Source organism: Kaistia adipata DSM 17808, assembly GCF_000423225.1.
In the GTDB taxonomy this organism is placed as follows: domain Bacteria; phylum Pseudomonadota; class Alphaproteobacteria; order Rhizobiales; family Kaistiaceae; genus Kaistia; species Kaistia adipata.
Window position 1 is genome coordinate 57,094 of the sequence record NZ_AUHO01000010.1, and the last position, 56,071, is coordinate 113,164.

Genomic DNA, 56,071 nt, shown 5'->3' on the forward strand with positions numbered 1-56,071 from the left:
AAGGGCTGGTTCATCACGCCCGAGACCACGCCCCAGGCGGCGAGCGAGCCGGCGATGACGGCGAAGACGGCGGTCGCGAGGCCGAGAAGGCCGTATTCGAGCCCGAAGGCGAAGAGCAATTGCCGCCGTGTCGCGCCCAGCGTCTTCAGGATGACCGCGTCGTAGAGGCGCTGCCGGTGGCCGGCGGCGAGCGCGCCGGCGAGCACCAGCACCGAGGCGGCGAGCGCGATCGACGAGGCGACGCGGATCGCCAGCATCAACTGGTCGAGGATCGACGAGATGCGCTCGAGCGCCTCGCGCACGCGGATCGCGGTGACGGCGGGAAAATCCTTGCCGACGTCACGCATCAGCGCCGCCTCGCGCGCCGGATCGGCGCCGCCCGGATAGGACAGCGTCGCCAGCATCGAATAGGGGGCGCCGGCGAAGGTCGAGGGCGAGAACACCATGACGAAGTTGATAGCCAGGCTCTCCCAGGCGACCTCGCGCAGATTGGCGATCGTCGCCGTGATCTCGCGGCCGAGCACGTTCACCGTCACCGTGTCGCCGGGGCCGACGCCGAGGCCGCGCGCGACGCCGGCCTCCATCGAGACGAGCGGCGGGCCCGCATAGTCGGCCTTCCACCATTCGCCCGCGACGATGCGCGAATTCTTCGGCGGCTCCGTCGAAAAGGTGATGCCGCGATCGCCCTTCAGCGCCCAGGCGACGTCGGGCGCCGGCGTGACCTGCGCCGCAGGTGTCTGGTTGAGGGCGATGATACGGCCGCGCAGCATCGGCACGCTCTCGACGGTGCTTCCCGGTACTTCCTTGTTGAGGAAGTCGAGGAAGGCGGGCGCCTCGGAATTCTGCACGTCGAGGAAGAAGAAGCTCGGCGCCCGTTCGGGCAGCGATTGCGTCAGCTGCCGGTGCAGATTGCCGTCGATCAGCGCGATCGTCACCAGCACGGTGAGGCCGAGGCCGAGCGACAGCACGACCGAGCCGGTCAGCGCGCCGGGGCGGTGGATGTTGCCGATGGCGAGGCGCCATTCGGTCGAGCGGGCGCGCGGCGCGCGGCGGGCGAGCGCCGTCACCACGAAGGCGACGACGCGCAGCAGCAGGAAGGCGCCGGCGACGCCGATGACGAAATAGAGCGCGATGCGCCGGTCATAGGCGAGCAGGATGGCAAGCCCGGCCAGCGCCGCGGCGGAAAGGATCGCGAGCCCGAGGAAGGCGAGGCGCGGCCTCGACGCGCCGAAGGCGGCGGCGTCGCGGAACAGCGCCGTCGGCGCGATGTCGCGGGCGCGGCCGAGCGGCACCAGCGCGAAGGTGAGCGCCGTCATCAGCCCGTAGAGCGCGGCATAGGCGAGCGCGCCGGGATAGAAGCCCGTCTCGGCCCCGACCGGCAGCACGTCGGCGAGGAACTGCAGCGCCAGGATCGGTACCAGCGCTCCGATGGCGAGCCCGATGCCGACGCCGATCAGCGCGATGACGAGGATCTGGATCAGATAGAGCTGGGTGACGAGGCGGCCCGGCGCGCCGAGCGAGCGCAAGGTCGCGATGACGGGGCGCTTCACCTGCATGAAGGCACCGACCGCGTTGGCGACGCCGACGCCGCCGACGATCAGGGCGGCGAGGCCGACCAAGGTCAGGTACTGCGCGAACTGGCCGATGTTGCGCTTCAGGCCCGGCGAGGCGTCGTCGCGGCTGCGGATCTGCCAGCCGGCCTGGGGCAGGGTGGTGTTGGTGGCCTCGGTCAGCGCGGCGACATCGGCGTCCGAGGTGCCGGGCGGCAGGCGCAGGCGGTAGCTCCACTGCACCAGGCTGCCCGGCTGGACGAGGCCGGTCTGTTCGAGGGTCGCCTTCGAGATCAGCAGGCGCGGGCCGAAGCCGAGCCCGGTCGCGAGCTTGTCCGGCTCGTCGGCGATGATGCCGGCAAGCGTCAGCTGCGTCTCGCCGACATGGATGCTGTCGCCGGGCTTCAGGCCGAGGCGGCTGAAGAGCTCGGGATCGGCGAGGGCTCGGCCGGCATCGAGCACGGCGTCGGCGTCGACGCCGTCCGTCGCCTTCAGGGTTCCGTAGAGTGGATAGGCGCTATCGACCGCCTTGATCTCGACCAGCGTCTGGTCGGAACCGTCGGGAAGCCGCGCCATGCCGCGGATCGCGGCGATCTCGGAAACTGGGCCGTGGCCCTCCAGGACGGCGCGCTCCTCCGCCGTCGCCTGGCGCTGCACCAGGGTGAAGGCGATGTCGCCGCCGAGGATCGCCTGGCCCTGGCGGGCGAGGCCGTCGGTCATGGCGCGCGATACGGAACCGACAGCGGCGATCGCCGCGACGCCGAGCGCGATGCAGGCGAGGAAGACGACGAAGCCGCGCAGGCCCCCGCGCAGCTCACGCAGCGCGAAACGCAGTGGCAGCGGCAAGGCGACTGACGGGCGGGGCGGGGCGGGCGTGGCGGCGGTCCCGGACGTCATCGGGCGGGGCTCCGCATCGCGTCGGATCCGGCCGCGTGGGCCTCGACCGCGCCGGTGTCGATGACGCCGGAATGGATGCGAATCATGCGGTCGCAGCGGCCGGCGAGCGCGTTGTCGTGGGTGACCAGCACCAGCGTGGTGCCGCGCTCGGCGCAGGTCGCGAACAGGAGGTCGGCGATCTCGCGGCCGGTCTTCTCGTCGAGATTGCCGGTCGGCTCGTCGGCGAACAGGATGGCCGGGCTCGCGACGAGGGCGCGGGCAATGGCGACGCGCTGCTGCTCGCCGCCGGAGAGCGCGGAGGGGTAGTGCTCCATCCGGTGGCCGAGCCCGACCAGCTTGAGCTCCTCGGCGGCGCGGGCAAAGGCGTCGCGCGCGCCGGCGAGCTCAAGCGGCACGGCGACGTTTTCCAGCGCCGTCATGTTGGGGATCAGGTGGAAGGACTGGAAGATGATGCCGACATGGCGGCCGCGGAAGCGGGCGAGGCCGTCCTCGTCGAGCGCGGCGAGATCGGTACCGGCGACCAGGACGCGGCCGCGATCAACCCGCTCCAGGCCTGCCATCGTCATCAGCAGGGTGGATTTTCCCGAGCCCGACGGCCCGATCAGCGCGACGCTCTCGCCGGCCTCGACCGCGAGCGAGACGTGCTTCAGGATGTGGACGCGCGCCGCCCCCGATCCGAGCGCCAGTTCGACCGAGGAGAGTTCGATGACGGCGTCGGATGATTTCGGGGCTGTATCAAGCACGCGTTCGAACCCTATATTCCCGCGACGGGCAGGCTCGTCGATCGGAGGAAGCCGTGAAACGCCGGCGTCCTGCCGATCGCGGCGCGTTCGGCTCAATATGGTGGCAAATCGCAGATGATAAAGACCCTGACGCTGGCAATCTCGCTCCTCCTGGCCGGCCTCGCCGCCGCACCGGGTCCGGCTCTTGCCGCGCCGCTGCGCCTCGTCGTGCTCGGCGACAGCCTGTCGGCCGGCTACAATCTCGGGCCCGGCGAGGGCTTCACCGACCAGCTGCAGAAGGCGCTGGCCGCGAAGGGCCATGACGTCGTTGTCGTCAATGCCGGGGTTTCCGGCGATACTGCCGCCGCCGGCCTCGCCCGGCTCGACTGGTCGGTCGGGCCGGACGCCGAGGCCGTGATCGTCGAGCTCGGCGCCAACGACATGCTGCGCGGCTTCGATCCGGACAAGCCGCGCGAGGCGCTCGATGCCATCCTCACCCGCCTGAACGAGCGCAAGCTGCCGGTTCTGCTCGCCGGCATGCGCGCCGCGCCCAATCTCGGCCCCGACTATGCCCGCCGCTTCGACGGGTTGTACCCCGCGCTGGCCGACAAGCACGGCGCGATGCTATATCCGTTCTTCCTCGACGGCGTCGCGGCCCAGCCGGCGCTGCTGCTGGCGGACGGGATGCACCCGAATGCCGATGGCATCGCGGTGATCGTCGAGAAGATCCTTCCCGCCGTGGAGGAACTGGTCGCGCAAGCCGCGCGCTGACCTTCCTCCGCTCCCGCTGCTTCCCGCTTCCCGCCCGTCTTTCCCGGAGCTTTTCGCCATGGAATATCGTTCGCTCGGCCGGACCGACATCCGCGTGTCGGCCATCTGTCTCGGCACCATGACCTGGGGCCAGCAGAACACCGAGGCCGAGGGCCATGCCCAGATGGACTACGCCTTCGAGAAGGGCGTGAACTTCCTCGACACGGCGGAGCTCTATTCGATTCCGCCGAAGCCCGAGACGCAGGGCGCGACCGAGCGCATCATCGGCAACTGGATGAAGGCGCGGGGCAATCGCGACAAGGTCATCCTCGCTTCCAAGGTGTGCGGCCGCAACGGCTTCACCTGGTTCCGCGACGGCGCGAAGTCGACGCTGTCGCGCGCCCATATCCATGATGCGATCGACAAGAGCCTGAAGCGGCTGCAGACCGACTACATCGATCTCTACCAGTTGCACCAGCCCGACCGGCACGTGTCGCAGTGGGGCTCCAACCCGACCGTCTACCGCCATCCCGCGCCGGCGGCCGACGAGGTGTCGATCGAGGAGACGCTTTCGGCGCTCGACGAGCTGGTGAAGGCGGGCAAGGTGCGCCATGTCGGTCTCTCCAACGAATCCGCCTGGGGCACGATGCGTTTCCTGGCCGGCGCCGAGGCCGGCAAGGGGCCGCGCGTCGTCTCGGTCCAGAACGCCTACAATCTCCTGAACCGCACCTATGAGGTGAACCTCGCCGAGGTGACGATGCGCGAGGAGGTCGGCCTGCTCGCCTATTCGCCGCTCGCCCAGGGCTACCTCACCGGCAAGTACCAGAACGGGGCGCGGCCGGCCGGCGCGCGCACGACGCTGTTCAATCGCGGCGACCGCTACGAGACGCCGGGCGCGCACGAGGCGATCGACGCCTATCTCGGCATCGCCCGCGAGGCGGGCCTCGATCCGGCGCTGCTCGCCAACGCCTTCGTCACCAGCCGCGGCTTCGTCACCTCGAACATCATCGGCGCGACGTCGATGGAGCAACTCAAGGTCGCCATCGCCTCGGCCGACGTGGCGATCACGCCGGAGCTGGAGCAGAAGATCAACGCCGTGCACCAGTGGCGCGGCAATCCGTGCCCCTGAGGGGGCAGGAAAGGGCTTTACACCGGACCGGCAAACCGCGACGCTTGGCATTCCCGCCACCCGAAAAAGGAGGGCGACCATGCCGCGCCTGTTCACCGGTCTCGAGATCCCGGAGGACCTCGCCCAACGGCTTTCGTTCCTGCGCGGCGGCCTCGCCGGCGCGCGATGGATCGATGCGGAGAACTACCACGTCACCCTGCGCTTCATCGGCGACATCAACGACCGCACGGCCGACGAGGTCGCCGACGCGCTCGCGCGGGTCCGCCGCCGCGAATTCGACCTGCAGGTCGCGGGCCTCGATTCGTTCGGCAACGCCAAGCCGCATTCGCTGGTGGCGCGAATCGCCCCGTCGCGGGCGCTCTCCGAGTTGCAGGCCGAGCATGAGCGCATCCTGCAGCGCATCGGCCTGCCGCCGGAGGGGCGCAAATACACGCCGCATGTGACGCTGGCGCGGCTGCGCGGCACGCCGCATCGCGACGTGGCCGACTACCTCGCGTCGCGCGGCGGCCTGGCCAGCACGGCCGCCTTCCACGCCTCGCGTTTCGTGCTCTATTCGTCCAAGGCGTCGACCGGCGGCGGGCCCTATGTGATCGAGCAGACCTATCCGCTGGCCGAGTTCACGGAGGTGCGGTGATGTCGGGCAAGCTCGCGGAGGTCGAGCGCGCGACGGCGCTGGCCGGGCTCGATGGCTGGGCGCCGGTCGAGGGGCGCGACGCCATCACCAAGGTCTTCACCTTCGGCGATTTCCAGGAGGCCTTCGCCTTCATGACGCGCGCGGCGCTCCTCGCCGAGCGGATGAACCATCATCCGGAATGGTCGAACGTCTATCGCACGGTGACGGTCACGCTCACCACGCATGACGCGGGCGGGCTGACGGAGCGCGACATCGAGCTGGCGGAAGCGATGGACCGCTTCGCCCGGTAGGCAGGGCAGGCGGGGTAGGCGGAGCCGGATGCGCGTCAGCCCCAGGGCTCGGCTAGCCGGGCCTCGCCGCAGAGATGGCCCTGGATCCGGTCGACGCCCCAGCGGGCGAGAAGCGTGGCGGTGGCCTCGTCCTGCACGAACTCCGCCACCGTCTCGATGCCGAGGTCGCGCGCCAGCTCGATCAGGCGGCGGACGAAGATCTGGTCGTCCGGGCTCGTCGGCAGCGCCTCGATGAAACTGCCGTCGATCTTGACCATGTCGACGCTCAGGGCGCGCAGGTTGCGGAACGAGGTGAAGCCGGCGCCGAAATCGTCGATGGCGAAACGGGCGCCGAGATCGTGCAGCGCCGCGACGAAATAGGCCGTCTCGTTCAGGTTGCGGATGGCGCTGGTCTCGGTGATCTCGACGATCAGCCGGCCGCCGAGGTCCGGATGCGCGCCGACGAACTTGGCGAACTTCGCCAGCCAGTCGGGCCCCGTCGCCGTTTCCGGGGTCAGGTTGAGCGACAGCCGGGCCTCCGGGTGGCGCGCCAGGGTCTCCAGCACGCGATCGAGCACGGCGAGATCGAACAGGCGCGACAGGCCGAGCCGTTCGGCGATCGGCACGATCTGGCCGGCGGAGGCGATGCTGCCATCGGGCCTGGCGAGGCGCAGCAGCGCCTCGTGGAACACCGGCGACCGGCTGGTCACGTCGACCACCGGCTGGAAGGCGAGCCGCAGGCGCTGGTCGGACAGCGCGCCGATCAGCTGCTGCGACAGCGCGATGTTGGCGCGGCGCTCGGTCTCGTGCTCGGGCGAGGGCGCGTAGCCGACGAAACGGCCGCGACCGGCCTTGCGGGCCCGGCCGAGGCTGTCCTGTACCCGTTCCATGGCGAGCTCGCGATCGGTGGCGTCCTGCGGCAGGGCGATGCCGCCGATCGAGACGGTGACGGAGACGGTGCCTTCCGCCGTGGCGATGACGTCCTCGCGGATCGCGCTCAGGAAGCGCTCCGCCGCGAAGGTCATGTCGGTCTCGTCGCAGTTCATCAGGACGAGGCCAAGCTTGTGGCCGGAGAAGCGGCCCATGACGTCGCCCTCGCGCAGGCGACTGCGCAGGCGCCGGGCCACGGCGGCGAGCACGCGGTCGCCGGCGCGATAACCGAAGGCGTTGTTGATCAGGTTGAAGCTGTCGATCGAGATCAGCAGGAAGGCGGCGCTGCCGCCGTCGCGACGCGTGCCCTCGATCGTCCGGTCGAGGATGTCGAGCAGGCCGGACCGGTTGTAGAGCCCGGTCACCTCGTCATAGTGCGACAGGAAGGCGAGCCGCTGGTCGCGGGCATGGCGCTCGTTGACGATCCGCAGGATGCCCTCGGCGCGGCACGGTCCGTCGTTGCCTTCGGCATACCAGCGGCCGACATCCTCGATCCAGACGGGCGGGCCGGCGGGGCCCGCCGGGCGCAGCGCATATTCGACCTGGTAGGGAACGCCGGCGCCGGTGTCGGTGCCGCTCTTCAGGCAGTCCTGGCGCGATCGCTGGCTGGCGGCGTCGAGGAGGGCGGCGAAGGCAGCGCCGGTCGCGACGGGAACGCCGGCATCGAGGCCGAGTAACGAGGCGACGTCGCCCGCCCATTCGAGGCGATCGCCCGCGCGCGTCCAGCGATAGGCGATCGCGCCGATGCCGGCGAGAATCGCGTCGGTAGGGTTCCGCGGGGAAGTCAGGTCGGCGGCGCTCCCACGATTGTCCGGCACGAGGCGTCCTTTGCGCAGGCCGGTCGCAAGCGGCGACGGCATGGCGGGCAAGTCTAGAGAAAGGCCGTGACGAATGCCATGGGCGGCGAATGGGGGAGTCGCGGGGTCGGGGTTCGCCCAAAAGAAAAAGGGTCGGCGCTGGGCCGACCCTCTTGAACTTCTCGCATCGGGCGCCGCGAGGGCGCCCGGCGGACTCAGCCTTCGCTCTTCGGCGTCAGGATCTGACGGCCGCGATACATGCCGGTCTTGAGGTCGATGTGGTGCGGACGGCGCAGCTCACCCGAGTTCTTGTCCTCGGTGTAGGCCGGCTGCGTCAGGGCGTCGTGCGCGCGGCGCATGTTACGCTTAGACGGCGACGTCTTTCGCTTCGGAACAGCCATTTCAGTCTTCCTTCGTCATATGCCGTCGACCGGCGGCGCGCCGCCCGGAAGGGCACAGCAGATCAATTCGAATGCGGCCTTATACAGAGATCACCCCGGCTTGACCAGCCGGGGTGAGCCAAAAAGATTCGGCCGCGCTTGGCTTCGCTCAGGCCGAGAGAAGATCGAGTTCCGCGACGATCGCGGCGCCCATTTCCTTCGTGCCGACCTTTTTCGTGCCCTCGGTGTAGATGTCGCCGGTGCGCAGGCCCTTGCTGAGCACGCCGGAGATGGCGCGGTCGAGCAGATCCGCTTCCTGGACCAGGCCGAAGGAGTAGCGGAGCGTCATCGCGAAGGACGCGATCATGGCGATCGGGTTGGCGATGCCCTGGCCGGCGATGTCCGGGGCCGAGCCGTGCACCGGCTCGTACATCGCCTTGCGGCGGCCGGTCTTCTCGTCGGGGGCGCCAAGCGCCGCCGACGGCAGCATGCCGAGCGAGCCGGTCAGCATCGCCGCGACGTCGGAGAGGATGTCGCCGAACAGGTTGTCGCAGACGATCACGTCATACTGCTTCGGACGGCGGACCAACTGCATGGCGCAGTTGTCGGCGAGCACGTGCTCGAGCGCGACGTCCGGATACTCTTCCTTGCCGACCTTGGTGACGACCTGGTTCCAGAGCACGCCCGACTTCATGACGTTGCGCTTCTCGGCCGAGGCGACGCGGCTGGAGCGGGTCTTGGCGAGTTCGAAGGCGATGCGCGCGATGCGCTCGATCTCGGAGGTGGTGTAGAGCTGCGTGTCGACGGCGCGCTTCTCGCCGTTTTCGAGCGTCACGATCTCCTTCGGCTGGCCGAAATAGACGCCGCCGGTCAGCTCGCGCACGATCAGGATGTCGAGGTCCTCGACCAGCTCGCGCTTCAGCGACGAGGCGTCGGCGAGCGCCGGATAGCAGATCGCCGGGCGCAGGTTGGCGAACAGCTCCAGATCCTTGCGCAGGCGCAGCAGCGCCGCCTCGGGGCGGACGTCGTAGGGGACGCTGTCCCACTTCGGGCCGCCGACCGCGCCGAAGATGACGGCGTCGGATTCGAGGGCGAGCTTCATCGTCGCCTCGGAGATCGCCTTGCCGTGGGCGTCATAGGCGGCGCCGCCGGCGAGATCCTGCTCATATTCGAAGGTCGCCACGCCGCGCTTGGTGAACCAGTCGATGACCGTCTTCACTTCGGCCATGATTTCCGTGCCGATGCCGTCGCCGGGAAGGAGAAGGAGCTTGTAGCTGGTCATGTCGCGGGTTCTCTTGTGGAGCGGGTCTGCGGGCGGGTGGGTGCGCGGGCAGCGATAGCGTCGCCACGGCGGCGATGCAAGCCGGAGCGCGACGTCAGGGGCGGGAATCGGGTCCGGAATCAGGCTTTCAGCGCGGTGACCTCGATCTCGACCTTCATCTCGAGGCGAATCAGGCCGCAGACGGTCATGGTCGCGGCCGGGCGGATATCGCGGAACTTCGCGCCGACGACGAGAAACACGGCGTCGGCGAAGGCGGCGTCGGTGACGTGGTAATGCACGCGCACGACGTCCTGCAGCGAGAAGCCGGCCTCGGCGAGCGCGCGGGCGATCGTGCCCATCGCGTTCTCCGCCTGCTCGGCGACGTCGTCCGGCATCGACATGGTCGTATAATCATAGCCGGTGGTGCCGGCGACGAAGCACCAGGGTCCCTGGACGACGGCGCGCGAATAGCCGGCCGCGCGCTCGAAGGGCGAGCCGGTCGAGATCAGCTTGCGGGTCATGCGGATGCTCCTTTGCCGATGGCGCGTGTCGCGCGCCGGTTTCCGAACCCCGACGCGGGCTTTCGCGCGGCGCGCAAAGGGGGGATGATCGCATGCCGCGGCGCGAGTCGAGAAAAGTCAACGACTCTCGTTGCGTCATGCAAAAGACCGTTTTGACCGCGCCGCCCAATGGGGTTAGAACCGGTCCAAATTCCTACCCTAAATGCTTACGTTTACGTAAGCGGTTGAGGATGAACGCAATGTCGAATGCCGAGGCGAAGTCGAGCCGACCGCTTTCACCGCACCTCCAGGTGTATCGCTGGCCGATCACCATGACGGTGTCGATCCTGCAGCGTGTCACGGGCGGGGCGCTCTATTTCGGCACGCTGCTGATCGCCTGGTGGGCGATCGCGGCGGCCGCCGGCCCGGGCCCGTTCTCCTATGTCTCCTGGGTGTTCGGCTCCTGGATCGGCCTTCTGGTCCTGTTCGGCTACACCTGGGCGCTGATGCAGCACCTGCTCGGCGGCATCCGCCATTTCGTCTGGGATTTCGGCGCGGGCTTCTCGAAGCCGGCTCGCGACAATCTCGCCTGGGCCAACATCATCGGCTCCTGCGCGCTGACGATCCTGATCTGGGTCGTGGCGCTCGCCATTCGCTGAGGGGCAATCACATGCGTACACCGCTCGGCCGCGTTCGCGGGCTCGGCTCGGCCAAGGAAGGCACGGGTCATTTCTGGCATCAGCGCCTCACCGGCGCCGCACTGGCCGTCCTCGCCGTGCTGTTCGTCATCCTGGTCATCGTGCTCGCCGGCAAGCCCTATCCGGAAGTCGTCGCGACCCTCGCCAACCCGTTCGTGGCGCTGCTGATGGTCCTGATGATCGGCACCGGCGTCTGGCACATGAAGCTCGGCATGCAGATCATCATCGAGGACTATCTGCACGGCGGTCTGAAGATCGTCGCGCTGGTCGCCAACATGTTCTTCGCGGTCGCCGTCGGTGTGGCGACCATCCTCGCCTTCCTCAAGATCAGCTTCGGAGGCTGAAGCCATGGCTGAAGCCAACGCCAGCGTGTCCGTCAACGGCCGCGCCTATAACTTTGTCGACCACACCTTCGACGTCGTCGTCGTCGGCGCCGGCGGCGCGGGCCTCCGCGCCACGCTCGGCGCCAGCGAGGCCGGCCTGAAGACGGCCTGCGTTACCAAGGTGTTTCCGACCCGTTCCCATACGGTTGCCGCGCAGGGCGGCATTTCGGCCGCCCTCGGCAACATGGGCGAGGACGACTGGCGCTTCCACATGTACGACACCGTCAAGGGGTCGGACTGGCTCGGCGACCAGGACGCGATCGAATATCTCGTCCGCAATGCGCCTGCCGCCGTCTACGAGCTCGAGCATTTCGGCGTGCCGTTCTCGCGCACCGAGGAAGGCAAGATCTACCAGCGGCCGTTCGGCGGCATGACGACGAACTTCGGCAAGGGCATCGCGCAGCGCACCTGCGCCGCCGCCGACCGCACCGGCCACGCCATCCTGCACACGCTCTATGGCCAGTCGCTGCGCCATTCGGCCGAGTTCTTCATCGAATACTTCGCCATCGACCTGATCATGGAAGACGGCGAGTGCCGGGGCGTCGTCGCGCTCTGCCTCGAGGACGGCACGCTGCACCGCTTCCGCGCGGCGAAGACCATCCTCGCCACGGGCGGCTACGGCCGCGCCTACTTCTCCGCCACCTCGGCCCATACCTGCACCGGCGACGGCGGCGGCATGGTGCTGCGCGCCGGCCTGCCGCTGCAGGACATGGAATTCGTGCAGTTCCACCCGACCGGCATCTACGGCGCCGGCTGCCTGATCACCGAGGGCGCGCGCGGCGAGGGCGGCTACCTCACCAATTCGGAGGGTGAGCGCTTCATGGAGCGCTATGCCCCCTCCGCCAAGGACCTGGCCTCGCGCGACGTCGTCTCGCGCGCCATGACCATGGAAATCCGCGAGGGTCGCGGCGTCGGCAAGGCGAGGGACCACATCCACCTTCACCTCGACCATCTCGATCCGGCGCTTTTGCATGAGCGCCTGCCCGGCATCTCCGAGAGCGCCAAGATCTTCGCCGGCGTCGACCTGACCAAGGAGCCGATCCCGGTCCTGCCGACCGTCCACTACAACATGGGCGGCATCCCGACGAACTATCACGGCGAGGTGCTGAACAAGGTCGGCGGCGACCCGGACCAGATCGTGCCGGGCCTGATGGCCGTCGGCGAGGCCGCCTGCGTGTCCGTGCACGGCGCCAACCGCCTCGGTTCCAACTCGCTCACCGACCTCGTGGTGTTCGGCCGGGCCGCGGCGCTGCGCTGCATCGAGACCGTGCAGCCGAACCAGGCGCAGCGCGAGCTCGCCAAGGGTGCCGGCGAGGACGCGATCGCCCGCCTCGATCGCCTGCGCTACGCCAACGGCTCGACCTCGACGGCCGAGATGCGGCTCAGCATGCAGAAGGTCATGCAGTCGAACTGCGCCGTGTTCCGCACCGGCGAGGTGCTCGACGAGGGCCACGAGCTGATCCACCAGGTCTGGAAGGGCTCGGACGACGTCAAGGTCACCGACCGCTCGCTGATCTGGAACTCGGACCTGGTCGAGACGCTCGAGTTCGAGAACCTGATCGTCCAGGCGGTCGTCACCATGGACTCGGCGCAGAACCGCAAGGAATCGCGCGGCGCGCACGCCCGCGAGGACTATTCCGAGCGCGACGACGTCAACTGGATGAAGCACTCGCTCGCTTTCATCGACACCGAGAACAAGACGGTGCGGCTCGATGACCGGCCGGTGCACACCTACACGATGTCGAACGACATCGAGTATATCGAGCCCAAGGCTCGCGTGTACTGAGGTTGGGCATGGCCACCGCGACGCCAGCTGCATCCGGCTATTCGGGACGTTCGCTTCCCGAGAAGCTCGGATTCAGGCCGGGCATGGCGGTGGCGTTCGTGGCCCTGCCGCCGGAGCTGGAAGGCCTGGCGACAAGCGTGCCGTTCGGACAGGTGGTCCGGACGGAGGACTGGGCGGCCCCGCTCGGGCCCGACCGCAGCCTCGACGCGGTCCACGCCTTCACCCGGAGCGGCGCCGAGGTCGACAGCGATCTGGCGCGGCTTCAGGACGCCATCCGGCGCGATGGCATGATCTGGGTGTCGTGGCCGAAGAAGGCCTCGAAGGTGGCAACCGACGTGACCGAGGATCGCGTGCGCGACGCGGCGCTCCGGCTCGATCTCGTCGATATCAAGGTCGCGGCGATCGACGCTACCTGGTCCGGTTTGAAACTCATGGTCCGCAAGGACCGTCGTTGAACGAATTTTACGCCCGAGGACGCTCACTATGGTCCAGCTGACCCTCCCGAAGAACTCGAAGATCACCGAAGGCAAGGTCTGGGATCGCCCGGCCGGCGCCAACAACGTGCGCGAGTTCCGCGTCTATCGCTGGAGCCCGGACGACGGCAAGAACCCGCATGTCGACACCTACTATGTCGACCTCGACGATTGCGGTCCGATGGTCCTCGACGCGCTGATCAAGATCAAGAACGAGATCGATCCGACGCTGACCTTCCGCCGTTCCTGCCGCGAAGGCATCTGCGGCTCCTGCGCGATGAACATCGACGGCTCCAACACGCTGGCCTGCACCAAGGGCATCGACGAGGTGAAGGGTCCGGTGGCGATCTACCCGCTGCCGCACATGGAAGTGGTGAAGGACCTGGTTCCGGACCTCTCCAACTTCTACGCCCAGCACCGCTCGATCGAGCCCTGGCTGAAGACGGTGACGCCGGAGCCGCAGAAGGAATGGCTGCAGAGCCATGCCGACCGCGAGAAGCTCGACGGCCTGTATGAGTGCATCCTCTGCGCCTGCTGCTCGACCTCGTGCCCGAGCTACTGGTGGAACGGCGATCGCTATCTCGGCCCGGCCGTGCTGCTGCAGGCCTATCGCTGGCTGATCGACAGCCGCGACGAGGCGACCGGCGAACGGCTCGACAATCTCGAGGATCCGTTCCGCCTCTATCGCTGCCACACCATCATGAACTGCGCCCAGACCTGCCCGAAGGGCCTGAATCCGGCGAAGGCGATCGCCGAGATCAAGAAGATGATGGTCGAGCGCCGCGTCTGATCGGCACTGCCCTTTCTTTCAGCAAGACGGCGCGGAACCCTTCCGCGCCGTTTTCGTTTGCCCTGACCGATCGTGTTTTCGGAGGCAGACGATCATGACCATCAAGCAGGATCTCGAGGCGACCTGGACGATCGAGGCCATCGACAGGTTGCGCGAACTGGCCGTCGAGCACGTGCCGGCCGACATCATCGCTACGGCGATGCATCGGCCGGAGAATGAAGTCCGCCAGAAGGCGGCGGAGCTCGGACTCGCCCTCGACATCGAGCCCGAGACGCCCTGACCGGCGAAACCCGGTTGCCCTGCCGCGGCGTTCGCGGCAGGGTGGCTTGATCCGTGGGCGCACCGGCCGGGGCAGGGGGCAAGAATGGGCATTTTCGATCACGTCGGCATCACCGTCAGCGATCTCGCGCGGGCGACCCGCTTCTATGACGTCGCCCTGGCGCCGCTCGGCATCCGCGAACTCATGCGCATTCCCGCCGCCGTGACCCAGCGCGGCGACGTCGTCGGCTATGGCAGCGCCAAGCCCGAATTCTGGCTCAGCCAGGGTCCGCGCACCGTGCCGCATGTGCATCTCGCCTTCGTCGCGGCGAGCCGCGCCGCCGTTGATGAGTTCCATGCCGCCGCGATCGCCGCCGGCGGCATGGACAATGGTCCACCTGGACTTCGCGCGCATTATCATCCCGACTACTACGGCGCCTTCGTTCTCGATCCCGACGGCCACAACATCGAGGCCTGCTGCCATCGTCCGGGCTGACGCGACGCGGCCGGCCGGGTGTTTCTCCCGCCGCTGTTGCCGAACCGACCTTGTTGTTGCCGGCGATATGCCGTATTGCGCAAAGCAAGACAGGCTGCGGACTTTCGTGTGAATTCCCATCATTCATCCAGCTCGGACCGCCGGAACGCGCGCGTGGCGCGCGTCGACGTCGTGTCGCGCGGGTGGTTGCGCGATCACCCGATTGCCTCAAAGCGGCTCGATTGTACCCGTAGCCTCGCCCGGCACCCTGGATTTCGATGATGGAGAAGCTCATGTCCCGCCGTCTCGCGCCGATCGGCCTGGTCGCCACCCTGGCGGCCGCCTTGAGCGGTTGCGGCTCGTTCGGGGCGATCGGCCTCGGCCCGATGGAGCGATCCTCGAAGCCGGTCGAGAATGACACGCTGCCGCCGGTCGCAAGCGCGCCGGTGACGTCGAGCGCGCTGCCGCCGCCGCCGATGGATCCCAATGCCCAGATGCCGCCGCAGACCGCGGCCGGAACCCTGCCGGGCGCCGAGCCGCTGCCGGGCACCGGCGCGCCGGCCGCGCCGCCGCCGGTCTCGACGGCCTCCGGCGCCGAGATCGGGCGTACCGATCTCCTCGGAGGCTGGACGCTGCAGTCCGGCGGTGAAAGCTGCCAGCTGTTCATGACGCTGACGAGCTGGACGGGCGGTTACCGCGCCTCGACGCGCGGCTGCCAGTCGCCGACGCTGAAGTCGATCTCGGCCTGGAGCCTTTCGGGCTCGCAGGTCGTGCTGGCCGGCGCCAACGGCGTCTCGGTCGCCAGCCTCGCGGCCTCGGGCAAGACGCAGTTCAACGGCCAGCTCAATTCCGGCGGGGCCATTTCCTTCTATCGCTGACAGGGCGGCCGCGCGGGCGCGGTTGCGGAGGTAAGACGGTTGAGTCAGGGCCTGCCGGAGGTTGCGCGCGTCGCGGATGCCTATCGCGAGCGTGTCGCGAACGGCGAGATCGAGGACGATCCGGAGCAGCGCGCGCTGGTCGCCAGGCTCGACGCGCTGAACGCTCGGCTCGCCGAGCGGCGGCTCGCTCGCAAGTCGAGCGCGCTCGGCTGGCTGTTCGGCAAGCGCGAGGCGGCGACGCCAGAAGTCCGGGGCCTCTACATCCATGGCGATGTCGGCCGGGGCAAGACCATGCTGATGGACCTGTTCTTCGAGGGCGCCGCGCCGCAGCGCAAGCGCCGGGCCCATTTCAACGACTTCATGGCCGACGTGCACGCCCGCATCTTCAAGATGCGCGAGGCGATCAAGGCGGGGTCGGTGTCGGGCGAGGACCCCATTCCCCCCGTCGCCGACCAGATCGCCGAGGAGACGCAGCTCCTCTGCTTCGACGAGTTCACCGTCACGAACATCGCCGATGCGATGATCCTCGGCCGGCTGTTCACGCGGCTGTTCGCCCGCGGTGTCGTCTTGGTCGCGACCTCCAACGTCGCGCCGGACGATCTCTATGCAGGTGGGCTTAATCGCGCGCTGTTCATGCCCTTCATCGAGCTTCTGAAGGCACGGGTCGAGGTGGTGCGGCTCGCCGCGCGGACCGACTACCGGCATGAGAAGACGGCGGGCGCGCCGATCTATCTGACGCCGCTCGGCCCCGATTCGGACGCCGCGATGGATGCAGCATGGCTCCAGCTTACGTCAACGTTACATGGCGACGCGACGACCCTGGAGGTGCTTGGCCGCGACGTCGTCGTGCCGCAGGCGGTGGACGGGGTCGCCCGCTTCAGTTTCGACGACCTCTGCGCCCGGCCGCTCGGCGCCAGCGACTACCTCGCCATCGCGCACGCCTTCCATACGGTCCTGATCGATCACATCCCGGTGATGGGCGAGGCGAAGCGCAACGAAGCCAAGCGTTTCATCACACTGATCGACGCTCTCTATGACGGCGCGGTGAAGATCGTCGTGTCGGCGGATGCCGAGCCGGACCGACTCTATTCGGCCGAGGGCGGCCTCGAGATGTTCGAATTCGCGCGCACGGCGTCGCGGCTCACCGAAATGCGGTCGGAAGAATATCGCGCCAAGCCGCATCACGGGTTCATCGTCGAGACATGACGCTTACGTAAGCTGCTGCGCGAATTGGCGGATTGCCGCCACGTAAGGTGTTGCGACGACTTGCACCTGCCGAGCAATGGGGTTAGACCACCGGCGTTCCGACAGAGTCAAACTGTCGCATTACGTTTAGGTAAACCTCCATCGGGAGACCTCGCACATGGCTCGAGCCAAGATTGCTTTGATCGGTTCCGGTCAGATCGGCGGCACGCTCGCCCTTCTCGCCGGCCTCAAGGAACTGGGCGACATCGTCCTCTTCGACATCGCCGACGGCGTTCCCCAGGGCAAGGCGCTCGACATCGCCGAGGCTGCCCCGGTCGAAGGCTTCGACGCCAATCTCTCGGGCGCGTCCTCCTATGCCGCGATCCAGGACGCCGACGTCGTGATCGTCACGGCCGGCGTGCCGCGCAAGCCCGGCATGAGCCGCGATGATCTGCTCGGCATCAATCTTCAGGTGATGGAGCAGGTCGGCGCCGGCATCAAGAAGTATGCCCCGAACGCCTTCGTCATCTGCATCACCAATCCGCTCGACGCCATGGTCTGGGCGCTGCAGAAGTTCTCCGGCCTGCCGGCGAACAAGGTCGTCGGCATGGCCGGCGTGCTCGACTCGGCCCGCTTCCGCTACTTCCTCGCCGAGGAGTTCAAGGTCTCGGTCGAGGACGTCACCGCCTTCGTGCTCGGCGGCCACGGCGACACCATGGTCCCGCTCACCCGCTACTCCACCGTCGCCGGCATTCCGCTGACCGATCTGGTCAAGCTCGGCTGGATCGAGGAGAAGCGCCTGGAAGAGATCGTCCAGCGCACCCGTGACGGCGGCGCCGAGGTGGTCAACCTGCTCAAGACCGGTTCCGCCTTCTACGCCCCGGCCGCTTCGGCGATCGTGATGGCCGAGTCCTATCTCCGCGACAAGAAGCGCGTGCTCCCGGCCGCCGCTCTGCTCGACGGTCAGTACGGCATCAAGGGCCGCTACATCGGCGTGCCGATCGTCATCGGCGAGAACGGTGTCGAGCGCATCATCGAGATCGAGCTGAACAAGGCCGAGCAGGCGATGCTCGACAAGTCCGTCGCCTCGGTCGAGGGCCTGGTCGAGGCCTGCGTCAAGATCGCTCCGGCGCTCGGCGCCTGATCCCCTGAGACAACAGCCCAAAAGGCGGAACGTCATCGATGAATATTCACGAGTATCAGGCGAAGGCGGTGCTGAAGGAATTCGGCGCCCCCGTGTCGCGCGGCATCGCCATCTTCACCCCGGAGGAGGCTGAGGCCGCCGCCAAGGAACTCGGCGGCCCGCTCTGGGTCGTCAAGTCGCAGATCCATGCCGGCGGTCGCGGCAAGGGCAAGTTCAAGGAAGCGGCTGCCGGCGAGAAGGGCGGCGTCCGCCTCGCCAAGTCGATCGACGAGGTCAAGGCCTTCGCGGCCCAGATGCTCGGCAACACGCTGGTGACCATCCAGACGGGCCCCGAGGGCAAGCAGGTCAACCGCCTCTACATCGAGGACGGCTCTGATATCGAGAAGGAGTTCTACCTCTCGATCCTCGTCGACCGCGAGACCTCGCGCATCTCCTTCGTCGTCTCGACCGAAGGCGGCATGGACATCGAGGAAGTCGCCCATTCGACGCCCGAGAAGATCAAGTCCTTCTCCGTCGATCCGGCGACCGGCATCATGCCGCATCACGGCCTGACCGTCGCCAAGGCGCTCGGCCTCTCCGGCGCGCTCGCCAAGCAGGCGAACGACGTCGTGACGAAGCTCTATACCGCCTTCGTCGCCAAGGACATGGAGATGCTCGAGGTCAATCCTCTGATCGTCACCACCGACGGCAATCTCAAGGTCCTCGACGCCAAGGTGTCGTTCGACTCCAACTCGCTCTATCGCCAGCCGGCCATGCTGGCGCTGCGCGACGAGACCGAGGAAGACGCCAAGGAGATCGAGGCGTCGAAGTATGACCTCGCCTATATCGCGCTCGACGGCTCGATCGGCTGCATGGTCAACGGCGCCGGCCTCGCCATGGCGACGCTGGACATCATCCAGCTCTACGGCGAGAGCCCGGCCAACTTCCTCGACGTCGGTGGCGGCGCTTCCGAGGAGAAGGTGACGGCGGCGTTCAAGATCATCACCTCCGATCCGAAGGTGAAGGGCATCCTCGTCAACATCTTCGGCGGCATCATGAAGTGCGACGTCATCGCGCGCGGCGTCATCGCCGCAGTGAAGGCGGTCGGCCTCCAGGTCCCGCTGGTCGTGCGCCTCGAGGGCACCAATGTCGAGCTCGGCAAGCAGATCATCCGCGAGAGCGGCCTGAATGTGATCCCCGCCGACGATCTCGACGACGCTGCCCAGAAGATCGTCAAGGCCGTGAAGGAAGCTGTCTGATGTCCATCCTGATCGACAAGAACACCAAGCTCATCACCCAGGGCTTCACCGGCAAGAACGGCACGTTCCATTCCGAGCAGGCGCTCGCCTACGGCACCAAGGTCGTCGGCGGCACCTCGCCCGGCAAGGGCGGCCAGACCCATCTCGGCCTGCCGGTGTTCGACACCGTCGCCGAGGCGAAGGACGCCACCGGCGCCGACGCCTCCGTGATCTACGTGCCGCCGCCGGGCGCCGCCGACGCGATCTGCGAGGCAATCGACGCCGAGATCCCGCTGATCGTCTGCATCACCGAGGGCATTCCCGTCCTCGACATGGTGCGCGTCAAGCGTTCGCTCTCCGGCTCCAAGTCGCGCCTGATCGGCCCGAACTGCCCTGGCATCGTCACCGCCGACGCCTCGAAGATCGGCATCATGCCGGCCAACATCTTCAAGAAGGGCTCGGTCGGCATCGTCTCGCGCTCCGGCACGCTGACCTACGAGGCCGTGTTCCAGACCACCCAGGAAGGCCTCGGCCAGACCACGGCCGTCGGCATCGGCGGCGATCCGGTCAAGGGCACCGAGTTCATCGACATTTTGGAAATGTTCCTGGCCGATGATGAGACCAAGTCGATCGTCATGATCGGCGAGATCGGCGGCTCGGCCGAGGAAGACGCGGCGCAGTTCCTGGCCGACGAGGCCAAGCGCGGCCGCAAGAAGCCGATGGTCGGCTTCATCGCCGGCCGTACCGCCCCTCCGGGCCGTCGCATGGGCCATGCCGGTGCGATCATCTCGGGCGGCAAGGGCGGCGCCGAGGACAAGATCGCGGCCATGGAAGCGGCCGGCATCCGGGTGTCGCCGTCGCCGGCGCGCCTTGGAAAGACCTTGGTTGAGGTCTTGAAGGGATAAGTGGCAAGGCCGACATTCCGGCTGTCGGAATGTCGGTCTATTCAACAAGAGCGCGGCGCGTGGCCGCGCGATAAGGGAGAGAGGAGCGTGGCGCTCCTCAACCAGCATCATGTCACGCGAGCAAGCCAACGCGGCCTTTGCAACCTCATCCTTTCTGTATGGCGGCAACGCCAGCTATATCGAGGATCTGTACGCGCGCTATCAGAACGATCCCGCCTCGGTCGATGCCGAGTGGCAGACGTTCTTCTCGGCGCTGAAGGATGATCCGAGGGCCGTGGTGGCGGAGGCGCGGGGCGCGACCTGGAAGCGTCCCGACTGGCCCGTCCACGCGAATGGCGAGCTCGTCTCGGCCCTCGACGGCAACTGGTCTCAGATCGAGAAGGTCGTCACCGACAAGCTGAAGGCGAAGGCCGCGGCGGTTCCCGCCGCCGGCGGCCAGCCCGCCGGTGCCGGCCTCTCCGAGGCCGCCCTGCAGCAGGCGGCGCGCGACTCCGTCCGCGCCATCATGATGATCCGCGCCTATCGCATGCGCGGCCATCTGCATGCCGACCTCGACCCGCTGCATCTCGCGACGATCGGCGACCACGAGGAGCTGCATCCCTCGACCTACGGCTTCACCGAGGCCGACTACAGCCGCAAGATCTTCATCGACAACGTTCTCGGGCTCGAATTCGCCACCATCCCCGAGATGCTGGAGATCCTGAAGCGCACCTATTGCTCGACGCTCGGCGTCGAGTTCATGCACATCTCCGATCCGGCCGAGAAGGCCTGGATCCAGGAGCGCATCGAGGGGCCGGACAAGACCATCACCTTCACGCCCGAGGGCAAGAAGGCGATCCTGAACAAGCTGATCGAGGCGGAAGGCTTCGAGAAGTTCCTGGACGTCAAGTATACCGGCACCAAGCGCTTCGGCCTGGACGGCGGCGAGGCCCTGATCCCGGCCCTCGAGCAGATCATCAAGCGCGGCGGCAATCTCGGCGTGCACGAGATCGTCGTCGGCATGGCGCATCGCGGTCGCCTGAACGTGCTGACCCAGGTGATGGGCAAGTCGCATCGCGCGCTGTTCCACGAGTTCAAGGGCGGCTCCTACGCGCCCGACGACGTCGAGGGTTCCGGCGACGTGAAGTACCATCTCGGTGCTTCCTCGGACCGCGTCTTCGACGGCAACGAGGTCCATCTCTCGCTGACCGCCAATCCGTCGCATCTCGAGATCGTCGATCCCGTCGTGCTCGGCAAGGCGCGCGCCAAGCAGGACCTGCACAAGGACTACATCCGCACCGGCACGCTGCCGCTGCTGATCCATGGCGACGCGGCTTTCGCCGGCCAGGGCGTGGTGGCGGAGTGCTTCGGCCTGTCGGGCCTGAAGGGCCACCGCACCGGCGGCTCCATCCACTTCATCGTCAACAATCAGATCGGCTTCACGACGAATCCGCGCTTCTCGCGCTCGTCGCCCTATCCGTCCGACGTCGCCAAGATGATCGAGGCGCCGATCTTCCACGTGAACGGCGATGATCCGGAAGCGGTCGTCTTCGCCGCCAAGATCGCGATCGAGTTCCGGCAGAAGTTCCACAAGCCGGTCGTCATCGACATGTTCTGCTACCGTCGCTTCGGCCACAACGAAGGCGACGAGCCGGGCTTCACCCAGCCGCTGATGTACAAGAACATCCGCAGCCATCCGGCGATCGTCGAGATCTACTCGTCGAAGCTGATCGCCGAGGGTCTGATGACCGCCGAGGAAGTCGAAGCGGCGAAGGCTGCCTGGCGTTCGCGTCTCGAGGTCGAGTTCGAGGCCGGCCAGTCCTACAAGCCGAACAAGGCCGACTGGCTCGACGGTGCCTGGGCGGGCCTGAAGGCCGCCGCCGCCGACGACGAGCCGCGTCGCGGCAAGACCGGCGTCGAGATGGATACGCTGAAGGCGCTCGGCGCCAAGCTGACAGACGTTCCGGCAGACTTCCACGTCCACCGCACCGTCCAGCGCTTCCTCGACAACCGCAAGAAGGCGATCGAGAGCGGCAACGGCATCGACTGGGCCACCGCCGAGGCGCTTGCCTTCGCGACGCTCGCCAATGAAGGCCATCCGATCCGCCTGTCGGGTCAGGATTGCGAGCGCGGCACCTTCTCGCAGCGCCATTCGGTGCTCTACGACCAGGAGAACGAGGAGCGCTTCATCCCGCTCAACAATCTCCGCGAGGGCCAGGCCCGCTACGAGGTCATCAATTCGATGCTCTCGGAAGAGGCCGTGCTCGGCTTCGAATACGGCTACTCGCTGTCGGAGCCGAATGCGCTGACGCTCTGGGAGGCCCAGTTCGGCGACTTCGCCAACGGCGCCCAGGTGGTGTTCGACCAGTTCATCTCGTCGGGCGAGCGCAAGTGGCTGCGCATGTCGGGCCTCGTCTGCCTGCTGCCGCATGGCTATGAGGGCCAGGGTCCGGAGCACTCCTCCGCCCGCCTCGAGCGCTTCCTGCAGATGTGCGCCGAAGACAACATGCAGGTCGCCAACGTCACGACGCCGGCGAACTACTTCCACATCCTGCGCCGGCAGCTGAAGCGCGACATCCGCAAGCCGCTGATCCTGATGACGCCGAAGTCGCTGCTGCGCCACAAGCGCGCCGTGTCGACGCTGGCCCAGCTCGGCCCGGATTCGTCGTTCCATCGCCTGCTGTGGGACGATGCCGAGTTCTTGAAGGACGAGCCGATCAAGCTGGTGGCCGACGAGCGCATGCGCCGCGTCGTGCTCTGCACCGGCAAGGTCTATTACGACCTCTACGAGGAGCGCGAGAAGCGCGGCATCAACGACGTGTATCTGCTGCGCGTCGAGCAGCTCTATCCGTTCCCGCTAAAGGCGCTCGTTCAGGAGCTGTCGCGCTTCAAGAACGCCGAGATCGTCTGGTGCCAGGAAGAGCCGAAGAACATGGGCTCCTGGTCGCATGTCGACCCGTATCTGGAGTGGGTGCTCGGTCAGGTCGGCGGCAAGTCGACCCGCGCCCGCTACACCGGCCGCCCGGCTTCGGCGGCGACGGCGACGGGTCTGATGTCCAAGCATCTCGCCCAGTTGAACGCCTTCCTCGAAGACGCGCTCGGCTAAGAATCGGAGCCGGCGCCCGTGGGCGCCGGCCACCCCTCCAACTCATCAACAACGTCCACCCAAGTTCGAACGGTAAGAGACCAAGCCATGGCAACCGAAATCCGCGTCCCGACCCTCGGCGAGTCCGTGACCGAGGCGACGATTGGACGGTGGTTCAAGAAAGTCGGCGAGGCCGTCGCGGCCGATGAGCCGGTGGTCGAGCTCGAGACCGACAAGGTCACCATCGAGGTTCCCGCGCCGACCGCCGGCGTGATCGAGGCCATCGCCGCCAAGGATGGCGACACGGTCGGCGTCGGTGCCCTGCTCGGCACGATCGCCGCCGGCGCCGGTGCCGCCGCCGCGCCCGCCAAGGCCGAGGCCCCGAAGGCCGCCGCGCCCGCGCCGGCCGCTGCTGCCGCTCCCGCCAAGTCGGCCGCTGACGCCAACGGCCCGGCCGTCGCCAAGCTCGCCGCCGAGAGCGGCGTCGACGTCGCCGGCGTCGCCGGCAGCGGCAAGGACGGCCGTGTCACCAAGGGCGACCTGCTCGGCGCGATCGCCGGCGGCGCCACCGCGCCGGCCCCGGCCGCCCCGGTCCAGGTCCGCGCGCCTTCCTCGGCCGACGACGCCTCGCGCGAAGAGCGTGTCCGCATGACCAAGCTGCGCCAGACGATCGCGCGCCGCCTGAAGGACGCGCAGAACACCGCCGCCATGCTGACCACCTTCAACGAGGTCGACATGGGCGCCGTGATGGCGCTGCGCAGCCAGTACAAGGACCTGTTCGAGAAGAAGCACGGCGTGAAGCTCGGCTTCATGAGCTTCTTCACCAAGGCCGTGATCCAGGCGCTGAAGGAAATCCCGGCAGTCAACGCCGAGATCGACGGCACCGACCTGATCTACAAGAACTACTACAACATCGGCATCGCCGTCGGCACCGACAAGGGCCTCGTCGTGCCGGTGCTGCGCGACGCGGACCAGCTGTCGCTCGCCGGTATCGAGAAGACGATCGCCGGTCTCGGCAAGCGCGCCCGCGACGGCCAGCTCAAGATCGACGAGATGCAGGGCGGCACCTTCACGATCACCAATGGCGGCATCTACGGTTCGCTGATGTCGACGCCGATCCTGAACGCGCCGCAGTCGGGCATCCTCGGCATGCACAAGATCCAGGAGCGGCCGATGGTCGTCGGCGGCAAGATCGAGATCCGCCCGATGATGTACCTGGCGCTCTCCTACGATCACCGCATCGTCGACGGCAAGGAAGCCGTGACGTTCCTGGTGCGCGTCAAGGAGTGCCTCGAGGACCCGCAGCGCCTCGTCCTCGATCTCTGATCGCAAGGGAACCGATATGGCTTTCGTCCCCCAACCTCCGGCGGTCCCGGCGCGCCTTCGCGCTCCGGGTCGTCGCATGGTGGCGGGGCCGGAATCCGCGAAGACAACGCGCCCGGCTCGGGCGCGTTTTTCCATCCAGCCGGCCGGAGCCACGGAGATGCGCCCTGCGCGTTCCGCCACGCCTCCGGCCATTTCTTTTGGCGCTGAACGCGCCGCTGGCTAACGCCAAAATCGTCCGGGAGTCCCCATGTCCTACGATCTCATCGTCATCGGTTCCGGTCCGGGTGGCTATGTCTGCGCCATCAAGGCGGCGCAACTCGGCCTGAAGGTCGCCGTCGTCGAGAAACGGGCCACCTATGGCGGCACCTGCCTCAACATCGGCTGCATTCCGTCCAAGGCGCTGCTGCACGCTTCCGAGATGTTCGAGGAAGTCGGGCATCTCGATGCGCTCGGCATCAAGGTCGCCAAGCCGAAGCTCGATCTGCCGGGCATGCTCGCCCACAAGGACGCGACGGTGAAGTCGAACGTCGACGGCGTCGCCTACCTGTTCAAGAAGAACAAGATCGACGGCCATATCGGCACCGGCTCGATCGCCGCGCCGGGCAAGGTCGTCGTCACCAAGGAAGACGGCTCGACCGCGACGCTGGAGACCAAGGCGATCGTCATCGCCACCGGCTCCGATTCGGCGCCGCTGCCGGGCGTCGAGATCGACGAGAAGCGCATCGTCACCTCGACCGGCGCGCTGACGCTGGACAAGGTCCCGTCGAAGCTGATCGTCGTCGGTGCCGGCGTGATCGGCCTCGAGCTCGGCTCGGTCTGGCGCCGTCTCGGCGCCGAGGTGACGGTGGTCGAGTTCCTCGACCGCATCCTGCCCGGCATGGACGGCGAGGTCGCCAAGCAGTTCCAGCGCATGCTGGAGAAGCAGGGCTTCGCCTTCAAGCTCGGCACCAAGGTCACCGCCGTCGACACCAGCGGCAAGACGCTGAAGGCGACCATCGAGCTGGCCAAGGGCGGTGCCGCCGAGACGATCGAGGCGGATGTCGTTCTGGTCGCGATCGGCCGTCGTCCGTTCACCGAGGGCCTCGGCCTGGAGGCGGCCGGCGTCGAGCTCGACGAGCGCAAGCGCGTCAAGGTCGACGGCCATTACCAGACCAACGTTCCCGGCATCTACGCGATCGGCGACGTCATCGCCGGCCCGATGCTGGCGCACAAGGCCGAGGACGAGGGCGTCGCGGTCGCCGAGATCCTCGCCGGCCAGGCGGGCCATGTGAACTACGACGCCATTCCTGGCGTGGTCTACACGAGCCCCGAGGTCGCCACCGTCGGCAAGACCGAGGAAGAGCTGAAGGCCGCAGGCATCGCCTACAAGGTCGGCAAGTTCCCGTTCTCGGCGAACGGCCGCGCCCGCGCCATGCTGGCGACGGACGGCTTCGTCAAGATCCTCTCCGATGCCAACACCGACCGCCTGCTCGGCGCGCATATCGTCGGCAAGGGCGCCGGCGAGATGATCCACGAGGCGGTGGTGCTGATGGAGTTCGCCGGCTCGGCCGAGGATCTGGCCCGCTCGACGCACGCCCACCCGACCATGTCGGAATCGATCAAGGAAGCGGCGCTCGCCGCCTGGTTCAAGCCGATCCACATGTGAGATCGGCGGTCGCCGGTCTTCGGCGGCATTGCAGACAAGAAAAGGCCGGCGCCCCTCTCGGTGGCGCCGGCCTTTTTCGTTTCAGCGTCTCAGGTGAGCGGCTTCTGCTTGGTCTCGACGTCGATCGCCGCGGTGGCGAGCGCGCCGAGCAGCAGGATCAGCGCGAACAGGCCGAGCGCGAGGTTGAACGAGTAGGCGACGATCGCGCCCACCAGGGTCGGCGCCAGCAGGCCGCCGAGGCGCGCCATGGCGCCGGCGAGGCCCATGCCGCTGGCGCGGAGCGGCGTCGGGTAGAGCTCCGGCGTGAAGGCGTAGAGCGCGCCCCAGGTGCCGAGCAGCGCGAAGCTCATCAGGAGCATCGCCGCGCCAATCCAGACCGGGTCGGCGAGCACCGCATAGAGGAAGCAGCCGGCGGCCGAGAGCAGCAGGAAGGCGATCAGCGTCGGCTTGCGGCCCCAGCTTTCGACGCCCCAGGCGGCGAGCGCGTAGCCGGGGATCTGCGCCAGCGCCAGCAGCACCAGGAAGCCGTAGCCACGCAAATAGCCATAGCCCTCGCCGCCCGAGACCAGCTTGCCCGGCAGCCAGACGAAGATGCCGTAATAGGCGATCGAGACGAGCAGCCAGGCGGCGAGGATCAGCCAGGAGCGACGGGCATAGGGGCCGGCGAAGATCGCCGACAGCGGCAGGCGCGGCTCGCGCGTCTCGGTGAGCTTGCCGGCGACGACGGGCTTGCCATTGGTGGTGGCGATCTGGTCGAGCACCTTCTTGGCTTCGTCCGGTCGGCCGGTGCGGAGCAGGTAGAAGGGCGATTCCGGCACCCAGAAGCGCAGCGCCAGGCCGACCAGCGCCGGCAGTGCCGTGATGACGAAGATGAAGCGCCAGGCGTCGGCCATCTCGTTGACGGCGGCGTACCAGGCGGCGAGCGCCACGATCACCGTGCCGATAGCCCAGAAGCCCTCGAGACCGACCAGCCAGCGGCCGCGCCGGTTGGCGGGCAGGAACTCGGCCATCATGGCGTAGTCGACCGGCAGCGTGCCGCCGACGGCGAGGCCGGTCAGGAAGCGGAACACCAGCAGCATCGTGAAATCGGAGGCGAAGGCCGAGGCGAGGCCGAACAGCGCGTCCATCAGCACGGTGATGATCAGCAGGTTGCGCCGGCCGATCCGGTCGGCGAGGCGACCGAAGCCGGCGGCGCCGATCAGCATGCCGACGAAGAAGATCGTGCCGGTCTGCAGCGCGACGGGCAGGCTGAGGCCGAAGGTCTTGGCGATCGACGGCGCCGTGAAGCCGATCGACAGCACCTGCATCGCGTCCGCCGTCCAGACGAGACCGAAGATCAGGAACAGGCGTCGCTGGAACGCCCCCGTGCCGGCGGCGTTCAACGCCTCGTCGATGGTGAGATTCCGCATTCCCCAACTCCCTAGATCCACGCCGCGAATCGGCCCCTCGGACGTTGCGTCAATCGGGCAGGATCGCGGGCGAGACCAATCAACATTGGTTTCAGCGTGAAAGATCTTTGTCGCAGCGCAGCATTTTTCCAGGCCTCGGGCTTGATCGTGGCGTCTCGACCCCTTAACCAGACCGCCCTTCCACGGAGTCCTCGATCATGACAGCCTGCGGCCTCGATTTCGGCACGTCCAACACCACGCTCGGCGTTTCGTCGGCGGACGGGCCGATGCTGGTCGCGCTGGAAGGCGAGAGCGTCACGATCCCGAGCGCCATCTTCTACACGCCGGACGGTCTGCCGCCGACGGTCGGCCGCGCCGCCATCCGCGCCTATGTCGAGGGCACCAGCGGCCGCCTGATGCGCAGCCTGAAATCGGTGCTCGGCAGTTCGCTGATCGACGAGGCGACGCAGGTCGGCCGCGGCCGCGTCGGCTTTCGCAGCGTGATCGCCCAGTTCGTCTCGATCACGCGCCGGCGCGCCGAGGCGGTGACGGGAATCGAGATCGACGCGGTGGTGCATGGCCGGCCGGTGCATTTCGTCGATGGCGATCCGGAGGGCGACCGCAAGGCGGAAGCGGCGCTGGAGGCGATCGCGCAGGAAGTCGGTTTCAAGCACATCTCCTTCCAGTACGAGCCGATCGCGGCGGCGCTCGACTATGAGCGCCAGGTCGGCGACGAGGAGATCGCGCTGATCGCCGATATCGGCGGCGGCACGTCCGACTTCTCGATCGTCCGCCTCGGCCCGTCGCGGCGCAACAAGGCCGACCGGCTCGACGATATCCTGGCGAATGACGGTATCCGCGTCGGCGGCACGGATTTCGACCACTACCTCAGCATGGGCACGGCGATGCCGCTGCTCGGCTTTGGCAGCGGCATGAAGCGCGAGGGCCTGCCGGTGCCGTCCGGCTACTATCACGACCTCGCGACCTGGTCGTCGATCAACCGGCTCTACGAGCGCGGCGTCATGCAGCAATTGCACGAGGTCCGGCGCGAGGCGAAGCATCCCGAGCTGATCGAGCGGCTGATCCACGTGGTCGAGGAGCATGGCGGCCACCGGCTCGCGATCGACATCGAGGCGGCGAAGATCGCGCTCTCCGACGAACCGCAGGTCGCGGTGCTGCTCGGCTGGATCGAGGGTGGCCTCGCCATGACCGTCGACCGTGGCGTGCTGGTCGAGAAGACGCGCGGCCTCGCCGACCGCATCGCGGCGCGGATCGACGACTGCCTGCGCGACGCGGGCCTCGGGCGGGACGCCATCGACGCCGTGTTCCTGACCGGCGGCTCGACCCGGCTCGCCCATGTGCACGCTGCCATTCTCGCCACCGTGCCGGGCGCGCGCGTCGTCGACGGCGACACCTTCGGCTCGGTCGGCACCGGCCTCACCATCGAGGCGATGAGCCGCTACGGCGTCGTCGCCGCCTGATCGTCGGCGGCGAGTGGCGTCAATAGCACCAGCTTGATGTCGGGATGTCGGGCGAGCAGGAAGGTCGCCTGCTCGTAGCGCAGGAAACCGTCCTGCGGATGGTCGAATGTGCGCAGGCCGCCCTCGCGATCGACGACGGCATGCGCCTCCCAGGCCTCGGCGAAGAAGGCGCTGGCGCGGATCAGTTCCTCGACGAGCGCGCGCATCTCCGGCGATTCGAGATGCCGGCTGTAGTCGGCGCGGAACTCCGCCGCGACGCGGCGCGCGCGCGTTTCCCAGTCGTGGATGATCGTCCTCGCCAGCGGCGCGCGGAAGATGTAGCGCAGCAGATTGTTTTCACATGAAACGCTTTCGCCGGCCGGCGCGCCGTCGAGCCAGCCGGTGAACAGCCGCGCCGCGGCGGCGTTCCAGGCGATCGCCGTCCAGGCGCGGTCGAGCACATAGGCCGGCGTTGGCAGCGCCTCCAGCGTGGCCGCGAGGCCGGCGGGCAGGGCGTCCGCGCCGTGGTCCTCGGCCGCCTGCGGGTCGCGCCGGCCGCCGAGATCGAACAGATAGGCTCGTTCGGCCGTCGTCAACCGCATCACCCGCGCAAGCCGCGCCAGCGCATTGGCCGAGACGGCGATGTCGCGGCCCTGCTCGATCCAGCTCAGCCAGGTGGCCCCGACGCCGGAGAGCTGCGCCAACTCCTCGCGGCGCAGTCCCGGCGTGCGCCGCCGCGCGCCCGGTTCCAGCCCGAACATGGCCGGTTGCAGCCGCTCGCGATGGGCACGGACGAACTCGCCCAGCTCGCGCCGGCGGACGGTCTCGGTTTCCGGGATCATGGTAGCGTTTATACCAGGATAAACTTGGATCTGGTACGGGTTTATCGGCGCTGGCAATCACGTTCCAGACGGTCGATGATCTACACCACCCACCGCTCGACCGCATGGATCGCCATCATGTCCCAATCGTCACCCCCTTCCGAAGATCCGGTGAAACCGGCATCGAGCTCCAGCCACGAGGCGCTGGTCGTGCAGCAGTTCGGCGCGCAGGCCTCCGCCTATGTCGCGAGCGTCGTGCATGCCGCCGGCGACGATCTCGGCCAGATGGTCGCGATCGCCGGCCGGATGCCGGCGGCGCGCGCGCTGGACCTCGGCTGCGGCGGCGGCCATGTCAGCTACGGCGTCGCGCCGGTGGTCGGCTCCGTCGTCGCCTATGATCTGTCGGCGGAGATGCTGGCCGCCGTCACGGCCGAGGCGACGCGACGCAGCGTCGCCAATCTGACGACCCGGCAGGGCGCGGCCGAGGCGCTGCCCTTCGCGGACGGGTCATTCGATCTGGTGCTGTCGCGCTATTCGGCGCATCACTGGCAGGACGTCCGCAAGGGCGTCCGCGAGGCGCGGCGCGTCCTGCGCGCCGGCGGCACGGCGGTGATTTCCGACATCATCGCGCCGGAAAGCCCTGTCTCGGACACCTTCCTGCAGACCTTCGAAATGCTGCGCGATCCCTCGCATGTGCGCGATTATTCGACCGCCGAATGGGTGGCGATCGCAGCCGAGGCCGGCTTTGCCGTCACCGGCGTGACGCGCCGCCGCCTGCCGCTCGATTTCGCCGCCTGGGTCGGCCGGATGCGGACGTCGGAAGTACAGGTCGCGGCCATCCGCGCCCTGCAGGCAGCGATGGCCGAGCCGGTGCGGAAGCATTTCGAGATCGCCGCGGACGGCTCCTTCGTCATCGACCAGGCGGTGTTCGAGCTGGTCGCGCTCTGATCAGCTGGCCCGATTGCCGTCGGAGCGCGGATGCGCGCTTTCGAAGGCGGAAAGCAGGCGCTCCATGTCGACGGCGGTATAGACCTGCGTCGTCGACAGGCTGGCGTGGCCGAGCAGTTCCTGGATGGCGCGCAGATCGCCGCCATTGGCGAGCAGGTGTGTCGCGAAGGAGTGCCGCAGCGCATGCGGCGTGGCGCTGTCGGCAAGGCCGAGCGCGCCACGCAGCCGCGCCATGGCGAACTGGATGATCCGCGCCTTGAGCGGGCCGCCGCGAACGCCGAGGAAGAGCGGGCCTTCCGGCTTCGACTGCGACGGCGCGAGGCGGAGATATTCCGATACCGCCTCCGCCACGACCGGCAGCACCGGCACGAGCCGAACCTTGCCGCCCTTGCCGGTGACGCGCAGCGTCGCGCTCGCGTCGAGCGGCGCGTCGGCGCGGCGGATGCCGAGCGCTTCCGAGATGCGCAGGCCAGAGCCGTAGCAGAGCGCCAGCACGGCGGCGTTGCGCGCCGCCACCCAGGGCTCCTCGTCCAACTGTTCGTCGGCGTCGACGACGCGAAGCGCCGATAGCGCCGTGAGTGGGCGGGGCAGGGTCTTCGGCTGGCGCGGCGCGCGCATGGCGCGGAAGGCGGCGCCATTCGCGAGGCCCTCGCGCTCCAGGAAACCGATGAAGGACCGGATACCGGCAAGGCCGCGCGCCAGCGTGCGCGGGCCGGCGCCGGCCGTGCGCCGCGTCGCCATGAAGCCGCGCAGATCCGCCGTACGCAGGCCGGCGATGTCGGCGACCGTGGGCGGATTGCCGAGATGCGTGGTCAGGAACGAGAGGAACTGCTCGAGGTCGCGTGAATAGGCTTCCAGCGTCTTCGCCGAGAGCCGCTTCTCGCCGCGCAGGTGCTCGCCCCACGCCTCGATCTGATCGAGCGTGTCGCGGGCGGCGATGACGAGCGGCGGCGCGGACATGGGGCCATTTCACGCCGGCATGGTTGATGCCGCGTTAAGGGCCTCCGCTACAGCGGCAGCGGCTCGGAAAAATGCAGCACGTCCGGGAACGGCTCGTAGAAATCGTGCAGCAGTTCCTTCCAGCGCTGGTAGCGGTCGGAGCGGCGGAAGCCGGGGTCGTGGTCGGCGACGCTCTGCCAGCGCACCAGCAGCAGATAGGTTCCGGCCTGCTCGACCGCCGGCCTTACCTCCAGGCCGAGAAATCCGGGGCTCGCGGCGATCAGCGGCGCCGCCTCGGCCATCGCCGTCTCGAAGGCCGCAAATCGGCCGGGCTTCACGATCAGAAGGGCATGTTCGAGGATCATGGGGACATTCGCTTGAGTGATGGGCTCTCTATGGGTCAATAACACGCCTGACCGCTTTGTCGTTCCGGGGATTCGGATTGGATTTGGGCCGCACCGTGTCCGTGCTGCTGCCGCTGGCGGTGGACGGACCCTATACCTACAAGGTCCCGGCCGGCCTCGACCTGGCGGCGGGCGATGTCGTGCGCGTGCCGCTGGGCCCCCGCGAGATGATCGGCGCCGTCTGGGACGATCCGGTCGATCCCTCGGTCGGTCACAACCGGCTGCGGGCCGTTTTGCATCGCTATGATTCGCCGCCGCTCGACGCCACGCTGCGTCGATTCGTCGACTGGGTGGCGGCCTATACGCTGACCCAGCGCGGCATGGTTCTGCGCATGGTGCTGCGTGCGCCGGACGCGCTGGAGCCGCCGCGCGCCGTGCCGGCGCTGAAGCTCTCCGGCAAGCTGCCCGACCGCGTGACGGCGGCGCGCCAGCGCGTGCTCGACGCGCTCGCCGGCGGCGAGCCGATGCCGAGGAGCGCCGTCGCCGGCTTCGCGGCGGTCTCGTCGAGCGTGGTCAACGGACTGGTCGAGCAGGGCGTGCTGGAGACGATCGAGCTGCCGCCGCCGGCTTTGACCGAGCCGCCCGAGCCCGATCACGCTAGGCCGACCTTCGATCCCGGCCAGGCCGACGCGGCGGCGATCCTGCGCGAGGCCGTGGCGGCGAACGCCTTCTCCGTGTCGCTGATCGACGGCGTCACCGGTTCCGGCAAGACGGAGGTCTATTTCGAGGCCGTGGCCGAGACGCTGCGCGCCGGCCGGCAGGCGCTGGTGCTGCTGCCGGAAATCGCGCTGACCGGCGATTTCCTCGACCGATTCGCCCGCCGATTCGGCCATCGTCCGGCCGAATGGCACTCCGAGATGCAGCCCAGGGCGCGCGAGCGGGTCTGGCGCGGCGTCGCCACGGGCGAGGTCCAGGCCGTCGTCGGCGCCCGCTCGGCGCTGTTCCTGCCCTTTTCGAAGCTCGGCCTCGTCATCGTCGACGAGGAGCACGACACCGCCTACAAGCAGGAGGAGGGCGTCATCTACAACGCCCGCGACATGGCGGTGGTGCGCGGCCATCTCGGCGCCTTCCCGGTCGTGCTCGCCTCGGCGACGCCGTCGATCGAGAGCCGCGTCAATGCCGACCAGGGCCGCTACCGCCGCATCGTGCTGTCGGCCCGCTATGCCGCCGCCAAGCTGCCGGAGATCACGCCGGTCGACCTCCGCATCGATCCGCCGCAGCGCGGCGAATTCCTGGCGCCGTCGCTGATCCAGGCGATCGGCGAGACGATCGGCGCCAAGGGGCAGGCGCTGCTGTTCCTCAACCGGCGCGGCTATGCCCCGCTGACGCTCTGCCGCTCATGCGGCCATCGCTTCCAGTGCCCGAACTGCTCGACCTGGCTGGTCGACCACCGGTTTCGCGGACAACTGGTCTGCCATCACTGCGGCCATCACGAGCACCGGCCGGACCGCTGCCCGGTCTGCGACGCCGAGGACAGCCTGGTCGCCTGCGGCCCCGGCGTCGAGCGCGTGGCGGAAGAGGTGCAGAAACATTTTCCGGACGCCCGCCGCGTGATCCTGTCGAGCGATCTCCTCGGCGGCGTCAAGCGGATGCGACAGGAGCTCGACACAATCCGCAATGGCGGCGCCGACATCATCATCGGCACGCAGCTGGTCGCCAAGGGCCATAACTTCCCGCTGCTGGCGCTGGTCGGCGTCGTCGATGCCGATCTCGGCCTCGCCCATGGCGATCCGCGCGCCGCCGAGCGCACCTTCCAGCTGCTGGCGCAGGTGACGGGCCGCGCCGGCCGCGCCGGCGGCGACAGCCGCGCGCTGCTGCAGACCTACGCGCCGGAGCATCCCGTCATTGCCGCGATCGCCTCCGGCGACCGCGAGGCCTTCTATGCCCGCGAGATCGAGGCGCGCCGCGTCGCCGTGCTGCCGCCCTTCGGCCGCCTCGCCGGCATCATCGTCTCCGCCGCCGACCGGGCGAGCGCCTATGGCTATGCGATGGCGCTGCGCCGGGCGGCGCCGGAGAGCGGGCCGGTGATGGTGCTCGGCCCTTCCGAGGCGCCGCTCGCCGTGCTGCGCGGGCGGCACCGCTTCCGCCTGCTGGTGCAGGCGCCCCGCGCGGTCGACCTGCAGGGCTTCCTGCGCGATTGGCTGGCCGATTCACCCCCGCTGCGGGGCAGCCTGAAGCTACAGGTCGACATCGATCCGCAGAGCTTCCTGTGAGGCGGATCGGCGCGGCTCCGGGATTTCTGGACGATTCAAGGCGCCCGCCTTGTTGCGAGTCGCCGGATGCTGTGCTAACGAACGCGCGGCTTCGGGGAATGCCGTTTTTGACGGCGTCCAACCGTTGGGAAAATCTTCAATACGTTCAAGGCGTTGCGTGCAGCTCCCGGATTAGCCCGGAAGTGGGGGCGCGTCACAGAGCGAGGATCAGGTGGCAGAAGACAACACTCTCGTATCAGGGGTCGCCGAGCGCTACGCTACGGCACTGTTTGATCTGGCCCTCGAGAGCGGCGCGATCGACGCCGTCGATGCCGATCTGTCCCGCTTTTTGGCCCTTCTGAACGACAGCGACGATCTCGTCCGTCTCGTTCGGAGCCCGGTGTTCGCCGCCGAGGACCAGCTGCGCGCTGTGTCGGCGATCCTGGCCAAGGCCGGGATCGGCGGTCTGGTCGGCAACTTCATCAAGGTCGCCGCCAACAATCGCCGCCTGTTCGCCGTTCCCGGCATGATCGCTGGCTTCCGCCAGCTGCTTGCCAAGCATCGCGGCGAAGTTACCGCCGAGGTGACGAGCGCCGAGGCGCTGTCCGATGCTCAGGTCGCGGCGCTCAAGGAAGCGCTCAAGGCCCAGATCGGCAAGGACGTCACCCTTTCTTCGAATGTCGATCCGGCGTTGATCGGCGGACTGGTCGTCAAGGTCGGTAGCCGCATGATCGATACGTCGGTTCGTTCCAAACTCAATTCACTCAAGATCGCCATGAAAGAGGTCGGCTGATGGACATCCGCGCCGCTGAAATCTCCGCAATCCTCAAGGAGCAGATCAAGAATTTCGGCTCCGAGGCTCAGGTTTCCGAAGTCGGACAGGTTCTGTCGGTCGGTGACGGTATCGCCCGCATCTACGGACTGGACAATGTCCAGGCCGGTGAGATGGTCGAGTTCCCGGGTGGTACCCGTGGCATGGCGCTGAACCTCGAGACCGACAATGTCGGCGTCGTGATCTTCGGCTCCGACCGTGACATCGCCGAAGGCGACACGGTCAAGCGTACCAACGCCATCGTCGACGTGCCGGTCGGCAAGGGCCTGCTCGGCCGCGTCGTCGACGCGCTGGGCAACCCGATCGACGGCAAGGGCCCGATCGAGTACACCGAGCGTCGCCGCGTCGACGTCAAGGCTCCCGGCATCATCCCGCGCAAGTCGGTGCATGAGCCGATGCAGACCGGCCTGAAGTCGATCGACGCCATGATCCCCGTCGGCCGCGGCCAGCGCGAGCTGATCATCGGTGACCGCCAGACCGGCAAGACCGCGATCGCGCTCGACACGATCCTGAACCAGAAGTCGGTCAACGAGACCGGCGACGAGTCGAAGAAGCTCTACTGCGTCTATGTCGCTATCGGCCAGAAGCGCTCGACCGTCGCCCAGTTCGTGAAGGTGCTCGAGGAGCGCGGCGCGCTCGAATACTCGATCATCGTCGCGGCGACCGCTTCCGACCCGGCCCCGATGCAGTACCTCGCGCCGTTCGCCGGCTGCGCCATCGGCGAGTTCTTCCGCGACAACGGCATGCACGCCCTGATCGTCTATGACGATCTGTCGAAGCAGGCCGTCGCCTACCGCCAGATGTCGCTGCTGCTGCGCCGTCCGCCGGGCCGTGAAGCTTACCCGGGCGACGTGTTCTACCTGCATTCCCGCCTGCTCGAGCGCGCCGCCAAGCTCAACGACGACAACGGCAATGGCTCGCTGACGGCTCTGCCGGTCATCGAGACCCAGGCGAACGACGTGTCGGCCTACATCCCGACCAACGTGATCTCGATCACCGACGGCCAGATCTTCCTCGAGACGGATCTGTTCTACCAGGGCATCCGCCCGGCGGTGAACGTCGGTCTGTCGGTGTCGCGCGTCGGCTCCGCCGCGCAGATCAAGGCGATGAAGCAGGTCGCCGGCCCGATCAAGGGCGAGCTGTCGCAGTACCGCGAAATGGCGGCGTTCGCGCAGTTCGGCTCTGACCTCGACGCCACCACCCAGCGTCTGCTCAACCGCGGCGCTCGCCTCACCGAGCTCCTGAAGCAGCAGCAGTTCTCGCCGCTGAAGGTCGAGGAGCAGGTCGCGGTGATCTTCGCCGGCGTGAACGGCTACCTCGACGCCATCCCGGTCAACAAGGTCGGCGCCTTCGAGGCGGGCCTGCTGGCCGTGCTGCGGACCGAGCACAAGGCGCTTCTCGACGGCATCCGCGACAAGCGCGAGCTGAACGACGAATTCCGCGCGCAGCTGAAGTCTGCTCTGGACGGTTTCGCCAAGACTTTCGCCTGATTCCAGGTCTGAACCGGGCCGCCATGCGCGGCCCGGTCCTCGGTCCGACTGACAGGGACGCTCATGCCGAGCCTTAAGGAACTAAAAAATCGCATCGCTTCGGTGAAGGCGACGCAGAAGATCACCAAGGCGATGCAGATGGTCGCCGCGGCGAAACTGCGTCGTGCCCAGGCTGCTGCGGAAGCTGCGCGCCCCTATGCGGAGCGCATGAACGCCGTGCTCGCCAATGTGGCGGCCGGCGTCAACACCGATGACGGCCCGAAGCTTCTGGCCGGCACCGGTTCCGACCAGACGCATCTTCTGGTCGTCTGCACGGCCGAACGCGGCCTGTGCGGCGCCTTCAACTCGTCGATCGCCCGTCTCGCCCGCGAGCATGCCCTGCGCCTGCAGCGCGATGGCAAGACGGTCAAGATCCTCTGCGTCGGCAAGAAGGGCTACGACGTCCTTCGCCGGCAGTTCCAGAGCGAGATCATCGAGCTGATCGAGCTGCGTTCGGTCAAGCAGATCGGCTTCGCCGACGCCGACGCGATCGGACGCAAGCTGCTGCAGCTCTATGACGACGGCCAGTTCGACGTCGCGACGCTGTTCTTCGCCAAGTTCCGTTCGGTGATCCAGCAGATCCCGACGGCGCAGCAGGTGATCCCGGCCCAGGTCCCCGAGGCCAAGGCCGACGCCGCATCGGCGAACTACGAATACGAGCCGAATGAGGCGGCGATCCTCGAGGATCTGCTGCCGCGCAACGTGTCGGTTCAGGTTCTGGCGGCCCTCCTCGAGAACGTGGCGTCCGAAATGGGTGCCAAGATGTCGGCGATGGACAGTGCCACGCGCAACGCAGGCGAGATGATCAAGAAGTACACGCTCCGCTACAACCGGACGCGCCAGGCGATGATCACCAAGGAACTGATCGAGATCATTTCGGGCGCCGAGGCGCTCTGACCGGATTTTTGGAAGGTTGAACACCATGGCGAACACCAATCAGCAGGCCGGTTCCGGCCGCGTCACCCAGGTCATCGGCGCCGTCGTCGACGTGCAGTTCGAAGGCCATCTGCCCGCGATTCTGAACGCGCTCGAGACCGACAACAACGGCAACCGCCTCGTCCTCGAGGTCGCCCAGCATCTCGGCGAGAACACCGTCCGCTGCATCGCCATGGACGTGTCGGAAGGCCTCGTCCGCGGCCAGCCGGTCAAGGATCTCGGCGCTCCGATCCAGGTTCCGGTCGGTATCGGCACGCTCGGCCGCATCATGAACGTCATCGGCGAGCCGATCGACGAGGCCGGCCCGGTCGAGGCCGAGGGCATCCGCCCGATCCACGCCCCGGCGCCCTCCTATTCGGAGCAGGCGACCTCGGCCGACATCCTCGTCACCGGCATCAAGGTCGTCGACCTGCTCGCGCCCTACGCCAAGGGCGGTAAGGTCGGCCTGTTCGGCGGCGCCGGCGTCGGCAAGACGGTTCTGATCCAGGAACTCATCAACAACGTCGCGAAGGTGCACGGCGGTTACTCCGTGTTCGCCGGCGTGGGCGAGCGTACCCGCGAGGGCAACGACCTCTACCACGAGTTCATCGACGCCAAGGTCAACGCCGATCCGCATAATCCGGATCCGGCGGTTAAGTCGAAGTGCGCCCTCGTGTTCGGCCAGATGAACGAGCCGCCGGGCGCCCGCGCCCGCGTCGCGCTGACCGGCCTGACCGTCGCCGAGCATTTCCGCGACCAGGGCCAGGACGTGCTGTTCTTCGTCGACAACATCTTCCGTTTCACCCAGGCGGGTTCGGAAGTGTCGGCTCTGCTCGGCCGTATTCCTTCGGCGGTGGGTTACCAGCCGACGCTCGCGACCGACATGGGCGCGCTGCAGGAGCGCATCACCACCACGACCAAGGGTTCGATCACCTCGGTGCAGGCCATCTACGTGCCGGCCGACGACTTGACCGACCCGGCGCCGGCCACCTCCTTCGCCCACCTGGACGCCACGACCGTTCTGTCGCGCGCGATCTCGGAAAAGGGCATCTACCCGGCCGTGGATCCGCTCGACTCGACCTCGCGCATGCTGACCCCCGCCGTCGTCGGCGAGGAGCACTACGCGGTGGCCCGCCAGGTCCAGCAGATCCTGCAGCGCTACAAGTCGCTCCAGGACATCATCGCGATCCTGGGCATGGACGAGCTCTCGGAAGAGGACAAGCTCACCGTCGCCCGCGCCCGCAAGATCGAGCGCTTCCTGTCGCAGCCCTTCGACGTGGCCGAGGCCTTCACCGGTTCGCCGGGCGTCCAGGTCAAGATCGAAGACACGATCAAGGGCTTCAAGGGCCTCTGCAACGGTGAGTACGACCACCTGCCGGAAGCGGCCTTCTACATGGTCGGTACCATCGAAGAGGCGATCGCCAAGGCCAAGAAGCTCGCGGCCTCGGCCTGATCGACTGAGCAGAGAAAGAGCCCAAAATGGCAGAACCGTTCCCGTTCGAACTCGTCTCGCCCGAGCGGCTCCTGCTGTCGGAGTCGGTCGAGGCGGTCGTGGTGCCGGGTACTGACGGCGAGTTCACGGTCCTCAAGGACCATGCTCCCTTCATGGCCACCATCAAGCCGGGTTGTGTCGTCGTGACGCTCGCCGGCGGCGGCGTGCAGAAGTTCTTCGTTCGCGGCGGCTTCGCCGACGTGAACGCCAAGGGCCTGACGATCCTCGCCGAGCAGGCGATCCCGCTCGAGAGCCTCAATGCCGAGGTGATCGCCGGCGAGATCCGCAACGCCGAGGAAGATGTCGCCGACGCGCGCGATGATGCGACCCGCATCGTCGCGCAGACCAAGCTGGCCCAGCTCCAGGACGTGCGCGCCGCGCTCGGACATTAAGGCTTCGCGCGGCGCCCGCCGCGCGGCCAATCCAACAAGAAAACCCGCCATCGGCCGAATGCCGCTGGCGGGTTTTTTCGTTAGCGTTCCGGTAGCGGAGCGTTACCCCCGCGCGTGGCGGCCTCAGGCCGCGGCGAGGTGCCGGAAGGCGTCGACCACCTGCTCGTAGACCCGGCGCTTGAACGGCACGATCAGCGACGGCAGCGTCTCCAGCCGCTCCCAGCGCCAGGAGATGAACTCCGCCTCGAACCGGCCGCCACCGGGCGCCAGCACGTCGATCTCGCTCTCGTCGCCCTCGAAGCGGAAGGCGAACCACTTCTGGCGCTGGCCGCGATATCTGCCCTTGAGCGCGATGCCGACCAGCTCGGCCGGCAGGTCGTAGTCGAACCAGCCCTCGGCCTCCTCGATCAGCGAGGCCGAGCGGATGTTGGTCTCCTCGTAGAGCTCGCGCACGGCCGCCGGGAGCGGCTCCTCGCCCTTGTCGATGCCGCCCTGCGGCAATTGCCAGACCGGGTCGCCCGGCGTCAGCTCGGCATTGGGCGAGCGCTCGCCGACGAACACCAGCCCGGCGCGGTTGAACACCACCGTGCCGACGCAGGGCCGGTAGGGCAGGAGGGTCGGGTCGATGGGCTTCTTGGATGCCATGGCTGCGGATACCGGTCTTTGAAGGGAGGGGCGCGGGCGCGCCGCGAGGATCGGGCCGACGATAGCATGGCGGCCATGACGGTGGCATGCCGCATCGCGTCGTTCCGGCGCGTGGCGCCCGAAAACAGGAACGGCGCCCGAAGGCGCCGTTCACACAGGTCTTGCTGCGATCAGTTGGGGACAGCGGTCGCCGGGTTGGGCGGGAAGGCGCTGTTGGCCTGGCGGCCGTCCAGCAGGCCGATCGCCTCCTGCAGCTGCTTGTCGTCCTTCGCCTCGGGCGGCACATAGGCCTGCGAGCCGGTGCCCTCGTCGCCGCCCGCCTCGTTGGTCAGGTGGCCCTTGAGCGAGGCCTCGCCCTTGGTGTCGGTGATCTTGTCCTTCAGCTCCGGCGGCAGGTCCTGCACGATCTCGATGTCGGGATCGATGCCCTTGGCCTGGATCGACTTGCCCGACGGCGTGTAGTAGCGCGCCGTGGTCAGGCGGATGGCGCCGTTCGAGCCGAGCGGGATGATCGTCTGCACCGAGCCCTTGCCGAAGGAGCGCGTGCCGAGGATGGTGGCGCGCTTGTGGTCCTGCAGGGCGCCGGCGACGATCTCGGACGCCGAGGCCGAGCCGCCATTGATCAGCACGATCACCGGCTTGCCGTCGGTCAGGTCGCCAGGACGGGCGTCGTAGCGCATGTTCTGGTCGGCGTGGCGACCGCGCGTCGACACGACCTCGCCCTTGTCGAGGAAGGCGTCGCCGACGAGCTCGGCCTGGTCGAGCAGGCCGCCCGGATTGTTGCGCAGATCGAGGATGTAGCCCTTGATCTTGTCCTTGCCGATGTCCTGCTTCAGCTTGTCGATCGCCGCCTTCAGGCCGTCATAGGTCTGCTCGTTGAAGCTCGAGATGCGCAGATAGCCGATGTCGCCCTCGGTGCGCGAGCGCACCGACTGCACGCGGATGATGTCGCGCACGATCTTCACGTCGAAGGGCTTCTCGGTGCCTTTGCGCTGGATCGTGACGGTGATCGGCGTGTTGACCGCGCCGCGCATCTTGTCGACGGCTTGGTTCAGATTCATGTTCTGGATCGCCTCGCCGTCGAGCGCGACGATCAGGTCGCCGGCGAGGATGCCGGCCTTGGCGGCCGGGGTGTCGTCGATCGGCGAGACCACCTTGACGGCGCCGTCCTCCATCGTGACTTCAATGCCGAGCCCGCCGAACTCGCCCCGGGTCTGGACCTGCATGTCCTTGAAGTCTTTGGGGTTCATGTAGCTCGAATGCGGATCGAGCGAGGTCAGCATGCCGTTGACCGCGGCCTCGATGAGGGCGGCGTCCTCGGGCTTCTCGACATAGTCGGAACGGATCCGCTCGAACACGTCGCCGAACAGGTTCAGTTGCCGATAGGTATCCGAGACGGCGGCATGCGCGACGCCTGGGATGAGGCTCGGGACCTGGGGGAGCGTCACGGCGGCCGTCGCGCCGATGATGGTGCCGGCCAGGAGCAGCGTAGCGTTGCGTATCATCCGCCAACCTTTTCGTCGTTGGATCGGGCCCACCATGGGGCCGGGTCGATCGAGTTACCGTCTTTCCGAAATTCGACATAGAGCACGGGCTGCGTCGCGCCAACGCTGACGGTGCTGCTGCTTGCCAGAAGCCGCGATCCCATCAGCGCCACGGGTTCCCCCGCGAGGACGAATTGGCCCAGTTCGACGTCGATCCGTTCCATTCCTGCCAGCAGGATATGATACCCGCCGCCGGCATTGATGATCAAGAGTTGTCCGTAGGAGCGGAACGGGCCCGCATAGACCACCCAGCCATCCGAGGGCGAGGTCACCCGCGCGCTGGCGCGGGTGGCTATGGACAGGCCCTGCGTCGTGCCGCCAAGCCCGTCCGGCGCGCCGAAGGCCTTCAGCTGCGAGCCGTTGACCGGCCGCGGCAGCAGGCCCTTGGTATCGGCGAAGGCGACGGCCGGCGCGATGCGGTCGGCCTCGCCCAGGCTGCCAGGGCTGCGGGTGGCGCGGCCATCGGCGATCGCCGCCTGCTGCTCCGCCTCCGCCTTGCGCGCCGCCTCGGCGGCGTCAGCCGCGGCCGCGATCTGGCCCTCGAGATCCTTGATCAGGCCCTGCAGGCTGGTCGCGTGCCTGGCCAGGTCTTCCGCCTTGGCCTGTTCGTCGGCGAGCTGCTGCTCGGAGCGGGCGCGCGCCTTCCGCTTGTCGTCGACGAGAAACTCGATGCGGGTGCGCTCCTCGGCCAGCGCGCTGGCGTCGGCGCGCATCCGGTCGCGCTCGCGCGTCTGCTCCGCCTTCAGCGCCACCAGGTGCTGCAGGTCGGCGGCGAGTGCCTCGGCCTCCTCGCGCAGCTCCGGCACGACCGAGCCGAGCAGCATGGCGCTGCGTACCGAGGCGAGCGCGTCCTCGGGCCGCACGACGATCGCCGGCGGCGGCTTGCGGCCCATGCGCTGCAGCGCGCCGAGCACATTGGCCAGAACGCCCCGGCGGGCGACCAGCGAGGCGCGGACGTCCTTCTCCTCGTCGAGCAGGCCGCCCATGCGCTGTTCCGCCTCGTCGATCTGGCGCTCCAGCTTGCGGGCCCGCTCGCCCGTCTCGATCAGCGACTTGTTGAGCGCGGTGCGGTCCTGGTCGAGCTGGTCGAGTTCTGCGCGGAGCGCCGCCTGGCGCTCGGCGGTGACGGCGATGTCGCGGGTGATCGCGTCGAGCTCGGCGCGGCGGGCGGCGCGCTGCTGCTCGGTCTCGCTCGTTTCGCTCGCGTTGGTCCCCGGTTCGCCGGCGGCGGCCGCCGGCTGCGCCTCGGCGGCGTCCCGGGGAGCTTCCCGGGCCCCGGCCGGCGCACCGGAAGCGAGGGCGAGCGCCGCCAAGGCGACGATCCACCCGGTGGTGCGAGCCACCCGACGCGACAAGGAGGAAACCCGGTCTGAAACCAAAAGCAGGGGCTCGACGGCTATACTGACTGAACGGCGAAGAGCTTTGGCAGCGAAACCCTAACGGATCGCCAACCGCTGATGACGCAGTGGTAACCCCGGAATGCGGCCGAAGCGCGACGGCTATTCGCGATGATAGGGATGGCCGGAGAGAATGGTCATCGCCCTGTAGACCTGTTCGGCGAGCAGCATCCGGACGATCTGGTGCGGCCAGGTCATGGCGCCGAAGGCGAGCTTCATGTCGGCCTGCTTGCGGAGCGCGTCGCCATGGCCGTCCGGGCCGCCGATCGCGAAGACGAGGTCGCGGATGCCCTGGTCGCGCCAGTCGCCGACGCGGCGGGCAAAGGCGGTGCTGGCCGGCGTCTCGCCGCGCTCGTCGAGCGCGACCAGGATGGCGCCGTCGGGGAGTGCGGCGAGCAGGGTCGCCGCTTCCTGGGCCATGCGCTCGTCGGTGCGGGCGGCGCGGCTTTCCGTGAACTCGCGAACGGAAAGGCTCAGGCCGAGACTGCGCCCGGCCTGCGAGGCCCTTTCGACATAGCGATCGACCAGCGCGCGATCAGGGCCGGCCTTCAGCCGGCCGACTGCGGCGATCTGGATACGCATCGTGCGGCCGTCAGTTTCCGGGCAGGTCCTGCGCCGGAGCCTTGGCCTTCACGGGCTGGGGCTCGTCCGCCGCCGCCCACATCTTCTCGAGATTGTAGAAGCTGCGGACCTCGGGCCGGAAGATGTGCACGATCACGTCGACCGCATCGAGCAGCACCCAGTCGCAATGGGGTACGCCCTCGATGCGCGCGATCCGGCCGCCGGCCTCGCTGAGGTCACGGTCGATGTGCTCGGCGATCGCGCTGACATGACGCTGCGACCGGCCGGACGCGACTACCATGTAGTCGGCCAGTGCCGATTTGCCCGCGATGTCGATGGTGACAATATCCTCTGCCTTCGAATCTTCGAGGCTGGTGAGGATCGCTTTGAGAGCGTCGTCCGCCGCAATCTGCCGGCGCACGGCCACTCGGTGAGGCGCGCGTTCGATTGCGCCCTCAGGCTGCATTGCCGTCGTCAGTGGTCAGTCCTTTCGCCATAGGGCGTGTTGGCCTTCTGTTGGCCGGGAGCGGAATGCTCCATGCGGCGATGTCGCCGCTGAAACTACATAGGCACGACGCTGTGGCGCTTTCAAGACGCCGCGACACCGTTCGCGCGCTTGGCACGCAGTTCGGTTGAAGAAAGCGCGACCCGCGGCCCGTGCAGGAAGGTCCAGGCCGGCGTGGCGCTGCCTGCGAGGCGCGGCGCGTCGCGCTCGCGCAGCCGGTCGCGGCGCAGCGCGATCGCCGCCGGCGCGGCCGGCGCCGTGAAGGTGCTGCCCGGCCGGTCGTAGACGGCGATCGGCATCAGCGCGGCGATGCGGCGCCAGTCCCGCCAGCGGTGGAACTGGCGCAGATTGTCGGCTCCCATCAGCCAGACGAGGTCGACCCCGGGCAGCCGGTCGCTGAGGATGGCGAGCGTGTCGGCGGTGAAGCGCGACTTCAGCGTCGCCTCGATGGCGGTGACGTGGATCCTCGGATGCCGCGCCATGGCGCGGGCGGCGGCGACGCGCCGGGCGAGGCCGTCCGGCGCCCGTTGCTTGAGCGGGTTGCCGGGAGTGACGAGCCACCAGACAGCGTCGAGCTCCAGGCGGTGCAGCGCCATCAGGCTCACCATCAGGTGGCCCTGGTGCGGCGGATCGAACGAGCCGCCGAACAGGCCGATGCGCTGGCCGGGGGCGGCGTAGGGCAGCTTCAGCGCAGCCCGGAGCGCCGGGTCGGTCGAATCCGACATGGCGTCCCCCGGGGCGTCGGTCACGGCCGCGTCTGGCCGGCGCCGTTGACGCGGTACTTGAACGAGGTGAGCTGCTCGACGCCGACCGGCCCGCGGGCATGCATGCGGCCCGTCGCGATGCCGATCTCGCCGCCGAAGCCGAATTCGCCGCCATCGGCGAACTGGGTCGAGGCATTGTGCACGACGATGGCGGAATCGACCTCGGCCAGGAAGCGCGCCGCGGCGTCCGCGTCCTCGGTGATGATGCCGTCGGTATGATGCGAGCTGTAGGTCTCGATATGGTCGATCGCCTCGTCGAGGCCGGAGACGACCTTCACCGACAGGATCGCGTCGAGATATTCGGTCGACCAGTCCGCCTCGGTCGCGGGCGTGGCCGCCGGGAACCGTTTGCAGACCTCGGCGTCGCCGCGGATGGCGCAGCCCGCCGCGACGAGGGCGTCGAGAATCGGCACCAGATGGGTGTCGAGGATGGCGCGATCGATCAGCATGGTCTCGGTGGCGCCGCAGACGCCGGTGCGGCGCATCTTGGCATTGACGAGCAGCGTCTTCGCCATGGCGAGATCGGCGGCGGCGTGGACGTAGAGATGCACGATCGCCTCGAGATGGGCGAAGACCGGCACGCGCGCCTCCTCCTGGACGCGGCCGACGAGGCTCTTGCCCCCGCGCGGCACGATCACATCGATGGCGCCGTTCAGGCCGGCCAGCATGGCGCCGACGGCGGCGCGATCGCGCGTCGGCACGATCTGGATGGCGTCGGCGGGCAGGCCGGCCGCCTCGAGGCCCTCGGCCAGCGCCGCGTGGATCGCGGTCGAGGAATGGAACGAATCCGAGCCGCCGCGCAGGATCACGACATTGCCGGCCTTCAGGCAAAGCGCGCCGGCGTCGGCGGTGACGTTGGGCCGGCTCTCATAGATGACGCCGATGACGCCGAGCGGCGTGCGCACGCGCTCGAGATGCAGCCCGTTCGGGCGATCCCAGGCCGAGATGACGGTGCCGACCGGATCGGGCAGGGCGGCGATCTCGTCGATCGCCGCGGCGATGCCCTCGATGCGGGCGGGGGTCAGCGTCAGCCGGTCGATGAAGGAGGCGAGGGCGCCTTCCGTCTGCATCGCCGCGACATCCCGAGCGTTGGCGGCGAGGATTTCGTCGGTGCGGGCGCGGATGGCCTTCGCCATGGCGGCGAGCGCCGCGTTCTTCTGTTCGGCCGGGGCGAGCGCCAGGCGGCGGGCGGCGGCGCGGGCGCGGCGGCCGATCTCGAGCATCACGGCCTCGACCGTCTCGGTCTCGGCATCGGCATCGCGGAGGAGGGAAGTGGTCATCTTGCTGTCCTATTCGCCGCGCAGCGCCATGTCGTCGCGATGGACCATCGCGGCGCGCCCGGCAAAGCCGAGAATCGTTTCGATTTCCTTGGTATTGCGACCGGCGATGCGCTCGGCGTCAACCGCGTCATAGGCGACGAGGCCGCGCGCGACCTCCTCGCCGTTCGGGCCCTGCACGATGATCGCGTCGCCGCGCTGGAAGCGGCCCTCGACCCGGCGCACGCCGGCCGGCAGCAGGCTCTTGCCGGTGCGCAGCGCCTTGACGGCGCCGGCGTCGATCACCAGCACGCCGCGCGTCTCCAGATGGCCCGAGATCCACTTCTTCCGCGCGGTGACCGGGTTTACCTCCGGTAGGAACCAGGTCGCCTGGGCGCCCTCGGCGATGCGCTTCAGCGGGTTGAGCGGCTTGCCGAGCGCGATCAGCATGGCGGCGCCGGCCACCGTCGCGATCTTCGCCGCCTCGACCTTCGTCTTCATGCCGCCGCGCGAAAACTCCGAGCCGGCGCCGCCGGCCATCGCCTCGATCTCGGCGGTGATGCGCTGGACGACGGGAATGAAGGTGGCGCTGGGATCGACATGCGGCGGCGCGGTGTAGAGGCCGTCGATGTCGGAGAGCAGCACCAGGAGGTCGGCGCCCATCATCGAGGCGACGCGGGCGGCAAGGCGATCATTGTCGCCATAGCGGATCTCGCTGGTGGCGACGGTGTCGTTCTCGTTGATGACGGGAATGGCGCCGAGCTTCAGCAGCGTGCCGATGGTCGAGCGGGCGTTCAGGTAGCGCCGCCGCTCCTCGGTGTCGCCGAGGGTGAGCAGGATCTGGCCGGCCTTCAGATCGTGCCGGCCGAGCATTTCGGAATAGGCGCGGGCGAGCGCGATCTGACCGACGGCGGCCGCCGCCTGGCTCTCTTCCAGCTTCAGCGCGCCCTTGGGCAGGCCGAGCACGCCGCGGCCGAGCGCGATCGCGCCGGACGAGACGAGCAGCACCTCGCGGCCATCCTTGGCGAGCGCCGCGACGTCGTCGACGAAGGCCGACAACCAGTCCTCGCGCAGCTTGCCGGTGGCGCGGTCGACGAGCAGCGCCGAGCCGACCTTGACGACGATCCGGCGGAAATCGCCGGGCTTCAGCTTGGTGGCATTGTCGGCGGCCTGTTCCGCGATCATGCTCATGATGTCAGTACTTTCTGGTCCGATAGGGGCGACGCCCGGGGCAAGGCTCAGGAAAGACGGATCATGAGCGTCACGGTCGCCAGGGTTCGTCCTTGCTGCTCGGATGCAGGTTCGGGTCTTCCAGCTTGCCCTCGTCGATGATGCGCCCGATCGTCCGCAGCGCGCCCTCCATGCCGACGCGGGTGGCGGCGGAAAGCACCAGCGGCGTCTGCCCGCAGGCCTTGGCCAGCTCGCGTTTGACGCGGTCGAGCTCGTCCTCGGGAATGGCGTCGCATTTCGACAGCGCCACCACTTCGCGCTTCTCGGCCAGCACGTCGCCATAGGCCTCGAGCTCGCCGCGCACGACGCGATAGGCTTCGGCCGGGTCGTCCTGGGTGCCGTCGACCAGATGCAGCAGCACGCGGCAGCGCTCGACATGGCCGAGGAAGCGGACGCCGAGGCCGATGCCCTCATGCGCGCCCTCGATCAGGCCGGGAATGTCGGCGAGCACGAATTCGCGGCCGTCGCTGCGCACGACGCCGAGATTGGGATGCAGCGTGGTGAACGGATAATCGGCGATCTTCGGCTTGGCGGCGGTGACGGCGGCGAGGAAGGTCGACTTGCCGGCATTGGGGAGACCCACGAGGCCGGCGTCGGCGATCAGCTTCAGGCGCAGCCAGATCCAGCGCTCCAGCCCCTCGAGGCCGGGATTGGCGCGGCGCGGCGCCTGGTTGGTCGAGGTCTTGAAATGCGCGTTGCCGAAGCCGCCATTGCCGCCCCTGGCGAGCAGGAAGCGCTCGCCGACGCGGGTCATGTCGGCGATCAGCGTCTCGCCGTCCTCGTCGAAGATCTGCGTGCCGACCGGCAGCTTCAGCGTGACGTCGTCGCCCTTGCCGCCGGCCAGGTTGCGGCCCATGCCGTGCACGCCGGTCTTGGCCTTGAAATGCTGCTGGTAGCGATAGTCGATCAGCGTGTTCAGGCCGTCGACGCACTCCGCCCAGACGTCGCCGCCCCGGCCGCCGTCGCCGCCGTCCGGGCCGCCGAACTCGATGAACTTCTCGCGACGGAACGAGACGCAGCCGGCGCCGCCGTCGCCGGAGCGGATATAGACCTTGGCTTCGTCGAGAAATTTCATGTTTTTAACTCGTAATGACGCGCGCGCGTCAGGGCAGTGTCGATATGCGCAAGATCGCGGCCGAGCGCAAGGTTATGCTGGACCGAACGGCCGATGATCTCGAATCCCTGCCGCTTCTGGATGGCGAGCGAGCGCTCGTTGCCCTCGAACACGCCGGACTGGATCTCGGTGACGGACGGATCGGCGAAGGTGTCGTCGACCAGCGCCGCCACCGCCTCGCTCATGTAGCGCTTGCCCCAATGGGCCTGCGCCAGCCAGTAGCCGAGGATCGGCCGCGAGCCGGCGGCGCGCAGCGAGATCAGGCCGATCATGCCGTCGCGATCGATGGCGTAGACCTGCTCGGCCGAGACCGGACGCTGCATCCGCTCCCAGGCGAGGAAGCGCTCCGCCTCGTCGAGGTCATAGGGATAGGGCACGCGCGCCAGCCAGCGCGTCACCTCGTAGTCGCTGAGGCCGGCCACGATGGCGGGACCGTCGCCGGGCCGCAGCGGGCGCAGCAGCACGCTCTCCGTCCGGATCGTCTTCTCAGGCAGCATGGCTCGTATCGTCATCATCGCTCGCCCCCGTCTCTAGATCCTTCATCGTCGCGGAATGGGTCGCCGCCATGGCGGCCTGGGAATGCGCGCCCCGGGAACTGGCGCCCCAGGCCTTCAGGCTGCGCCAGATGCCATGCTCGAGCACGAAATGCTCGACCGGCACGGCGCCGCGCGCCGCCAGCGACCGCACCATGCCGGCGTCGCGGAACTGGAAGCCGCATTTGGCGGCGACGCGGCGCGCCCGGCCATTGGTGACGCGCACCGCGCACCAGAGCCGCTCGACCGCGCTCGTCGCGAAGGCGTGGTCGACCGTCGCCTGGGCGATCTCGGTGCCGAAACCCTGGCCCCAGTGCGGCTCGGCGACGAAGAAGGAAAGCTGGTGCCCGCCGGGGCGGGTGGCGCTCGGCCGATGACAGCCGGCGCCGACCACCTGGCCGGTCTGCCGCGACACGGCGATGTGGGCGACGATGCCGGCCCCGGCGCGACCTTCCGCGATCCAGGCCGCGGCGTCGGCGCGCCGATAGGGGTGGGGCACGGTCACGAGATCGCTCGCGACGCGCGGATTGTCGATCACCGCGGCAAGGATCGCCGCATCGTCCGTCCTGGGGCGCCTGAGAACCAGCCGCGCCGTCAGGACGCTCCGTTCTTCGTCTTCTATCGTTTCGTCCGCATCGTGGTCCCGCATGGCTGCCTCCCGTCGGGCCAAAGAAAAAGGGGAGATGGTGTCCCATCTCCCCTTCGATCACTTGCGGATCGCTTTGCCGTTCGGTCGGCCGGGTCTGATGCGACACCGGCGTTCCTTGGAAAAGCCGGTTATTCTGCAGCCTCCAGCGCCGCCGGGGCGACGGAGACGTAGGTACGGCCATTGGCTTTCTTGCGGAAGGATACGTGTCCGTCCGTGGTGGCGAAGATCGTGTGATCCTTGCCGAGGCCAACGCCGGTGCCCGGATGCCACTGCGTCCCGCGCTGGCGCAGGATGATGTTGCCGGAAATGACGGCTTCGCCGCCGAACTTCTTGACGCCGAGACGGCGACCCGCGGAATCGCGACCGTTGCGCGACGAACCGCCTGCCTTTTTGTGTGCCATGATCGAACTCCTGATCCGTTAGTTAGGGCGCGCTAGGAAGCGCGGCTCACCGATCTTCGCCAGACTTCAGTTCAGCCTGGTCGATCTTGGCGCGCGGCGGCTTGCCGGCGAGAAGCTCGGAGGCCTGCTGGACCCACTCTTCACGACCAACCCGGCCACGGAGCGCGAGCTCTTCGTCATACTTGGCGATGTCGGCATCGGTCCAGGCAGCGATCTGCTCCCAGGAGGTGATGCCGGCGGCGCGCAGCTTCTTCTCGATGGTCGGGCCGATGCCCGAGATCAGCGAGAGGTTGGAGCTGTCGAGCCCGCCGCTGACGAGCGCTGCCGGCGCGGCGTCGGCGGCCGGAGCGGCTGCCTTGGCCTTCGCCTTCGTCGCCTTCTTGCCCGAGGCCTTGGCGCCGTCGGTCAGGATCTCGTTGATCCGGACGAGGGTCAGGCTCTGGCGATGGCCACGGCTGCGCTTCGAATTCTGGCGACGGCGCTTCTTGAAGACGAGGATCTTGCGCGTGCGGAACTGCTCGATGATCTCGGCCGAGACCGTGGCACCGGCCACGAGCGGCGCACCGACGGTGACGCCGGCGTCGCCGCCGACGAGAAGGATCTCCTCGAAGGTCACCATGTCGCCGGGCGCGCCGGTGAGAAGCTCGACTTCGATCTGGTCGTTGGCGGCAACCTGGTACTGCTTGCCACCGGTCTTAATGACTGCGAACATTGTTCTTTCCGTTGTTCAGCGCGACCTCGAGGGACGGCTTCTTCAGTCAGGGTTTCGGGAAATGGAAATGGCGCAGCCAACAGGCCGCACCGCCATTCGGCCCGCATCTATAGGGACGCCCCGCCCGCTGTCAAGCGAAACCGCCCGTTTCGGGCCCGCGAATCCGGGCCGCGAAGGGCGTCGCCGCCCCCGCGCGGGGCCGGCGCGGGTCAGGGTGAGCCGGCCCGGAGCGCGGCGTCGATCCCGGGAGGCAGGCCGCCGTCGGATTCGGCCCGGCAGCATGGCTTCCCGTCGCTCCAGGATCGTTCGTGCCGCCCGAGGCGCGCCGCGCCGAGCGACTCCCGCTCCGTGGAAGCAGGCTGGCACGGGGCGCCCCGTCCTGACGGGCGGGCGACCGTTCGATCGCGGGTCTCCGCCTCGCCGTCCGGGAATCGGGGTGTCGAGGCTCCGGATCCGGGTCGGGCGACCTGGGACCGGCCCCCTACATCGAGAACGCCGGCGGCGGTCATCGCCGGTGGCGGCGCCTGCCGGCGATCGAGACTTCAGCCCGGCCAGTCCGGGACGGCCCTTTTGCGGGGGGGGGGGCGCATCGAAGACGGGCGGCGTGTCCGCTCTCCTGGCCTGATGCTTCACCGGGACGGAGGGCGGCGAGTCCGTCGACTGGGCCGCCTGTCGCAGGTTCCGCTGGCGCGGTTGGATCGAGCATTCGCCCCCGACGCTTCCGGGCGGCCTTTCGGCGCAGGCATCGGGCGCGTCGAACACGTGCGGCGGACCGGCCATCCCGGGTCGATGCCTCGGCCGGTGGGAGCGTGATTGTCGCCGGGGCAGCCGTCTGTCGTCTCGTCCTCGCCGCGCGGCGGCCCATTCGCATCCCGCTGGATCGAGACTTCAGTCTGGCCGCTTCCGGTCGGACCGCGTCGGACGCGGAGCCGTCGGAGGCTCGCGGCGGGTCGGCTCAATCAAACGCTTCGGGGAGAGGGCGGCGTGACTGTCGAGGGGCAGCCGCTTGTCGCGGTTCCCATTCTCGCCACGCGGCGGGCCGATCGCGCCAGGGTTGGATCGAGAGGTTCTGGCCAGATCGCGCAGTCGTCCGGTGTCGGCATGTCGGGCGCGGAGCTGTCGGTCGATGCGGGCTGCTCCCGGCCTGGCGGGAGGCTTGGGCCGGAGGGGTGGCGTATCCGCCGGCGGGGCGAGCCGGCTGTTTCGGATTGGGGGCCTCGAAGTCGGCGGGCCGATCGCGCCAGGGTTGGATCGAGATCTTTGGCTTGGCCGCTTCGGGCCGACCGGCGCCGGCCGGTCGGACGAATGCCATCGGCCGGCATGCGGCGTGCCCGCCGGCCCGGTTGGAAACCGGATAGCCCTGCCGGCGCGCTTCCGGGCGCGATCGAGGCTGGCGTGGCCGGATCGTCACGGGGCGGCCATCTCCGTCCACAAGCCGGGGGAAAGTTCCGAAGGCCCTTGTCATCCCGCGTCGACCCATGTATCAGGCCAATCGCGCCGATTGAGCGCCACCGCGGAGAGGTGGCAGAGTGGTCGATTGCACCGCACTCGAAATGCGGCATACTCGCAAGGGTATCGGGAGTTCGAATCTCCCCCTCTCCGCCATTTAACTTCGTGACATCGCGGGCTCTATAGTCGCTCTGCCGATCTATGGGCGGCCTTTGGTGCTTGTTAGGGCGCGGCCTTCGCTGGCAGGGCGCGACCGGGGTTCTTCCTCTCGCGCCATTGTGCGGCGCGGCCCGCCTGCCGGGCGCGTCTTGCGATCATCGCGTCTGCGGCGTGGAAGAAAGTCCTCGCTGCGAAACGCCTCTCCGAAAGCCCGCTCGAGCGTATCCGCCGACAGGGGCCGAAGCCGGGGGAGGCGGCCCAGGCTCGGCACGCCGCCCATCGCGGCGATGATGCGCTCGGTCTCCGCTTCAGCCTCCCCGATGAAGGCGACGCCCAGCACCGGCACGCCTCGCCGGCGCAGCGCCTCCAGCGACAGCAGCGTGTGGTTGATCGTGCCGAGCGCCGTCCTGGCGCAGAGCACGACGGGAAGGCGCCAGCGCGCGAAGAGATCGGCGAAGGTCGTGGTCTCCGTCAGGGGAACCAGCACGCCGCCGGCGCCCTCGATGACGAGCGGCCGGTGCGTCGGCGGCGGCTCGAGCGCCTCGGGGGCGATCACGACGCCCTCGCGCGCCGCGGCGAAATGCGGCGAGGCCGGCAGCTTCAGGCGGAACGCTTCGGCGTGGATGCGATCGCCGCCGGCGCGGGCGAGACGGGCGACCGTCTCGCTGTCCGTCTCGTCGTCCAGCCCCGCCTGCACCGGCTTCCAGTAGTCGGCTCCCAAAAGGCCGACGAGGCCGGCCGCGAACACCGTCTTGCCGATGCCGGTGTCGGTGCCCGTGACGACGATGCGCGGCGCCGTCACCGCGCCGCCCGTGGGGTCGCGGGGCGCATGCCGAGCTTCGCCAGCAGCGCGGCGTCCTGCTGGCGCTGCGGATTGCCGGTGGTGAGGAGCACGTCGCCGCTGAAGATCGAATTGGCTCCGGCCAGGAAGCAGAGCGACTGGGTCTCGTCGCTCATGGCGTGGCGTCCGGCGGACAGGCGCACCACGCTTTCCGGCATCAGGATCCGGGCGAGCGCCACCAGCCGCACGAAGGCGATTGGGTCGACCGGTTCGCCCTTGTCCATCACCGGCGTTCCCCGGATCTCGTTCCACAGGTTGAGCGGCACGCTTTCCGGCGGCGGATCCAGATTGGCGAGGAGGACCAGCATGCCGATCCGGTCGGCGATCGTCTCGCCCATGCCGACGATGCCGCCGGAACAGACCTTGATGCCGCCGTCGCGGACATGGCCCAGTGTTTCCAGGCGGTCGTCCATCGTCCGCGTCGTGATGATCTCGGGGTAGAACTCGCGCGAGGTGTCGATGTTATGGTTGTAGTAGTCGAGCCCGGCCTCGCGCAGCCTGGCGACCTGGTCCGGCGCCAGCATGCCGAGCGTCACGCAGGTTTCCATCCCCAGCGCCCGCACGCCGCGCACCATGGCGCAGACCTTGTCCATGTCGCGGTCCTTGGGGCTTCGCCAGGCCGCGCCCATGCAGAAGCGGGTGGCGCCGCCTTCCTTCGCCCGCCGCGCCTCGGCGACGACGCGCTCGACCTCCATCAGCTTCGTCGCCTTGACGCCGGTGTCGTAGGCGGCCGATTGGGAGCAATAGCCGCAATCCTCGGAGCAGCCGCCGGTCTTGATGCTGAGCAGGCTCGCCTGCTCGATTTCCGTCGGGTCGAAATGCCGACGATGCAGGCTCTGGGCCCGGAACATCAGCTCCGGCAGCGGCAGGTCGTAGAGCGCGACCGCCTCCGCTTCGGTCCATGATCGGCGGGGTTTCCCCGCCTGCGTCGCAGGCGGGGAAACCGTGGTGACGCTTGCCTGGCCGATCATCGGCCGATCGTCCCGATGAAGCGGGCGGGCACGATGGCGGCGCCCGTCGCGACCATGGCGATGTTGATGAGGTCGCCGAGGATGAACGGCGTGAAGCCGAGCGCCAGAATGTCCTTGGCCGGCACGAACAGGCCGAGCCACGGCAGGCCGACGGCATAGGTGACGGCGAGGCCGGCCAGCATGGCGACGGTGCGGCCGAGCGTCTTGCGGCCCTCGGCCAGCGCGCCGGTGACGAAGCTCGCGGCGAGATAGCCGAGCAGATAGCCACCGGTCGGCCCCATCATGTAGGCGAAACCGATGCCGCGCTCGGGGGAATCGGAGAAGACCGGAAGGCCGGCGGCGCCGACCGCGAGATAGCCGAAGAAGGTTAGCGTGGCGAGGCGGGGCCCGGTGGCAATCGCGATCGCCATGACGGCGAGCGTGTGCAGCGTCATCGGCACGGGCCAGGACGGAATGTGGATCTTGGCGCACAGCGTGATCAGCGCGATGCCGGCGACGACGGCGGCGGCGGGGCGCGCGAGGCTGCGGGCGTTGCGGGACGCGAGGGGGAGGGCCGAACTCATGAGAACTCCAATTATAGATAATTATCGAATCTATCTATAATAGAATCCACATGGTGCTGAGTTGTGCAAGGCTCTATCTATAAAATCTAGCCAACAATAGCGAAGGCGTCGCGCACGCGGCCGCCCGACGCCGTAACTGGTCGCCTTCCGATCCACTGTACATGCCCGGCCAGCGTCGCGCAGGCCGCCTCGACCTGGCGGGCGCGCAGCGCGGCGAGAATGGCGCGATGATCGTGGTCGGTCCGCGCTTCCCAGTCGGCGCGCCACGCCGCGAACAGGAAGCGTGCGCTGGCGGCGTGCAGATCGTCGATCGAGGCCAGGAGGCGCGGCATGCCGCAGGGCGCCAGAATCAGCCGGTGAAAGCGCCGGTTGGCGTCTTCCCAGGAGCGGACGTCGCGCGATTCGTCGCCCGCCTTCGTCGCTGCCTCGGCCTCGTCGAGGATGGCGGCGGTCAGGTTGGGCGCGGCGTGGCGCAGCGCCAGCACCTCGAGCGCGGCGCGCATCTCCGCCACTTCCTTGACCTCGGCCAGGTTGAACGAGGCGACCCGGACGCCGCGGCGTGGCTCGCTGACGGCGAGCCCCTGCGCCTCGAGCCGGCGGAACGCCTCGCGCACCGGCACATGGCTGGCGCCGAATTCCTCGGCGACGTGATCCTGCCGCAGGCGCGACCCCGGCTCGATCTCGCCGGCGATGATGCGGTCGGCCAGCGCGCGGCTGATCCGCACCGCGAGCGTGTCTTCTTTGGGCTTGCTCATGATTTATAGATATTTTTTCGCGCGACGGTTGTCGATGGCGGACGGCATGTGCGGACCGAGAAAGCCCGGTGCGTGCGCCGGTTCCCTGGCAAAAGCCTGGAAGATAATGAAGAAGCTGCCGCCCGCCCGTCGAATGGTGGAACGTCAGCCGGCTTCATGCCTGCAAGAACCGTGTCGTTTTTTAGCCTCGGCTCTCCCGTCCCTCGGTCAAGGCGAGGGTTGCGGCGGCGAGTTTGATCGCCGCGGGCCGGATCGGGATGCGGGCCGGTTGACCCGGAGTTCGACCGGATCGCAGCCCATAGCTTCCGTCATGTTCGATTTCCGGGGAGTAGCTCGCTGTGTGCGCCCAATACCTGTGCCCACTACTTGCAGGCCATGACGCAAGCTGATGACGATCCGGACCAATCCACCTCGTGTGGAACGTTTGACATTCGATTTTCTTTCGCTTAGCGATCGATATAGCTTAAAAGCGAAACTGACGCTGAACGCCGGGGGGCAAGGGTGAAGTTCGGGCAAGATTTTAGGATCGTGACGCCGGCGGTGTGATCGCCGATGACAGCGCTCGCAATGTCGTGGATTCCGCTTCTCGCGCCAAGGCGCGGGCGGCCGCCGCGATAGGGAGGACGAACGCGCCCGGCTCGCTTAGCTCATTCTGGAATTTCGA

53 protein-coding genes, 1 tRNA gene and 1 pseudogene (1 of these 55 cut by a window edge) are annotated in these 56,071 nt (G+C 68.2%); 28 read left to right on the forward strand and 27 right to left on the reverse strand.

The features are described 5' to 3' along the window. Positions 1 to 2,447 carry the 5' portion of an ABC transporter permease gene (locus tag G539_RS0109135; RefSeq protein ID WP_029074924.1) on the reverse strand. The gene continues 127 nt to the left of window position 1, outside the view, so 2,447 of the gene's 2,574 nt are visible here — the first part of the coding sequence; the start codon lies at positions 2,445 to 2,447; the stop codon falls past the left edge of the window. Then, the gene (locus G539_RS0109140; RefSeq protein WP_029074925.1) at positions 2,444 to 3,190 is read right to left on the reverse strand and encodes an ABC transporter ATP-binding protein; all 747 of its coding nucleotides are present in this window, start codon (positions 3,188 to 3,190) and stop codon (positions 2,444 to 2,446) included. The genes G539_RS0109135 and G539_RS0109140 overlap by 4 nt, the downstream gene beginning before the upstream one ends. A gap of 114 nt (positions 3,191 to 3,304) precedes the next feature. On the opposite strand from G539_RS0109140, the gene G539_RS0109145 reads away from it, so the two are divergent. The 4 genes from G539_RS0109145 to G539_RS0109160 all read left to right on the forward strand — a co-directional run bounded on the left by G539_RS0109145 (position 3,305) and on the right by G539_RS0109160 (position 5,972). Then, positions 3,305 to 3,940 carry an arylesterase gene (locus tag G539_RS0109145; protein ID WP_035830900.1) on the forward strand — a complete coding sequence of 212 codons (636 nt, stop codon included), beginning with the start codon at positions 3,305 to 3,307 and terminating at the stop codon, positions 3,938 to 3,940. 58 nt (positions 3,941 to 3,998) lie between these two features. After that, entirely contained in the window at positions 3,999 to 5,048 is a 1,050-nt protein-coding gene (locus G539_RS0109150; protein ID WP_029074927.1) for an aldo/keto reductase, read from the forward strand. A 79-nt stretch (positions 5,049 to 5,127) separates the two neighbouring features. Next, a complete protein-coding gene (gene thpR, locus G539_RS0109155; RefSeq protein ID WP_029074928.1) occupies positions 5,128 to 5,682 on the forward strand; it encodes an RNA 2',3'-cyclic phosphodiesterase in 555 nt (184 codons plus the stop codon). Further along, positions 5,682 to 5,972 (forward strand): 4a-hydroxytetrahydrobiopterin dehydratase, encoded by a 291-nt coding sequence (locus G539_RS0109160; RefSeq protein WP_029074929.1) that lies wholly within the window; start codon positions 5,682 to 5,684, stop codon positions 5,970 to 5,972. The genes thpR and G539_RS0109160 overlap by 1 nt, the downstream gene beginning before the upstream one ends. Positions 5,973 to 6,007: 35 nt before the next feature. On the opposite strand, the gene G539_RS24240 is transcribed toward G539_RS0109160, so the two are convergent. From G539_RS24240 to G539_RS0109180, 4 genes are all read right to left on the reverse strand, one after another. Continuing rightward, entirely contained in the window at positions 6,008 to 7,741 is a 1,734-nt protein-coding gene (locus G539_RS24240) for a putative bifunctional diguanylate cyclase/phosphodiesterase (protein WP_084639907.1), read from the reverse strand. 152 nt (positions 7,742 to 7,893) lie between these two features. Continuing rightward, positions 7,894 to 8,079: a 50S ribosomal protein L32 gene (gene rpmF / locus G539_RS0109170; protein ID WP_029074930.1), complete on the reverse strand. Its 186-nt coding sequence runs from the start codon at positions 8,077 to 8,079 to the stop codon at positions 7,894 to 7,896. A 148-nt stretch (positions 8,080 to 8,227) separates the two neighbouring features. Next, positions 8,228 to 9,340, reverse strand: coding sequence for a 3-isopropylmalate dehydrogenase (leuB, locus tag G539_RS0109175; RefSeq protein ID WP_029074931.1), 1,113 nt, complete (start codon positions 9,338 to 9,340; stop codon positions 8,228 to 8,230). 119 nt (positions 9,341 to 9,459) lie between these two features. Then, positions 9,460 to 9,840 (reverse strand): RidA family protein, encoded by a 381-nt coding sequence (locus tag G539_RS0109180; RefSeq protein ID WP_029074932.1) that lies wholly within the window; start codon positions 9,838 to 9,840, stop codon positions 9,460 to 9,462. A gap of 239 nt (positions 9,841 to 10,079) precedes the next feature. Here G539_RS0109180 and sdhC point away from each other — a divergent pair, with 239 nt between their 5' ends. The 15 genes from sdhC to lpdA all read left to right on the forward strand — a co-directional run bounded on the left by sdhC (position 10,080) and on the right by lpdA (position 26,046). Next, positions 10,080 to 10,478 (forward strand): succinate dehydrogenase, cytochrome b556 subunit, encoded by a 399-nt coding sequence (gene sdhC, locus G539_RS0109185; protein WP_029074933.1) that lies wholly within the window; start codon positions 10,080 to 10,082, stop codon positions 10,476 to 10,478. Positions 10,479 to 10,489: 11 nt separating this feature from the next. Next, positions 10,490 to 10,861 (forward strand): succinate dehydrogenase, hydrophobic membrane anchor protein, encoded by a 372-nt coding sequence (sdhD, locus tag G539_RS0109190; RefSeq protein WP_029074934.1) that lies wholly within the window; start codon positions 10,490 to 10,492, stop codon positions 10,859 to 10,861. 4 nt (positions 10,862 to 10,865) lie between these two features. Then, entirely contained in the window at positions 10,866 to 12,686 is a 1,821-nt protein-coding gene (gene sdhA / locus G539_RS0109195) for a succinate dehydrogenase flavoprotein subunit (protein WP_029074935.1), read from the forward strand. Between the two features lie 8 nt (positions 12,687 to 12,694). Then, on the forward strand, positions 12,695 to 13,141 hold the full coding sequence (locus G539_RS0109200; RefSeq protein WP_029074936.1) for a DUF3052 family protein: 447 nt from the start codon (positions 12,695 to 12,697) through the stop codon (positions 13,139 to 13,141). Positions 13,142 to 13,169: 28 nt separating this feature from the next. Further along, positions 13,170 to 13,949, forward strand: a complete 780-nt coding sequence (locus G539_RS0109205; protein ID WP_029074937.1) for a succinate dehydrogenase iron-sulfur subunit — start codon at positions 13,170 to 13,172, stop codon at positions 13,947 to 13,949. Positions 13,950 to 14,043: 94 nt separating this feature from the next. Beyond that, on the forward strand, positions 14,044 to 14,229 hold the full coding sequence (locus G539_RS0109210; RefSeq protein WP_029074938.1) for a hypothetical protein: 186 nt from the start codon (positions 14,044 to 14,046) through the stop codon (positions 14,227 to 14,229). A gap of 90 nt (positions 14,230 to 14,319) precedes the next feature. Continuing rightward, positions 14,320 to 14,703 (forward strand): VOC family protein, encoded by a 384-nt coding sequence (locus tag G539_RS0109215; RefSeq protein ID WP_029074939.1) that lies wholly within the window; start codon positions 14,320 to 14,322, stop codon positions 14,701 to 14,703. A gap of 272 nt (positions 14,704 to 14,975) precedes the next feature. After that, entirely contained in the window at positions 14,976 to 15,560 is a 585-nt protein-coding gene (locus G539_RS0109220) for an AprI/Inh family metalloprotease inhibitor (RefSeq protein ID WP_035831027.1), read from the forward strand. Between the two features lie 39 nt (positions 15,561 to 15,599). After that, positions 15,600 to 16,766 carry a cell division protein ZapE gene (gene zapE / locus G539_RS0109225; RefSeq protein WP_029074941.1) on the forward strand — a complete coding sequence of 389 codons (1,167 nt, stop codon included), beginning with the start codon at positions 15,600 to 15,602 and terminating at the stop codon, positions 16,764 to 16,766. 157 nt (positions 16,767 to 16,923) lie between these two features. Further along, positions 16,924 to 17,889, forward strand: coding sequence for a malate dehydrogenase (gene mdh, locus G539_RS0109230; RefSeq protein WP_029074942.1), 966 nt, complete (start codon positions 16,924 to 16,926; stop codon positions 17,887 to 17,889). Between the two features lie 38 nt (positions 17,890 to 17,927). Continuing rightward, a complete protein-coding gene (gene sucC, locus G539_RS0109235; RefSeq protein ID WP_029074943.1) occupies positions 17,928 to 19,127 on the forward strand; it encodes an ADP-forming succinate--CoA ligase subunit beta in 1,200 nt (399 codons plus the stop codon). Continuing rightward, on the forward strand, positions 19,127 to 20,011 hold the full coding sequence (gene sucD, locus G539_RS0109240) for a succinate--CoA ligase subunit alpha (protein WP_029074944.1): 885 nt from the start codon (positions 19,127 to 19,129) through the stop codon (positions 20,009 to 20,011). Before sucC ends, sucD begins: the two co-directional genes overlap by 1 nt. Before the next feature lie 109 nt (positions 20,012 to 20,120). Beyond that, positions 20,121 to 23,096 carry a 2-oxoglutarate dehydrogenase E1 component gene (locus G539_RS0109245; RefSeq protein WP_029074945.1) on the forward strand — a complete coding sequence of 992 codons (2,976 nt, stop codon included), beginning with the start codon at positions 20,121 to 20,123 and terminating at the stop codon, positions 23,094 to 23,096. A gap of 87 nt (positions 23,097 to 23,183) precedes the next feature. Further along, positions 23,184 to 24,401, forward strand: a complete 1,218-nt coding sequence (gene odhB, locus G539_RS0109250; protein ID WP_029074946.1) for a 2-oxoglutarate dehydrogenase complex dihydrolipoyllysine-residue succinyltransferase — start codon at positions 23,184 to 23,186, stop codon at positions 24,399 to 24,401. 247 nt (positions 24,402 to 24,648) lie between these two features. After that, complete coding sequence (gene lpdA / locus G539_RS0109255) at positions 24,649 to 26,046, forward strand: dihydrolipoyl dehydrogenase (RefSeq protein ID WP_029074947.1); 1,398 nt, start codon at positions 24,649 to 24,651, stop codon at positions 26,044 to 26,046. An 89-nt stretch (positions 26,047 to 26,135) separates the two neighbouring features. Here the strand turns inward: lpdA and G539_RS0109260 are convergent, their stop codons facing one another. Continuing rightward, entirely contained in the window at positions 26,136 to 27,455 is a 1,320-nt protein-coding gene (locus tag G539_RS0109260; protein WP_029074948.1) for an MFS transporter, read from the reverse strand. 197 nt (positions 27,456 to 27,652) lie between these two features. Here G539_RS0109260 and G539_RS0109265 point away from each other — a divergent pair, with 197 nt between their 5' ends. Continuing rightward, positions 27,653 to 28,915 carry an Hsp70 family protein gene (locus G539_RS0109265; protein ID WP_029074949.1) on the forward strand — a complete coding sequence of 421 codons (1,263 nt, stop codon included), beginning with the start codon at positions 27,653 to 27,655 and terminating at the stop codon, positions 28,913 to 28,915. Here the strand turns inward: G539_RS0109265 and G539_RS0109270 are convergent. Beyond that, on the reverse strand, positions 28,894 to 29,736 hold the full coding sequence (locus G539_RS0109270; RefSeq protein ID WP_029074950.1) for a helix-turn-helix transcriptional regulator: 843 nt from the start codon (positions 29,734 to 29,736) through the stop codon (positions 28,894 to 28,896). The two genes, G539_RS0109265 and G539_RS0109270, sit on opposite strands and share 22 nt — an antisense overlap. Before the next feature lie 117 nt (positions 29,737 to 29,853). Here G539_RS0109270 and G539_RS0109275 point away from each other — a divergent pair, with 117 nt between their 5' ends. Beyond that, positions 29,854 to 30,663, forward strand: coding sequence for a class I SAM-dependent methyltransferase (locus tag G539_RS0109275; protein WP_051231313.1), 810 nt, complete (start codon positions 29,854 to 29,856; stop codon positions 30,661 to 30,663). On the opposite strand, the gene G539_RS0109280 is transcribed toward G539_RS0109275, so the two are convergent. Then, positions 30,664 to 31,623: a tyrosine recombinase XerC gene (locus G539_RS0109280; RefSeq protein WP_051231244.1), complete on the reverse strand. Its 960-nt coding sequence runs from the start codon at positions 31,621 to 31,623 to the stop codon at positions 30,664 to 30,666. 47 nt (positions 31,624 to 31,670) lie between these two features. Further along, positions 31,671 to 31,967, reverse strand: a complete 297-nt coding sequence (locus tag G539_RS0109285) for an antibiotic biosynthesis monooxygenase family protein (protein WP_029074953.1) — start codon at positions 31,965 to 31,967, stop codon at positions 31,671 to 31,673. A gap of 83 nt (positions 31,968 to 32,050) precedes the next feature. Here G539_RS0109285 and G539_RS0109290 point away from each other — a divergent pair, with 83 nt between their 5' ends. The 6 genes from G539_RS0109290 (at position 32,051) to G539_RS0109315 (ending at position 39,358) form a co-directional block, all read left to right on the forward strand. Next, positions 32,051 to 34,219, forward strand: a complete 2,169-nt coding sequence (locus tag G539_RS0109290; RefSeq protein WP_029074954.1) for a primosomal protein N' — start codon at positions 32,051 to 32,053, stop codon at positions 34,217 to 34,219. Between the two features lie 211 nt (positions 34,220 to 34,430). Beyond that, on the forward strand, positions 34,431 to 34,991 hold the full coding sequence (locus G539_RS0109295; RefSeq protein WP_029074955.1) for a F0F1 ATP synthase subunit delta: 561 nt from the start codon (positions 34,431 to 34,433) through the stop codon (positions 34,989 to 34,991). Further along, a complete protein-coding gene (gene atpA, locus G539_RS0109300) occupies positions 34,991 to 36,520 on the forward strand; it encodes a F0F1 ATP synthase subunit alpha (RefSeq protein ID WP_029074956.1) in 1,530 nt (509 codons plus the stop codon). The genes G539_RS0109295 and atpA overlap by 1 nt, the downstream gene beginning before the upstream one ends. Before the next feature lie 63 nt (positions 36,521 to 36,583). Then, on the forward strand, positions 36,584 to 37,456 hold the full coding sequence (locus G539_RS0109305) for a F0F1 ATP synthase subunit gamma (RefSeq protein ID WP_029074957.1): 873 nt from the start codon (positions 36,584 to 36,586) through the stop codon (positions 37,454 to 37,456). A gap of 25 nt (positions 37,457 to 37,481) precedes the next feature. Further along, entirely contained in the window at positions 37,482 to 38,927 is a 1,446-nt protein-coding gene (atpD, locus tag G539_RS0109310; protein WP_029074958.1) for a F0F1 ATP synthase subunit beta, read from the forward strand. A gap of 26 nt (positions 38,928 to 38,953) precedes the next feature. Further along, the gene (locus tag G539_RS0109315) at positions 38,954 to 39,358 is read left to right on the forward strand and encodes a F0F1 ATP synthase subunit epsilon (RefSeq protein ID WP_029074959.1); all 405 of its coding nucleotides are present in this window, start codon (positions 38,954 to 38,956) and stop codon (positions 39,356 to 39,358) included. A 123-nt stretch (positions 39,359 to 39,481) separates the two neighbouring features. On the opposite strand, the gene G539_RS0109320 is transcribed toward G539_RS0109315, so the two are convergent. The 13 genes from G539_RS0109320 to G539_RS0109380 form a co-directional block, all read right to left on the reverse strand. After that, entirely contained in the window at positions 39,482 to 40,003 is a 522-nt protein-coding gene (locus G539_RS0109320; protein WP_029074960.1) for an RNA pyrophosphohydrolase, read from the reverse strand. A gap of 170 nt (positions 40,004 to 40,173) precedes the next feature. After that, the gene (locus G539_RS0109325; RefSeq protein ID WP_029074961.1) at positions 40,174 to 41,508 is read right to left on the reverse strand and encodes a S41 family peptidase; all 1,335 of its coding nucleotides are present in this window, start codon (positions 41,506 to 41,508) and stop codon (positions 40,174 to 40,176) included. Continuing rightward, entirely contained in the window at positions 41,505 to 42,860 is a 1,356-nt protein-coding gene (locus G539_RS0109330; RefSeq protein WP_051231245.1) for a murein hydrolase activator EnvC family protein, read from the reverse strand. Before G539_RS0109330 ends, G539_RS0109325 begins: the two co-directional genes overlap by 4 nt. Before the next feature lie 186 nt (positions 42,861 to 43,046). Then, complete coding sequence (rlmH, locus tag G539_RS0109335; protein ID WP_029074963.1) at positions 43,047 to 43,526, reverse strand: 23S rRNA (pseudouridine(1915)-N(3))-methyltransferase RlmH; 480 nt, start codon at positions 43,524 to 43,526, stop codon at positions 43,047 to 43,049. Between the two features lie 10 nt (positions 43,527 to 43,536). Continuing rightward, positions 43,537 to 43,971 (reverse strand): ribosome silencing factor, encoded by a 435-nt coding sequence (rsfS, locus tag G539_RS0109340; RefSeq protein ID WP_051231246.1) that lies wholly within the window; start codon positions 43,969 to 43,971, stop codon positions 43,537 to 43,539. A 122-nt stretch (positions 43,972 to 44,093) separates the two neighbouring features. Continuing rightward, positions 44,094 to 44,735: a nicotinate-nucleotide adenylyltransferase gene (locus G539_RS0109345; RefSeq protein WP_051231314.1), complete on the reverse strand. Its 642-nt coding sequence runs from the start codon at positions 44,733 to 44,735 to the stop codon at positions 44,094 to 44,096. A gap of 20 nt (positions 44,736 to 44,755) precedes the next feature. Continuing rightward, on the reverse strand, positions 44,756 to 46,054 hold the full coding sequence (locus G539_RS0109350) for a glutamate-5-semialdehyde dehydrogenase (RefSeq protein ID WP_029074966.1): 1,299 nt from the start codon (positions 46,052 to 46,054) through the stop codon (positions 44,756 to 44,758). 9 nt (positions 46,055 to 46,063) lie between these two features. After that, positions 46,064 to 47,221: a glutamate 5-kinase gene (gene proB / locus G539_RS0109355; RefSeq protein WP_029074967.1), complete on the reverse strand. Its 1,158-nt coding sequence runs from the start codon at positions 47,219 to 47,221 to the stop codon at positions 46,064 to 46,066. A 70-nt stretch (positions 47,222 to 47,291) separates the two neighbouring features. Further along, positions 47,292 to 48,335, reverse strand: a complete 1,044-nt coding sequence (gene obgE / locus G539_RS0109360; protein WP_029074968.1) for a GTPase ObgE — start codon at positions 48,333 to 48,335, stop codon at positions 47,292 to 47,294. Next, entirely contained in the window at positions 48,332 to 48,871 is a 540-nt protein-coding gene (locus tag G539_RS24245) for a GNAT family N-acetyltransferase (RefSeq protein WP_051231247.1), read from the reverse strand. The genes obgE and G539_RS24245 overlap by 4 nt, the downstream gene beginning before the upstream one ends. Continuing rightward, entirely contained in the window at positions 48,861 to 49,556 is a 696-nt protein-coding gene (locus G539_RS24250) for a GNAT family N-acetyltransferase (RefSeq protein WP_051231248.1), read from the reverse strand. The genes G539_RS24245 and G539_RS24250 overlap by 11 nt, the downstream gene beginning before the upstream one ends. Before the next feature lie 128 nt (positions 49,557 to 49,684). Continuing rightward, positions 49,685 to 49,957: a 50S ribosomal protein L27 gene (gene rpmA, locus G539_RS0109375; RefSeq protein WP_018183092.1), complete on the reverse strand. Its 273-nt coding sequence runs from the start codon at positions 49,955 to 49,957 to the stop codon at positions 49,685 to 49,687. 46 nt (positions 49,958 to 50,003) lie between these two features. Further along, positions 50,004 to 50,669 carry a 50S ribosomal protein L21 gene (locus G539_RS0109380; protein WP_029074969.1) on the reverse strand — a complete coding sequence of 222 codons (666 nt, stop codon included), beginning with the start codon at positions 50,667 to 50,669 and terminating at the stop codon, positions 50,004 to 50,006. A 1,515-nt stretch (positions 50,670 to 52,184) separates the two neighbouring features. On the opposite strand from G539_RS0109380, the gene G539_RS0109385 reads away from it, so the two are divergent. Beyond that, positions 52,185 to 52,274: transfer RNA gene (locus tag G539_RS0109385), tRNA-Ser, on the forward strand. Between the two features lie 178 nt (positions 52,275 to 52,452). Here G539_RS0109385 and bioD read toward each other — a convergent pair. From bioD to G539_RS0109405, 4 genes and pseudogenes are all read right to left on the reverse strand, one after another. Then, a pseudogene (gene bioD / locus G539_RS24255) lies at positions 52,453 to 53,079 on the reverse strand (dethiobiotin synthase); the annotation flags it as partial. Next, a complete protein-coding gene (gene bioB / locus G539_RS0109395) occupies positions 53,076 to 54,089 on the reverse strand; it encodes a biotin synthase BioB (RefSeq protein ID WP_029074970.1) in 1,014 nt (337 codons plus the stop codon). The gene bioB and the pseudogene bioD, both read right to left, overlap by 4 nt. Continuing rightward, positions 54,086 to 54,652 carry a biotin transporter BioY gene (locus G539_RS0109400; protein ID WP_029074971.1) on the reverse strand — a complete coding sequence of 189 codons (567 nt, stop codon included), beginning with the start codon at positions 54,650 to 54,652 and terminating at the stop codon, positions 54,086 to 54,088. Before G539_RS0109400 ends, bioB begins: the two co-directional genes overlap by 4 nt. An 86-nt stretch (positions 54,653 to 54,738) precedes the next feature. Continuing rightward, positions 54,739 to 55,407 (reverse strand): GntR family transcriptional regulator, encoded by a 669-nt coding sequence (locus G539_RS0109405; RefSeq protein WP_029074972.1) that lies wholly within the window; start codon positions 55,405 to 55,407, stop codon positions 54,739 to 54,741. Positions 55,408 to 56,071: the final 664 nt, after the last annotated feature.

Bases quoted from the DNA above. Each gene is read 5' to 3' on its own strand.
- G539_RS0109145 (WP_035830900.1), top strand. From the start codon at position 3,305: ATGATAAAGACCCTGACGCTGGCAATCTCGCTCCTCCTGGCCGGCCTC.
- G539_RS0109150 (WP_029074927.1), top strand. From the start codon at position 3,999: ATGGAATATCGTTCGCTCGGCCGGACCGACATCCGCGTGTCGGCCATC.
- thpR (WP_029074928.1), top strand. From the start codon at position 5,128: ATGCCGCGCCTGTTCACCGGTCTCGAGATCCCGGAGGACCTCGCCCAA.
- G539_RS0109160 (WP_029074929.1), top strand. From the start codon at position 5,682: ATGTCGGGCAAGCTCGCGGAGGTCGAGCGCGCGACGGCGCTGGCCGGG.
- G539_RS24240 (WP_084639907.1), bottom strand. From the start codon at position 7,741: ATGCCGTCGCCGCTTGCGACCGGCCTGCGCAAAGGACGCCTCGTGCCG.
- rpmF (WP_029074930.1), bottom strand. From the start codon at position 8,079: ATGGCTGTTCCGAAGCGAAAGACGTCGCCGTCTAAGCGTAACATGCGC.
- leuB (WP_029074931.1), bottom strand. From the start codon at position 9,340: ATGACCAGCTACAAGCTCCTTCTCCTTCCCGGCGACGGCATCGGCACG.
- G539_RS0109180 (WP_029074932.1), bottom strand. From the start codon at position 9,840: ATGACCCGCAAGCTGATCTCGACCGGCTCGCCCTTCGAGCGCGCGGCC.
- sdhC (WP_029074933.1), top strand. From the start codon at position 10,080: ATGTCGAATGCCGAGGCGAAGTCGAGCCGACCGCTTTCACCGCACCTC.
- sdhD (WP_029074934.1), top strand. From the start codon at position 10,490: ATGCGTACACCGCTCGGCCGCGTTCGCGGGCTCGGCTCGGCCAAGGAA.
- sdhA (WP_029074935.1), top strand. From the start codon at position 10,866: ATGGCTGAAGCCAACGCCAGCGTGTCCGTCAACGGCCGCGCCTATAAC.
- G539_RS0109200 (WP_029074936.1), top strand. From the start codon at position 12,695: ATGGCCACCGCGACGCCAGCTGCATCCGGCTATTCGGGACGTTCGCTT.
- G539_RS0109205 (WP_029074937.1), top strand. From the start codon at position 13,170: ATGGTCCAGCTGACCCTCCCGAAGAACTCGAAGATCACCGAAGGCAAG.
- G539_RS0109210 (WP_029074938.1), top strand. From the start codon at position 14,044: ATGACCATCAAGCAGGATCTCGAGGCGACCTGGACGATCGAGGCCATC.
- G539_RS0109220 (WP_035831027.1), top strand. From the start codon at position 14,976: ATGTCCCGCCGTCTCGCGCCGATCGGCCTGGTCGCCACCCTGGCGGCC.
- mdh (WP_029074942.1), top strand. From the start codon at position 16,924: ATGGCTCGAGCCAAGATTGCTTTGATCGGTTCCGGTCAGATCGGCGGC.
- sucC (WP_029074943.1), top strand. From the start codon at position 17,928: ATGAATATTCACGAGTATCAGGCGAAGGCGGTGCTGAAGGAATTCGGC.
- sucD (WP_029074944.1), top strand. From the start codon at position 19,127: ATGTCCATCCTGATCGACAAGAACACCAAGCTCATCACCCAGGGCTTC.
- G539_RS0109245 (WP_029074945.1), top strand. From the start codon at position 20,121: ATGTCACGCGAGCAAGCCAACGCGGCCTTTGCAACCTCATCCTTTCTG.
- odhB (WP_029074946.1), top strand. From the start codon at position 23,184: ATGGCAACCGAAATCCGCGTCCCGACCCTCGGCGAGTCCGTGACCGAG.
- lpdA (WP_029074947.1), top strand. From the start codon at position 24,649: ATGTCCTACGATCTCATCGTCATCGGTTCCGGTCCGGGTGGCTATGTC.
- G539_RS0109260 (WP_029074948.1), bottom strand. From the start codon at position 27,455: ATGCGGAATCTCACCATCGACGAGGCGTTGAACGCCGCCGGCACGGGG.
- G539_RS0109265 (WP_029074949.1), top strand. From the start codon at position 27,653: ATGACAGCCTGCGGCCTCGATTTCGGCACGTCCAACACCACGCTCGGC.
- G539_RS0109270 (WP_029074950.1), bottom strand. From the start codon at position 29,736: ATGATCCCGGAAACCGAGACCGTCCGCCGGCGCGAGCTGGGCGAGTTC.
- G539_RS0109275 (WP_051231313.1), top strand. From the start codon at position 29,854: ATGTCCCAATCGTCACCCCCTTCCGAAGATCCGGTGAAACCGGCATCG.
- G539_RS0109280 (WP_051231244.1), bottom strand. From the start codon at position 31,623: ATGTCCGCGCCGCCGCTCGTCATCGCCGCCCGCGACACGCTCGATCAG.
- G539_RS0109285 (WP_029074953.1), bottom strand. From the start codon at position 31,967: ATGATCCTCGAACATGCCCTTCTGATCGTGAAGCCCGGCCGATTTGCG.
- atpA (WP_029074956.1), top strand. From the start codon at position 34,991: ATGGACATCCGCGCCGCTGAAATCTCCGCAATCCTCAAGGAGCAGATC.
- G539_RS0109305 (WP_029074957.1), top strand. From the start codon at position 36,584: ATGCCGAGCCTTAAGGAACTAAAAAATCGCATCGCTTCGGTGAAGGCG.
- atpD (WP_029074958.1), top strand. From the start codon at position 37,482: ATGGCGAACACCAATCAGCAGGCCGGTTCCGGCCGCGTCACCCAGGTC.
- G539_RS0109315 (WP_029074959.1), top strand. From the start codon at position 38,954: ATGGCAGAACCGTTCCCGTTCGAACTCGTCTCGCCCGAGCGGCTCCTG.
- G539_RS0109320 (WP_029074960.1), bottom strand. From the start codon at position 40,003: ATGGCATCCAAGAAGCCCATCGACCCGACCCTCCTGCCCTACCGGCCC.
- G539_RS0109325 (WP_029074961.1), bottom strand. From the start codon at position 41,508: ATGATACGCAACGCTACGCTGCTCCTGGCCGGCACCATCATCGGCGCG.
- rlmH (WP_029074963.1), bottom strand. From the start codon at position 43,526: ATGCGTATCCAGATCGCCGCAGTCGGCCGGCTGAAGGCCGGCCCTGAT.
- rsfS (WP_051231246.1), bottom strand. From the start codon at position 43,971: ATGCAGCCTGAGGGCGCAATCGAACGCGCGCCTCACCGAGTGGCCGTG.
- G539_RS0109345 (WP_051231314.1), bottom strand. From the start codon at position 44,735: ATGTCGGATTCGACCGACCCGGCGCTCCGGGCTGCGCTGAAGCTGCCC.
- G539_RS0109350 (WP_029074966.1), bottom strand. From the start codon at position 46,054: ATGACCACTTCCCTCCTCCGCGATGCCGATGCCGAGACCGAGACGGTC.
- proB (WP_029074967.1), bottom strand. From the start codon at position 47,221: ATGAGCATGATCGCGGAACAGGCCGCCGACAATGCCACCAAGCTGAAG.
- obgE (WP_029074968.1), bottom strand. From the start codon at position 48,335: ATGAAATTTCTCGACGAAGCCAAGGTCTATATCCGCTCCGGCGACGGC.
- G539_RS24245 (WP_051231247.1), bottom strand. From the start codon at position 48,871: ATGCTGCCTGAGAAGACGATCCGGACGGAGAGCGTGCTGCTGCGCCCG.
- G539_RS24250 (WP_051231248.1), bottom strand. From the start codon at position 49,556: ATGCGGGACCACGATGCGGACGAAACGATAGAAGACGAAGAACGGAGC.
- rpmA (WP_018183092.1), bottom strand. From the start codon at position 49,957: ATGGCACACAAAAAGGCAGGCGGTTCGTCGCGCAACGGTCGCGATTCC.
- G539_RS0109380 (WP_029074969.1), bottom strand. From the start codon at position 50,669: ATGTTCGCAGTCATTAAGACCGGTGGCAAGCAGTACCAGGTTGCCGCC.
- bioB (WP_029074970.1), bottom strand. From the start codon at position 54,089: ATGATCGGCCAGGCAAGCGTCACCACGGTTTCCCCGCCTGCGACGCAG.
- G539_RS0109400 (WP_029074971.1), bottom strand. From the start codon at position 54,652: ATGAGTTCGGCCCTCCCCCTCGCGTCCCGCAACGCCCGCAGCCTCGCG.
- G539_RS0109405 (WP_029074972.1), bottom strand. From the start codon at position 55,407: ATGAGCAAGCCCAAAGAAGACACGCTCGCGGTGCGGATCAGCCGCGCG.